Raw genomic sequence first — 57,671 nt, 5'->3', positions numbered from 1 at the left:
TGCATGGTTTGTATATACTAAAAGAGTAGTTTACAGTTAAAGGAAAAGGAGAATTGATATGAACTTTAAAAATATCACCGTTGCAGGTAGTGGTGTGTTAGGAAGTCAGATTGCCTTTCAAGCCGCATTTAAAGGATTTCAGGTTTCTGTGTATGACATCAATGATGAAGCGATCGAAAAAGCAAAAGATAGAATTTCAAAACTAAAACCGCGCTATCAAAAAGATTTAGGTGCTTCTGAAGAGTACGTCAATTCTGCTTATGACCTAATTACGTTTTATAGTGATTTAGCACAGGCTGTTGCGAATGCTGATCTTGTTATTGAGGCTGTACCTGAAGTAGTTGGTATTAAAACAGACTTTTATAAACAATTAGGAGAGGTTGCTCCTGAAAAAACGATTTTTGCCACTAACTCTTCGACCCTTTTACCAAGTCAGTTTGCTGAAGCCACTGGTCGACCAGAAAAATTCTTAGCACTACATTTTGCGAATGAAATCTGGAGAAACAATACAGCTGAAATCATGAAGCATCCAGGCACAGATATGGAAGTTTTTAATAAAGTGGTTGAGTTTGCAAAAGCTCTAGGAATGGTTGCTTTACCATTGCATAAAGAACAACCTGGTTACATACTAAATTCTTTACTTGTTCCCTTTTTAGAAGCTGCTCAAATGCTATTAGTGAAAGAAGTGGCTGATGTGGAAACGATAGATAAAACATGGATGGTAGCAACCGGTGCACCACTCGGACCGTTTGCTATATTAGACGTCGTTGGAGTAACAACCGCCTACAATATTACATCTGCAAAAGCGCAGGCATCTGGTAACGAAAACTTTAAAAAGCTCGCAGAACTGTTAAAAACGGAATACATTGATAAAGGTAGATTAGGAAGAGAAACAGGTGAAGGATTCTATAAATACCCGAACCCAAGTTTTATGGCCTCAGACTTCTTAAAAAGCTAATCATAGTAAAAACGCTTAGTAGAAAAACTGCACCTCCAATTTGTTAGGTAGTGTCCAACAATTGGGGTGCAGTTCATCAACTACTAAGCGTTTTTCTTTTACAATACCGGCTTTAAAATCCGTTGCAAAAATTGTTTCGTTCTTTCTTCTTTAGGTACCTTCAGAACTTCTTCTGGAGTCCCTTGTTCCACTATATACCCGCCATCCATAAATAAAACCTTATCTGAAACTTCACTGGCAAACTGTATTTCATGAGTTACAATGATCATCGTCCAGTTTTCTCTCGTTAGTTCCTTTATGACAGTTAGTACTTCTCCAATTAATTCAGGATCCAGTGCTGAAGTAGGTTCATCAAATAACATTAGTTCCGGTTTTAATGCTAGTGCACGAGCAATGCCCACACGCTGCTGCTGTCCACCTGATAACTGATGTGGATAAAAATTTATTTTATCCTTTAAACCTACATTTTCAAGGAGCCTTTCTGCTTCTTGACGTACTTCTGATTTGTTTCGTTTTTGAACAATCAGCGGTCCTTCCATCACATTCTCAATCGCCGTTTTATGTGGAAAAAGGTTATACGATTGAAATACCATTCCAGACTTTTTTGATAACTCCATCATTTCTTTCTTACTAACTCTGTTTTCAAAATTAATGGTTAACCCATTTTCAAACGTAAACATACCTCTATCAGGTTTCTCTAACCCATTAAAACACCTGAGAAGTGTAGTTTTTCCTGATCCAGAGGGGCCGATGATTGATAATACTTCACCTTTATTAATTGATAGGTCCACATTCTTTAAAACTTGATTATCATCAAATGATTTAGCTAGCCCGCTTATTGTTAAATACATGAACCTTCACCCCGCTATCTCGCTACGTACCGATCAAAACGTTTTTCAAGAACTGCTTGGCCCAAAGATAAAAGAAAGCAGATAACCCAATAAATTAGTGCTGCCTCCACATAAAGTAATAAAAAGTCATATGTTCTCGCTGCAATCTCCTGTGCTTTGCGAAATAATTCAGCGACTAACACTAAGGATGCAAGAGATGTATCTTTTACTAAACTGATGAATGAGTTTGATAAAGGAGGAACAGACACTCGTGCTGCTTGTGGAAGAATGATTCTACGGAGAGCTGTTCCTCTCGTCATTCCTATTGTATACGCAGCTTCCCATTGGCCTTTCGGGATTGAGAGAATTGATGCTCTGATAACCTCGGAAGCATATGCTCCAACATTTAAAATGAATGCAATGGTTGCACTTAAAAATGGATCAAGATTCACCCCGATATTTGGAAGACCATAAAAAATGATAAATAATTGTACAAGTAGCGGTGTACCTCGAATGGCAGACACAAAAATAATTGCAGGGAATTGAATCAGTCGTGATTTTGACAATCTCATCATCGCAGTAGCTAGAGCTAATAGTAGACCCCCGATAAAGGAAATAATGGTCAGCGGAATCGTGTATTGAATGGCACCTGAAATCATTGGAGCAAGGGAGTTTACGAATAACTCCCTTCCCTCCATATTAGCGGTGATTGTATAAAGAAAGCTACTTAGTTGATACATCTTCACCAAACCATTCTTGAGAGATTTTCTCTAACGTGCCGTCCTCCCTCATAGCTGCTAATTGTTCATTTATAGCTTCTACCAACTCTTCATTTCCTTTGTTTAATGTAAATGCCATCTCTGACCTGTCGTCAGATTCAGCGGCAATCTTAATACTTTCATCTCCTTGTTGTTTTACATAGTCCAATACTGCTAATTTATCATTAACGGTTACTTCTGCACGACCTTGCTTTATAAGCTCAATAGCTTGAGCCAAACCTTCTACACCAACTAGTTCAGCACCATTCTCCTCTGCGATCGCCCCATAATTACTAGTAAGAGATTGGGCTGATTTTTTACCTTTTAAATCCTCAAAAGATTTGATAACATCATTATCTGTAGGAACAACAATAACAGCAGATGAATATGTATAAGGTTCTGAAAAGTCATAATTAGCAAGCCTGTCTTCATTAATTCCTACCTGGTTGGCAATTAAATCAAAACGCTTTGAATTTAACCCTGCAAACATTGAATCCCATTGGGTTTCCTGGAATTCTACTTCTAAATCCAGTCGTTTGGCCACTTCTCTTATAACTTCAACATCATAACCTGTTAATTTATCCTCTTCATTGTGGAATGTAAAAGGAGCATAGGTCCCCTCTGTACCTACCGTTAACACTCCCTTTTCCCTGATTTCATCATATAATGAAGCAGATTCTTCATTATTATTTGCCTCGTTGCCTCCGGTATTTTTTTCATCATTTGTACCACATGCAGCCAGTACTACCAAAAGTAAAATCATGATTGCCCACAGTTTCTTCATATTTTAACCCCCACTTAATCTTGAGTTTATAGTGGTAGAATTAGCTAATTTTAGTATTTTCATTCGTATGATTAAGAAAATCAGGAATTAAGGACTTTAAAAATTTCATTAAGTTACTCAAAATACTTTCCTTGGAATAAATCCGGCTCATCATCATATCTTTCAGCAAGACAAATAAAAGGAGGTATGTTTTGCTTTTATTTATTGGAATTGTATTTTTATTTGGTCTACTGCTTATTATTATGTATTACTTTGTTTCTAGGGATAAACAACAAGCCATCGCTATCCGGGAATTTATGAGTTTTCAATCCCATGAGAGGAAGGAAGAGGAGGCAAGCATCGTTGATAAAATCAATAATTTCTTTGATGGTGAGGGCCAAACTGAGGATGACGGAGGGGACCACGGCAGTGAGTAATCCCCTCATTTTTTATTAGTTAATGTAGTTTCAGATCTATAGGATGTGGGAAAATGTAAAGTAGGTACTATTTAGCTTCGAACCTCTCCTTCCCCCATTCACTTTACGTATATTTTGCCAACTATATTCTCTACTATTTCCTTTACGCTCATTTCATCTGTAACAATCCGATCCTCAAAGCACTCATCCTGAAATGCTTCTACACATTTTTTGGTTTGTTGAAAGCACCAATTCCCTTCAACTTCTCCTCTTGCTCTTAATCTATTGTATATTGTTTCTTCTTCTGCAACTAAACAAAAGTGATGTGTCTGGTCATCGATCTCCTTGAACCCTCCGAAGATGTACTGAAAATAGTCTTTATTATAAATTGTCATTGGAACAATTAAGTTCTTTTGGTAGGTTGTCTGCAAAGATTCCGCAACCTGAACTACGAGAATTTTCCACAACTCTAAGTCTTGAAAATCACCTGTCTTTTCAGCAGGATGTTTGATATCTTCTGTAATTATGTTACGTAGCATGTATCCAACCTCTTCTGGGTCGTATATCATACTATTTGCGATAACAGCTGTTAACTCAGTTGCAACTGTTGTTTTTCCGGCACCAAATGCCCCATTTATCATTAGTATCATGTTGTCCTCCGTTAACTTAATTTGATATACACCGAATTGGTAAACCCGTTTTCAGTATAATAATAGTATTTATGGTATAATATGGATTATAACCTGAATATTCATATAATAGTAGGGGGGATGGTATGCATATTTATTTATTAGTAGCACTGTTTGCGATTGGAATTGGAGCTCTTGGCTGCTCAATCTTTATGTATTTTGTAAAAATGGAACAAAAAAAAGCACTTATCCTTGGTGTCGTTGGTTTACTATTCATATCAGGAGCCATTATATCTAACAAGCTTCGACCAGCTTATGAAAAAGAAGCTACTATTATTGTTCAAGATACGATTGTGCCGAATGAGAAAAATAAAGATGACCTATATAGCTGTAATGTCAATGACCCTTATAGTAGTTATGTCTATCTTCATAAAGATAAATCAAAGGTAGAAGAGTTTTGCTCTCAGTTTACTGCTGGAGAAACATATGACATAAAATATCGTTATAAATCTGGTATATATACAATTTTAGAAGTAAAAGAGGATACTTGAACTTGATATATATAAATAAACGCGGGAAAATGATCCCGTGTTTATTTATAATTCCTCTACTACCTTACTTAATTTTACAGATTGTGTAGGTCCCATATTCGGTTGGTTTACCACAACGGAAAGTTCATATTTAATTCCATCGATTCGTAAAGTCGATATCTTGTTGCTAGTTACATTAGTGATAATAGATATTGTTTCTACTTTTTTCCCATCCTTTTCAAGGTATGTCACTACTGCATTGTGAAATTTTTCTGGTTCTTGGTACCATTTGTACCAATCATCCAATTCGAACCGAATCACATTTCCTTTTTCAAATAAAGCTCTTTTCAATTTTTTAAGCACAGAAATCCCTCTTTTCTAGGTGTAACTATTTCCAAATACGTTCGTAGGTTGTTTTCTTAAAATCTCGTGCTAAAAGGTACACGTCAGGGTTACGTAAGCTTTGCCACCCCTCAAATCCAAAATTTTTCTCAATGTGATGTAAAAGTAGTGACATGAGTCCCCCGTGAGTGACAAGAACAGTAGTTTTAGCACTACTTGCAAAAACTTCTTCTACCACTTCCACGATACGACTCATGGCTTCCCGACTTGATTCACCACCTGAAAACTTTAAATCAAAATCTTCATATGTATCTCTCAATCTTTCAAACCAGTCTGGTATAGGTTCACTACATAGTACTCGTTCAATTAGCCGTTCGTCGGTGTCTACTTTATGTTGTATGGAGTTTGCTAGTGGTTGTATCGTTTGAATCGCCCGTTCATATGGACTTGCAAGAATTTGTTCTACATTTTTATCCATTAAAAAGTCAGCCAGCTGTATAGCTTGTTGAGTACCCTTCTCTGTTAATGGAGCCTCTGGTGCTTGTCCAATTGCCTCACAATGTCTTACAACATATATTTTTTTCAATATGATCACATCCTATTAAAAAGAAGCATTGTAGATAGATTCTGAACGTTTGATGCTGTCCTTTAAGAATACAGGCGAATTTGAGTGTTCGATAACTTGTTCAGTTGTTAACCAAAGGACTTTTTCCACCTCATCAGGACTTTTAGGGTATGCCTCACCTGATTTATACCGACCTAAGAACACAATATCAACCACATGCTCACCAGAACCTGTAACAAATGATGTACTTTGAACGTAAACTAGTTCATCCTCTACTTCAATACCAACCTCTTCATAGATTTCTCGTCTCACAGTTCTTTCCAAAATGTCTGAAGAGTTACCTTCAAGCTCTACCTTTCCACCAACTAGCGAAAGCATTCCACCTGCATGCTCCTCTTTCAAGCTTCTTTCAATGATAAGCCACTTGTCTTTTTTTCTAATCGCCGCTTCTACATTTACGATAAACAATGGTTTTCCCTCCACTACTACTCCCAAAAACAAACTTGTAACTTATTCTTGTCTAGATCATAAAAATCAAAGAAATTATTAACTCCATCTACCTGAAGTTGCCCGACAGAAACACCCTTTTCTTTTAAATCCAGGTATGTCTTCTCAAGCTGTTTCGTAAAGAAAATAGGATATGTACGACTTTCTGCAGTTGATACTTCTCCTTCTTCTATTGTTAGAGGGACACTACTTTCACCTATACTCATGATTCTGTATGTATTTCCTCTATATGATTCTTTAAAACCTAGCTTCTCCTGATACCACTTACTCGCTTCATCTACATTACTTACTTTTAGACAAATTGTATCAATTCGTTCAATCATCTACTATAATCACTTCCTTTTACTTACTAACTGGCTTTTCAAAAAGTTTTTGTACCCTGTTCGCTTTCTCATGGCCACCGTACCGCAATGGTAAAACTTGAACTTCCCCACACCCCGGTGCACTTGATTCGAAAAAACTACTAGAAACTTATTTATTTCATACATCTATGTGCACCTTTGTTGTCAATTCTACGTTTGTCAACTAAAAGATTTCATGCCTTTATTTTAGCTCACTTCCATACTTTTCAGGTAATAACTCCATAACATTGCACTTTACAAGCTCACCTCTATATGAAAGAATAACATCAACTTCTTTTCCATAATCACTAATCAATTCTCTGCACATTCCACACGGAGCAACTACCCAACAGTTTTCGATATCTTCATCTGGATGAGGATGAGCAACCGCCACAATGGTATCAAACTCATGCTCTCCTTCGGAAATGGACTTTCCAAGCGCCATTGCTTCCCCGCAAACAGCAATTCTTCCAACATTCGCTTCTAAATGCACTGCTGAATAAATAGTCCCCGATGTAGTCCTTACCGCAGCACCAATATGATGCCTGCCATATCTATAATTCTTTTCAATCACATCTTCAGCTGCCTTGATTAACTCCATATCTTTGTCATCTATTGGTCTTACTTTCAACATTCTACTTTTCCTCCTAGTAAGAAGCGATCCTTTCAAAGCACCGCTTTCAAGTAAATTACTAAACTCTACAATTATTTTTGGATATCTTCCCGCAATTTCCCTTTAATAAGATAGTTGGCTGCTATTCCACCTCCAACAAGGAGGGATACAACACTAGCAACAAAAAAGCCAATTGCATATGTAGGAATACTTGCTTCTGGTACTGAGTCATTTATTTCAAATCCTAAAAAATAGACACCTATACCATCTCCATCAACATCAGTTCCAAGTGACCATAATTCGATCCCTGTCTTTACGAGTAAAATTGACACTATACCTAACAAGATAGCTAAGATTAAGCCTGTTTTTTTGTTCAAAGTTCCCCGACACCTTTCTATAATAAATCTTGTTTACAAACGATTCCGTGTTCAAGATACATTTTTAAAAGAGTAAGTGCCTCACCCCACCCAACTGCACAGCCCAAACAAGCATTTATGTCTTTGGAAGAAGTAGAGTAGCCCGTTTCTCTCAAGTGTACAAGAGTTCCAGATTTATAACTTTCGAGAGTGAAAACTACAGTAGTAGAACCTTCTCCAGGAGACCATTGAAAAACAAACTTTTCATTAGGTATTGTCTCCAGTATTTCTCCTCCATCTTCTATAGTGATTATGTTCTCACCAAATTTCTCCCAACGTAATCGTATCTCACCAGTTCCATCAGGAGACATATGCAATGAAGTAGAATCCGTGAACCATGCGTTCCATCCGTCAGCAGTAGTTATGGTTGTGTACACCTCATTGGGGAGGACTTTTATATAGGTTTTGTGATGAATATCTGGCATGTTCTATCCTCCTTCCTCGTCAGATTAATCTATTTATACTCTAAGTGCTTATGTTCAAATATATCTTGAGTAGAGGTTCCTAACTAAAATAAAATGATTTACATTCCTCTCATAGCCACCGTACTTTCAGGAATCTTCTCACGACCCGCTTTATGAACCTCTCATAGCTACCGTACTTTCTCCCCCCTCAGTATGTGTAAACCATATTGTTTCCGAGTCAGGTATTAATCGGTAGGAGTTTAGGTTCAACTAAGTCCATTACTATCTTATCCCCACTCTAACAATCGTTTGAGCTTTTTCTGGGGGATTACAAAATGGTGCATTACTATATATCTCTCTAAAATCAGTCGTTATTTCAAAGCCGTTGAGATCACAGTATTCTTTCAATTTGTTAATGGTCTGGTCCACTAAATGATAAGGTCCTAAATGTAGTGTTTGAACTGACCTGCCCTGCTGAATTTTTTCTAACGAAACAGGCACTCTTACGCTTCTTTTACGCTTTTCTAGTTCATGTATTGCTTCTTCAAACAAATTTTGTGTAATCAAATCAGGAACCTGCATCATAGCAGTCCAAGTCCATGTATCGTTTCCAACTTCTGACCACACCACTTCAAGTGGCATGAGTTTGAATTTGTAGTCCATATTAGTTTTGGTCATTTCTTTTAACCGGTTTGTCACTCGATTGATGGACCAAAATTCATTCCCCTCATGCATGCTGTATACATTCTTAGGTCCGGAACCCTGTGTGACAATAAATTGTAGTTCTGGAACTTCTAAAACTTGTATTATGTTTTTTTTACTGGTGTATAATCCTTTATGAATTTTACGATGGTCATGTACTTTCAATTTTGAATCACCTCAAGTTAGCGTCATTTGTAAAATCAACCTTTTAATCCTATCTATTATGATTCTATAAAATGGCAAAAAATCCCTCCAAACACAAAATAAAAAAGAGAGACTTATTGCCTCTCCTAATGAAAATTTGTCATAGTGTTCTCCAGCATATGAATCCACCCCTATGTATCCTTTCGATCTCCTACCTCTGTATCGCCGATTTTTGGTTTTCGAAAGCTTTTTACTGAGTTTTTATCATTTGCATCAAAACCAGGCTCATCTGTCCCAGTAGACATGAGTGGTTGTTCTACTAGATCTGTATCTTTATTTGAGAATGCATCCTCTTCACCTACTATCTAATAATATCTTTTAGCTTTGCCAGTTCCTAAGCAAGAACTGCAATCATGAACATGAACTGACTCAAAACCTGAGGAATAAAAACCTCTACCCGAACAATTCGGACATATCCCTCGGCTAACTTTTTTCTGGTGGCGTTTCTCTCTACTAAAGAATCCCATAATAACCCTCCTATCTTTTTCGTTATTATGACACTCGGTATTTTTTATATTCTAAGAGTACAAATATGTTACCTAGCCTCTCATCACTCTTCTAAAAGAGCAGTATAAAATTAAACCATAGCAAAAATATGGTAATCAACAGTGATTCATGTACAATATTCTATAAGGAAAGGAAATCCTGAGAGGAGTTTGCAAATGAAAATACCTATTTATCAAATCGATGCTTTTACGAATGAACAATTTAAAGGGAACCCCGCTGCAGTATGTCCATTAGAAGAGTGGCTTCCTGATGAAATTATGCAAAAGATTGCTGCTGAAAATAATCTGGCTGAAACTGCTTTTTTCGTAAAAAAAGAAGATGGCTATGAACTACGATGGTTTACTCCTGTTGATGAGATTGACTTATGCGGACATGCAACATTAGCATCGGCATTTGTTGTTTTTACACACCTAGACAAAGGAATAGCAAATATTAAATTCTCAACTAAAAGTGGTATTTTAGAGGTATCCAAGCACGAAAATTTACTAACAATGCTCTTTCCATCAAGGGAAGGTGAAAAATGGGATACGATACCGGAGGAACTTATAAGAGGATTGGGGAAAGAACCTCTTGAGCTATATAAAGCAAGAGATTATTTGGCAGTATATGAAACAGAGCAAGACATTTTGAATCTTAAGCTAGATATGAATGAATTAGCAAAGATAGACGCATTAGGTGTTATTGTAACCGCAAAAGGAAATGATGTAGATTTTGTCTCACGGTTTTTTGCCCCTAATACAGGAATTGATGAGGATCCAGTGACCGGATCGGCACATTGTACATTAGTGCCGTATTGGAAAAAAGTTCTTAACAAGAATCAATTCACCGCTTTACAAGTTTCTGAACGTGGTGGAAAGTTATTCTGTGAGGATCTTGGTGAAAAGATCAAGCTTTCCGGTGAAGCAGTAGCTTTCTTAGAAGGATATATACATGTAGATACGATTTAAATGTGTCGCATGTAGTAATCCAAGTTACTTATTTTTTATAAAAGTTTTAAAATCTTGAATCCTTTTGAGTAGGTAAAGCGTATTAATCATAAATACCTATTTATTTCTTTCCTACTCATTCTATTGCAACTATCCTACCCTTTTTCTTCCCTTCAACATGGCTCAATGAATAGCGAAAGTCTAATGGCTTTTCTTTTTCTGGCTTTTAAAATTTATAGTAGTTGGAGGGAAATCTATGAAAGCAATCGTGTACAGCAAATATGGCAGTCCTGATGTTCTTACGTTAAAAGAAGTTGATAAACCCACTCCTGCAGACAATGAAGTTCTCGTTAAAATTCATGCTGCATCCTTAAACTTTGGCAACTTAGTTCTTCTAAAAGGTGAACCTTACCTAGCCCGTTTAGCTTTTGGTCTTTTTAAACCTAAGTATCCCATTCCTGGTGGCGATATAGCTGGAGAAGTAGAAGCAGTTGGGAAGAATGTTACCTTATTTCAACCTGGTGACCCCGTATTCGGTGACCTTTCAGGAAGTGGTTGGGGAGGATTCGCTGAATATGTGTCTGTTCCCGAAACCTCACTTGTCATGAAACCTTACAATTTGTCGTTTGAAGAAGCTGCATCTGTTCCAATGGCAGGTGTTACAGCCTTACAAGGTATTCGAGATAAAGGAAAAATAAAGCCTGGTCAGAAGGTTCTTATTAATGGTGCCTCAGGTGGAGTCGGAACATTTGCTATTCAACTTGCCAAATTATTCGGATCTGAGGTTACAGCGGTGTGTAGTACAAGAAACGTAGACATTGCGCGTTCTATTGGTGCAGACCATATAATTGATTATACGTTAGAGAATTTCACATTAAAGCCGCAAAAGTACGATTTAATTATTGGAGCAAATGGCTCTCATCCGATTTCTGCTTATAAACGAGTCCTAAAGCCTAATGGAATTTTTGTTCATATTGGAGGGGCAGAGTCGCAAATGTATCAAGCTATCATGCTTGGACCATGGATTTCAATGACCGAGGGTAAGAAGATGGGAAGTTTTCTTCATAGACCAGCACGTAAAGACCTCGTATTTTTGAAAGAGCAAATTGAGGCAGGAACTATAAAACCGGTAATTGATCGAAGGTATCAAATCAGTGAAATCCGCGATGCTTTCCGGTATTTTGAAGAAGGACACTCTCAAGGGAAAGTTGTTATTTCGATTTGATTATAAGCAGAAGAAAAGTGACTGCCTAATAGTAGCAGTCACTTTATTATTTTTTAATCTTTGCCTGTGGACATCTCTTCTTCAGGATATCCATAAACTCGTCCCGGTCTTTTGGTGAGATTAGTACAATGTTATATTGTCCATATTGGATTTCAAGCCTTTTTAGTGACAGTGCCGGACTAGACAAAGGATTCACCGTTTTCTTTACTGACTTTACAGAATGTAACGGTACAATCTTCTTAAAAGGTCCGTATCGAACGATAAGTTCATTTTCCGTTAACACGTAGTAAGTTGATAGCCAAAGCCAGATAATACCCGCTGGTAGGAGAATTGTCATTAAGCCTGTCATGATATTCTCACCAACATTTGCTGGGTTCTGTATGATGGAATACACTCCACTAATAGATGCGAATAACATTGCACCCCATACAATAATTGTTAACCACCAATCTTTTTTTGATGGAAACTTCATATAATCACCGCCATAATTGAATGCTTTCACTAAGAATACGATTTACCTTGTTGATAGGTTTCACTCAATTAGTTACTTGGTTCTTTTTTTCCTTTCGAATAAAAAGCAATAAATAGATTCCCATACAGATTGAGAGTGTCAAACTCGTCAAAATCAACTTTGTTTCCTCTTGTAAATTCGTCATATTAAATAGGATCTCTTGCACAATTAATACAATCGGAAGAATGATTGATATCCAAGTTTTACTCCAAATCGAGATGCCTACAAAAATGAAGATTGAAATCGTAATAGCTATTGTTCTCCCCAAAGAATTAAACACAATTGTAGGTGTATCAACCAATCTATTAAGAAAGATTAGTGCAATAAATAAAGTAATTGGGGTTAAACCGAGAATAAAGAACAAAGTCCATTCTTTTGCCTTCGAAATATCTGTACTTGAAACGTACTTAAAAGATGATGCAGTTAAAAAGAGAAACAAAATATAAATTAGCGGATAACCAATTAACTCCAGTACAGAATACTCTAATTCTCCTTTTATCGCATCACCCATTATGATGTACGCAATTACACCTAGAGAAATCAGACCCATATATTTCAATACACCTAAAAGATCAAATGACATCTCCTCGGATAAAGAGTTCATATACTCTCTTGGAGACATACCAATAATATCATCCACGCTTTTTCCGTTTTTTTCTGCCTCATTAAGATGATCTTCAAGTTCTTCAATCATGTCTTCTATTTCTTGTTCGTTTTTTCCACTAGAAACTAAATACACTCTTACATTCTTTAAAAATTCTTGGCTTTCCTTTGATAACGTCACTTCGCACCATCCTCCTTTAAAAGTTGATTCACACTTTCAGAGATATTGCTCCACTTCTTCTTAAACTCTTTTAATTCCTCATATCCCTCTCTTGTCAGCGAATAATATTTGCGTTTAGGTCCTCCCGACGGAACTGTTTTAGAAGTTGTCGTCACAAGGCCTTCTTTTTTCATCCGTAGTAACAATGGATAAATACTCCCTTCACTTACCATAGTGAAACCATTTGCCGATAATTTTTCAATCATCTCATAGCCATAGGTTTCACCTTTCGAAATAATTGATAAAAGACAACCCTCTAAAATGCCTTTTAAGATTTGACTAGATGACAAGTGTGCCCCTCCTTTCTACCAGGTTTTAAACTAACTTGCAAAACAAGATAGTTATATAAAAAAATAACCTGCTAATCGCTATAAATTTACATTGAATACATATTTAAACTATATTGTATTACATGATAGTAGGTAATAAATATAGCAAAGTAGAAACTACTTTGTATTACAAGATAGTTAAAGCTTATCATTTATTCCCCTTATGTTCAAGAGGGTTTTACATAAAACTAACAATTATCTACCAAAATAAAATGAAAGGACGTGATCAATTGAATAATGGAGTAGTGATTGAAGAACTAAATACCTTGCTACGTGGTACATATATGGGAATACGTTCCCTTGAGCACTATATTCAAAAGGTTGAGGATGAGGGCTTAAAACATACCTTTCAATCGATGCAGCAAGAGACGAAAGAAAACGCCCAAAAACTCGCGGAACGGATTCAGAATCTCGGTGGTGTTCCAGCTGATGATGAAGGTTTCTCTGGTTCCATGCATAGTTTCATGCATAAGATGATGCTATCCGATAATGAAGAAGCAATTTTAGAAGATGCATTAAAAGGCTTTGATAAATATGGTGTTGAATATTCGGAAGAGCTAGTAAAAGGTGACCTAGATCCAGAAAGCCGACGTCTGGCCGAAGAAGTAATTGATACAAGTCGTAAACACGCAGAACAAATCCGGTTAATGCTCTATTAAATGGTAAAGGTGCAACTGTGTTTGGTTGCACCTTTTTATGTTGCAATTACGCTTTAGCAATTCGCGAAATTATGTTATATTTATCGCTTAAAACATATTAGATAACTTTCCGCTATTTAGCTGTCTCTGTTTCAGTAGGCATACCTGCCCTGAGTAATGCTTTACTGCCCAATAAGAAGAACCCTAGAAAGAACATCAAAATTCCAGTCCCAATAAGTAGCCATTCAATATCAATAACATCTGCGATTGGGCCAAAAATAAGCATTCCAATTGGCATCATTGAGGTTGAAATCATGCCGAGAACACCGAAAACTCTACCCAAATAGTTTTCTTCCACTTTTTCTTGTAATAAAACAGTTGCAGGGGTGTTGAAGATTGGCATAGCAATTCCGGTCAATCCCATGAAAAACAAGTAAATCCAGAAAACCGGCACAATACCTAATGCAAAAGTACAAACACCGAACCATAGACTCGCTAATGTCATTGTGTGAATTTTATTATTAAAGCCTCCCCAAGCAGCAATAACTCCACCGCCTACCATCATTCCAATTGAGAATGTAATTTCGATTGCAGTTAGTCTCCATACATCATCACCGAAGCTACGTGTTACTTGTAATGGAGTGAGAAACGCCGCAGGTGCCATTAATACAAAGAAGACAGCGAAAAAGATAAAGAATGGCTTTAGAAAGTCATGATTGTTAATGTAAACAAGCCCCTTTTTAAAATCAGCAAAATAACTTACTTTTTCGGTTTGAACTGCTTTTGCATGTGCCTTCACTCGTAAAAATACCAATAGGATAAAGATAGCAATTGCTGCTGTTATTACATCAATAAAGAATATCACTTCTAATGTGGAAACTGTTAATAATGCTGCACTTATCATTGGAGCAACAAGAGTAATTACCGCTTGAATACTACCATTTATACCATTTACTTTTGTGAGTTTATCCTTTGGGACCAACTGAGGAAGAATCGCACCTACGGCAGGTGTTTGGATACCTGTACCAATTGCCCTAATAGCAGACATTAGAAAAAGTAGCCAAATCGCATCATACCCCATTAAAAATAAAATTGCCAAAACTAAAGTAGAAATGGCAATTAATGAATCTGCCAATACAATAAGCAGTTTCCGATTATATCGGTCTGCCCAAACTCCTGCAAAGGGAGATAAAAAGAATGTTGGTACAAATCCACATATAATGGATATTGTCATCATAATTCCAGACTGAGTAGTTAATGTTATGTACCACATAATAGCGTACTGTACCAAGGCAGATCCAAATAGAGATATTGCCTGCCCTCCTAAGAAGAGGGAGATATTTTTTACCCATTTATCATCTAAATGTTCATTTGTTTTCGTCATAGTTTTCTTCCTTTTTACATTAGTGTTCAAATTAATTTAATTATTGCCGAATTCCTACTGTTTTTTTCCGAATTAATTCAATTAGTGCCGGATTATCTATCCAAAGTGTCGGATTAATTGCTTTTCTTCCCGAAAAACTGAAAATAACCTAGCCCCTCCGTCTTTCCGGCATATATTTCAGCCATTTTTTTAACCTATGATTACATATCACATAACCCATACAACCTATACCCGCAATACCGATTGAAAAGTATTGAATCATGCTCACCTTCGTATATATACCTGCCATAATCCCAGCAATACCAAACAAAGTTAGAAGGAATAACTGACTTTTATAATTTTCATACATGGTAAACTGAAACTGGCGCCTCTGTTCGGTTTCCTTTAACTCTGGTAACTTCTTTGGCGCTTCTAAAAACTCGTTGACCGAATGGAAGATTTTAAATAATGGTTGAGATTGAATCCATTGCCAAATAAAAGACCATTTTTGGTTACCTTGTTTGTTCAGCCATTTCATAAAGACAGGCTTAGCAAAATCAATTAGCTCTTCGTCAGGAGCTAAACCTACTAAAATACCTTCAATAGTCACAAAAGACCTACCTAGGAAAACAAATCGAGTTGGCACCTGAATTGGAAGTGATTGAATTATATCATTCATTTCCAGTTTCAACGCGATTAGATCCATTTCTTTTACTTGAGTTAGAGGGTTGGACATTACTTCTCTTACAAGTAACTCTACTGTTCTTCGGTCCGCATCTGGAAGTAAGAAACCCAATTGAACTAAGCATTCAACAGCCTTGGAATAGTTTTTTGTTAGAAAACTCTCAACTAACCCTTGAAAATAGGTTGCATCTTTTTTGGTAATTTCTCCAACCATTCCGTAATCTAGTAGAATAATTCTACCTTCCTGTGAAACTAGGACATTTCCTGGATGAGGATCCGCATGGAAAACGCCGGGTTCTAACCACTGTGGAAGGAAAATCTCAATAAGATGTTGTGCTAACTCGACGTTCTTACCGCTTTCGGTAATCTTTACTCCATCTACCCATTCCATCACCAATACCTTTGATGTACTTAGTTCTGGGTAAGCCTCTGGAATTTGTACAACACCGGAATCCTTATAACGTTCCTTAAAAGATTGCAGCGTTTGTAATTCCTTTGTGTAATCAAGCTCACGTTCAATTACTTGTTTTAACTCGGCGAATAATACGTTAAAATTTATAAACCCCTTTGGAACAGGTACAAAATGGTCTGCAAACCAAATAATAATCTTCAATGTCCTAAAATCGGTTTGTACAATTGACTCAATAGTAGGGCGTTGAACCTTCACAGCTACCACTTGCCCATTTTTCAAAACTCCTTTATACACTTCGCCGATAGAAGCAGAGGCAATTGCTTCTTCGTCGATAGATTGTAAGTGTTCATAAATGGAGGAGTTCCATTCCTTTTGAAGGATGCTTTCGATTTCCTTCCAATCTGAAGGAGGTACCTTATCTGTTAAATCCTGTATCTGTTTAATAAAGGTAGGAGGTAGGAGATCACCTCGCGTGCTTAAGATTTGACCAATTTTTATCAACAAGCCTTCTAATTCAAAAAGGGTCTTGCGAAACCTTCCGCCGATGTTCCCCCAGAGAATAGCCCACTCTGCATCTGACTTCTTTCGCAGCTTAAACCAATAGATTTGAATAAAAACAACGAACGCCAGCTTTAACACTTTAAACATCCGGACAAATTTATTGCTTGTTTTCATCATGAATCCTCATTTCATGTATAGTGAAAAAGCATTCCTTCTTGCAGTGAAGAAATGCTTTTGGTCAATTACTTTACGATGAGTCCACAGCCTTCTAATACATCCTGTTGTAAATTATGCTGCAAAAAATAGCAGTTTTCATTTTCAAATACAATATTTTGTTCAGGGTCTTTATGGGGATTACAAAATGGGCAGTTTTCATCGTATGACATTTACTTCAACTCCATCCTTACAAGTTTTAAAGATTTTTGTTACTAAATAAGTGTAACTATCATATAAACCGTTCCTACCAAAAGAAAACCTAACGCAGTATAAACAATCCGTTTTCCTATCCTTTCTAAAAAGAATAGATTCACCAGTGAGAAATAGACGATAGCTGATCCTACTATAAAAACTATGAATTCTTTAAGATAACTTGGTTTTAATTTATAGTCGTGATTAAAATAAATCTCCTTATTTTCATTAAGTGTTAATGGCATTGTAAATATACTCAACGCTAATCCAAGAAAGATAAGTACCCCTGAAATATTTAATACTGTACGAACTGTTCGTTGTTTTTTCAACTTCACTTCTCTATGTACAGAAGGAGTATAGTTTACCTGCAAATAAATCACCTCACGAAAGTCTTTTATTACTTTTACGTATGTAATAATAATAAGTTTCAAAATCAGGCCTGTTTTTGGTTTTTTTTAGAAAAAGTTGCTTACACTATGTGTTACAGGAGGGAAAAGTCCATGCAAAAACGTAAGACAAACACTCATGATACAAATCAACAATTTAATACAAATGATACATATGGTGTCTTTTCTCAAGAAATGGAGATTGATTCAGATATTAATGAAGACCAAAACCGCGAATTGCTTTTAGATGAATCGGTTGATGCTTTTATTGAAGATAAAATGAACCAAGAAATGAAAGATAAGCTACAAACAAATTCAAAACCAAGAGAACTAGAGGATTGATCTAAATGTTCGTCGTCTCGGTAATGATCGTAGATATTATAGCAAGTTGGAAATGGGGAGATTGGCAGAATTGGAAAAAATATCAGTCATCCATTTTGTATTTAATCACCTGTGACCTTCTTTATAATTTTCTTACCTATAATCATCCATTGTGGGAATATGAGCCCACTTTTTTATTACCCAACCATACTATTATCAGTATTTTTGCAATGTTTATCGCCTATCCCGCAATAATGCTTATCTATTTGGGAAGATACCCATCTACTTTCGGAAAATCCGTTCTTTGGATAGGTTTATGGACAGTATTGTGGTCCTTTTTTGAGTGGGTAGGTAGTGTGTTTGGTGAATTTTCATATCATAACGGTTGGAAATTAGGCTGGAGCATATTATTCAATATCGTACTATTTTCAATGGTACGGTTACATTATAAAAAGCCCCTACTAACATATGTTTTATCGGTCCTTGCTACTCTTGCACTTTTACATATATTTGATATTCCCATATCTAAAATGAAATAAAGGGTTGCAAGCGCAACCCTACCGATTAAAGGATTTCAAATGTTTGAATATAACAGTCATCTTCATCAAAAGTATTTGTTTGTTCCTCGTATTTAATCTCTAACTTCTGATATGCCTTTTTCCAAAATAGGACTGCAGGTTCATTTTTCACTAACTCGATTACAAAGTATTTCCCTTTTTTCAGTGCAAACAATTCTTTTAAAAATAAAAGCGGATAACCTTTTCGACGATATTTTTTAAGAATAAATAGATCATTAATGCTATAATCATACTCTTTCTTCAAGAACGGTCTTTCTAATAGCAATAAAAACCCAACAATGGTTTCTTTATCTTTGAGGTAATAGGGTGTCAGCCCTTCACCTTCCCAAATCGTATCAAACGAATCAAATTCGAATGAGCCATTTGTTGATAGTTCCAGGCTATTTGTATGCTCCGACAGATCGTGAAGATATAACGAATATAAGTTTTGTAAAATATGTTTTTCTTCTGGATTTATGACTTGAAGTGACAATGTCATTGTTAGTACCTTTCTATATTAAACTCGATTTAAGTGTGTATCTTTGAAATTCGTTGGGTATTTCAATCCATACCCCAGCATACGGTCCATTCCAATATGGGACGAAAGAATAAGACCAATTGCCAACAATGATTGGTTAGTAAGCAAGACACCGAGCAGAATAATTGCAACAGCAATGATATATGTATGAAAGAAATTATATAAAACAGCACCTACTTTAATTGAAATCACATAACCTAATGCCGACAAATCAGGCGTGAATAATAAAAGGAAAAATAGAAGCCAACTATAATCATTTATGAAATAAAAATAAAGACTTAAAACAAGAACCGCAAATCCTTCCAAATGGAGCAAGATTTTATTCATACTTATCCTCCTTAGCAATTAATTAGACTCTTACAGAAAATAATGAGCTCTGTTTAAGTAATGCCCCTGCTTTTTCAAGAAGCTCTTCCTTTTGAACAAGAGCAATTCGGACGTAACCTTCTCCTTCATTGCCAAAAGCATTACCAGGTGTCACGACAATACCCGTTTCATCTAGTAATCTGTAAGCAAACTCTGTCGATGAATAAGGTGCAGGTACCTTTGCCCAAAGAAACATCGATGCTTTTGGTGCTTCAACTTGCCACCCCGCTTCACAAAGACCCTTCACTAAAATATCGCGACGCTGTTTATAGGTGTCTCTTAATTGCTCACTAAACCCTGATGAATTTTTCAAAGCTAGAATTGCTGCTTTTTGTATTGGTAAAAACACTCCGTAATCAAGATTAGATTTTAAGCGGTTTAATGCATCAACTATTACTGGGTTACCGACAATATATCCAATCCGACAGCCTGCCATATTAAAGCTTTTTGAGAGTGAGTTAAATTCGACACCTACCTCTTTAGCACCTTCTACCGATAGAAAGCTAACAGGTTTTTCATCATAATAGATCTCTGAATATGCAAAATCATGTAGAATGACGATATTATATTTCTTGGCAAACTGAATGACTCTATGAAAGAACTCTTCAGTCGCTAGAGCTGGGACAGGATTACCTGGGAAGTTTAAAATCATCAACTTTGCTTTCTCTAAAATCTCCAAAGGTATATTCTCTAAATCTGGTAAAAAGTGATTTTCTGCTTTCAAAGGCATTCCATAAGGAGTTGCGCCGGCAAGCGTAATCCCTGCAGCATAAGCAGTATAGCCTGGATCTGGAACAAGAACAATATCACCTTGATTCGTGAGAACCATTGGCAAATGTACTAGTCCATCTTGTGAACCCATTACCATTAGCACTTCGTTTCCCTCTTCAACCACTACCTCAAACTGTCTACGATAATACTCGGAAATTGCTTTATGTAAGTCTGCTGTACCAGTTAAGGAATAGCCATATAAATCAGGATTTTTAGCCTGTTGTGCAAGCTCGTCCATAACATAAGCAGGTGGTGGTAAATCAGGGCTCCCTATGCTTAAATCAATAATGTCATGTCCTGCTTGCTGTTTTCTTTTTTTATAGCTTGATAGTTCATTAAAAATAGATTCTTGGAAATTCAACATTTTTGAAGACAAAGTTATATCCACGCTGCCACCTCTTTTTTAACTATTAAAGCTATTTATATTATAGCAAAATTTTGAATTTTTAGTGGAGAAAATCTTTATATAGATGGTTTCCCCCAAATGAGGTGTACAGCATTTAACATATAGCTTTCCCGCTTAATAATTGATAATGGAGATTCATCTACGAGTTTTAGTATGTCTCGATTCATATGACATCCATTTCTTTTTAGAAAAAAGGGGTCTGTCTTATGTTGAAGCCATGCAAACATAGAATTGGTGCTTATTCCATGTTCAAAAAGGAGAACTTGCCCGTCGTCTTTACACCAGCTGGACAGCCGTTGCAGAACTTTTTCTGGATTTGGGTACGAACAAAGAGAAAGAGTTGATACAACTATATCAAACGATTTTTCTGGGAGAACAATTTCCTCCACGTTACCGATCTGAAATTCAACGTCTAGTCCCTCCCCTCGAGCAGTTAGCCTAGCTTGCTCAATCATTTCAGGACTGAAATCCACAGCAGTAATCTTTGATGCTTTAGGATAGTATTGAAAGTTGGCACCTGCTCCTACAGACACTTCTAAAATGGTGCCTTTTGCTCCTTGCAATAGCCTTCTTCTCATTTTTTGATCACTTGATTGCTGTTTTGCTCTTCTCGCATATTTCCCTGCTTGCTTATTAAATAGTTGCACCTGTCGATTGATTTCCATGCAATACCTCCTTTAAATACTTATAGAATTTCCTGACGACATTGTTATTTTTCGATAAGGTTGAAGTATACTCAGGCAAACGCAAAACCACGTTATACCAACTAAATATCCTCCAAGTACATCTGTTAGGTAATGCTTCTCTAAAACAATCTGGCCAAAACCATTGAACAGAATAATAGCTGTAAAAATAAAAATAATTCCATTTTTAATGAATCGATCCTTCATCTCATTTACTACTATATATAGAAGAAATCCAAAGTATAATAATGCTTTAACAGCATGGCCACTTGGGTAGCCATAGGATATCAGTGTGTCCCCCATTCCCCAAAGATCCACATAAACAACATCTCCCGGACGCTCCCGTTCAATACTGATTTTCATAATAAACGTGATTAACACACCACCACCCATAATTACAAAAAACAGGATCAGTTGTCTGAATGAGTTTCTTCGGAGAAGTAACCAAATCATGATAAGAAAAGAAAAAATAACAAGTGTTTTTGTATCCGCCAAAAAAGTAATACCTCTTAAAAATTTCTCTAAATAGATTGAATCTCCATCTGTTAACCAGCTGCTAAAAATTTGATCCAGTCTAGAAAACTTGTCGGCAACCACAAATAGGGAAAAAATGAAACTTAAGATGGCAAACCATACTGAAAGATAGAGTAATGGTTTGTTAACTGTTATGATAAACGCCTCCCTTCTTATCTACAAAGGTAGTATATGTATATGTTCAGTACACTTAAAAAATCATGTAATGACTTCTCAAGGTCTCCTTTAGGTAACATATTTACGTAATATATAGGAAAAAGTTTCAAACGAGGTACATTTCTCATTTATACTGTATATTTTCCACTTGCAAATACTACTTTTATATGATAAATTATGTCACATGAAACAAATGACCATTTTTCTCATTTGGTCATTTTGAAATGAGGTGGTCGAGTGGCAATTGATCGAAGACAATTAATTCTAGAAGCTGCGACAAAGTCGTTCTCTTTATTTGGATATAAGGCAACAACGATGGATCAGGTGTCAAAGCTGGCAAATGTCGGCAAGGGTACAATCTATACCTTTTTTAAGAATAAAGAGGAGTTATTTGATGAAATCATCAGTACGCTTATCAAGGATATGAAGGCAGTTGCAGAAGAAGCGATTGAACCAACTGGTACGTTTTCAGAAAATGCAAGCCGGGTTTTATACAAGCTATTAGAATTCCGCAAATCACATCAATTAACAATCAAGCTTTTTCAAGAAGAAAGAGATATAGGAACACCGGCAGTTGTTGAGGTAATACAACGTGTTGAGCAAGCTATTATCTCTTATATGAAAGAAATTATTCAAGAGGCAATTAACCGTGGAGAAATAATCCAGTGTAATCCTGAAATAACAGCATTTGTCATGTTGAAAATGTATGTTTCATTAATTTTTGATTGGGAACAAAGCCATGAACCTCTTGATAAGAGCGAGATATCAAATTTATTTCACTTATATTTCTTTAACGGATTAGCCAAGTAAGTATTCTTAGGGTTCTCTTATAAAGGGCACCCTACTCATTTGCATTAAAATGACTAAATGAACAAAACAGTCAATACATCAGGAGGTTACACCATGAAAAGGTCATCCTTTTTAGCAGAATTAAAATTTATCCTTTCAAACCGTAAAGTTCTCATTCCGATTTTGGCCGTCGCTTTTGTACCTGTGCTATATGCAGGTATGTTTCTATGGGCCTTTTGGAATCCATATGAACATATGGAAGATTTGCCAGTGGCTATCGTGAACGATGATAAAGGCGCTGATTTTGAGGGGAAATCCCTTCAACTTGGAAAAGAGCTTTCTGACAAACTCGGAAACAGTGAGGAGTTTGATTTTCACATAGTTTCAAAAGAGGATGGATATGAGGGGCTTGAAAATCGAGAATATTACTTATTAGTTGAAATCCCAGAGAATTTTTCAGCTAATGCAACTACGCTACTTGATAACCAACCTAAAAAGCTAGAAATGACATATGTTCCAAACGAAAGTACTAACTTTCTTTCTTCACAAATAGGTGAAACAGCAGTAAAAGAAATTAAAGCCGAGATATCTAAAAACATCACGTCAACATATGCAGAAACAATGTTTGGCAAGGTACAAGAGTTAGCAGATGGATTAGATCAAGCAAGTGACGGTTCAAACCAACTTTCAGATGGTGTGACAGAACTCAATAACGGCTCTAAAACATTGCGTGAAAACCTGGAAGTGTTAGCATCAAAATCAATTGAATTTAAAGATGGTATGAACAGTGCAACTTCAGGTTCAAATGAGTTAGCAGCAGGTTCAGATCAAGTGGCAGCAGGACTTGGAGAAGTCAACTCAAAACTCCCTTCCCTTATTGAGGGAACAGATAAAGCACAAAATGGAGTAGAGCGTATGAAAGAAGAGCTCCCTTCCCAGATTGCTGATGGCATTTCTAAGCAATTAGAAGGAAGTGTAAGTAAAATCAATGATGGAATTGATCAGCTTGAAACACAGTTATCTGATGGTCTGTCGACTCAATTGACTTCAGGAATTGTAAGTGGCTTATCAGAAGAATTAGCAAAACAAACTGTAACTACACAGTCTACTCAATTGGAGCAAATTAAGAATGCACTTATCGCAAATCATATTTTAGACGAAGATCAAGCTACTGCTTTTGTGAATCAGGTAGCTAGTAATTCACCAACACAAGAACAAATACAACAGCAATATAAGGCTCAATTGACTAAGCAATTGGAACCACAAATTACTGCAGGTGTTGGCCAAGGAGTGAATCAAGGCCTTACTCAATTTAAAACATCTCTAAACGAACAGTTACTATCTTCTACATCAAGTTTAGAGGCTCAGCTAAAAGAACAAACAGCACCTTCCTTTAATCAGTTACTTGCTAGCCTTGAACAAATTAATAAAGGTGAACTTGGTTTACAGCAAGGTATTCAGGATTTATACTCAGGTTCAGTTGACCTAAGCAATGGTGCGCATGATTTAACAAAAGGAATGGATCAATTAGCTTCTGGAGCAACACAACTTCAGGGTGGATCTGAACAACTTGCAGAAGGTTCAAAGGAACTGGAAGCTGGAACAGGTAAACTTAAAGACGGCTCAACCGAATTGGCAGATAAACTTGCTGAAGGTGCATCACAGGCAAACTCGGTTCAAGCAGATGATGACACATATGATATGATGGGAGAACCTGTTACCGTTAAAAAAGAAGAAATAAATAAAGTACCAAACTACGGAACTGGTTTCGCACCATACTTTATCTCACTTGGTTTATTTGTAGGTGCCCTTTTAATCTCAATCGTCTTTGCATTAAAAGAACCAGTAGTAAGACCGAAAAATGCACTTCAATGGTTTGGTAGCAAATTTGGCGTAATTGCCATTGTCGGAGTAATCCAAGCTATTTTAGTAGATGGCATCTTATTAATTGGATTAAAAATGGAAGTAGCAAGTCTACCTCTATTTTTCCTGACATCAGTTATCACAAGCTTTGTGTTCTTAACACTCGTTCAAATGCTTGTATCAATGTTCGGTGACCCTGGTCGCTTCCTTGCAATTATTGTTCTTATTTTACAATTAACAACAAGTGCTGGTACATTCCCACTTGAATTAATTCCAAATGCATTGCAACCAATTAATGCATTATTACCAATGACATATTCCGTTCAAGCATTTAAAGCGGTTATCTCAAGCGGTGACATCTCTTATATGTGGCATAACAATGCGATTTTACTATCATATATGGTAGCTTTTGTTCTCATTACAATTAGCTACTTTGCAGTTATGATGAAACGTATGAATCGTGTTGCACCTGAGAAATAAGACATCGTTAAGGCGTGAATTCTGTTTGGAATTCACGCCTTTTTGTTTAGGCTCTTTACTATTGTGTTGTTGTTATTTGCCTTTTTCCTTGGAGAGTGAAGGTACAGAGTTTGGTGATTTCTGCTCCTGGCACTCGCTTTCTGCGGGCGGACCGTGAGCCTCCTCACTGAAATGCTGAAGCGGCTTGCTCAGAAACGAGGAAATTGACCGCCAATAACGCCACGTCCTGTGGCGATGGCGGCACTAGCACATCCTGTGCGTCGGAGACTCCGACAAAAGAGGCGTCTTTTGCCTTTGACGGAGGAGTTGAAATTTCTCGAGTTTCTAGCCGCTGAAGCTGGACAAGTCGCAGGCTCCTGCGGGGTCTCACCTGACTTGCACAAGATGTGCTGACGTCTACGTCCGCCACAGGACGTGGCGGTTTTTAGTAGACGATCCGATCCTTTTCCCGCAGGACTTTGAGAGGCTTCCTTGAATTCTCCCACGCACGAAGAAAATGCAAAGCATTTTCGAGGAGTCTCGTGCCATGCGCTCCAATCACCCCTTTCTATTATCATTATCCAACTCGAATACCCTTCCCTAATAATATGTTTAAAGAATTTAACAATATAAAAGAGACAGCATCATACGTACTGTCTCTTACTAAATATTAACCAGCAATCTGCTGCTTAGATGTTTGCTCAGCAAGACGCTGTTTCTTCGACTTTTTAAAGAAGAATAACTCATATATTACAGGAACTACAATTAGTGTTAATAGCGTTGATACTGCTAAGCCACCTATTACCACAATCGCTAAGCTTTGTGATACAAGACTTCCCATTTCTGCTTTTTTGAACAACAACGGAAGCATGGCACAGATTGTTGCGATAGCCGTCATTAAAATAGGACGAAGACGAGTTGCTGCAGCATCTAAAATGGCATCTCGGATAATCATTTTTTCTTCGTTTTGCTTCACTCGATCTATTAATACAATCGCATTTGTCACAACGATACCTATTAACATTAATGCTCCTAATAGCGCGGTAATCTCAACTGGTATACGGCTTATTAGTAACCCTAATACTGCCCCGATCGCTGCTAGTGGTAATGAGAATAGGATTGCAAGTGGTGCACGCATTGTCTTAAATGTAATAACCATGATTAAGTACACAATCCCAATTGAAGCTGCCATGGTGATGAACAAGTCAGTAAAATCATCTGCTTGTTGAACAGATGCTCCACCAATGAGTACCTCTACGTTATCAGGTAACTTCATACCTTCTCCAGGTTTAACACCTTTAACAACTTTAGTAATTTCAGCAGCTACAACAGAGAGTTTTGCCGGGTCTACTTCAGCCATTACACGAATATACGTCTCTCCATCCATATGAAGAACCTGAGTAGATTGATTTTCAACAGTAAGCTCCGCTACATCTGTAATTGATACAAGGTTTTCACCAGACACAACCTTAATTTCTTCTAAATCATTCGTGGACTCAGGTGTAATAGATGCTTCTAAGAAGACAGTTGTGTTTGAACCATCAATTGATACATTTCCAATTGGCATACGATTTAATAGCATTCCTAGCTGCTGAGTTACTTCACCAGGATTAGCAACTTCAGAATCAACTGTAAATGTATAAACCGGTTTCTTCTCTTCTTGGTTTGTTTCAACTTTTTCTATCCCATCAATATCCTTGATTTCGTTCATCACATTTGTTGCTGTTTCTTCTATGTCAGCGATTTGATCACCGACAATATCAATTGTAATAGAAGAACCTCCACCTGCTGATAAAAGTGCAGCTGCACCAGCTACTAACTCTGCATTCGGGTACGCTTCTTTTTGTTGATTTACTTTTTCAATAAACCCTTCTGCGTCCGCACCCTCATTCATTAATATTGTAAAATTCGCTTTTGTTGGGGATTCAATCGTACCGAATTGTGCCGCGTCAGCACTATTCCCCAATTGTGTATACATTGATTTAATTTCGTCCTGATCTAATAAAAACGATTCAAGCTTTGTTGTGTTTTCACGTACCTCTTCTAATGGTGTTTCGTTTGGATAATCAAGCGATACCATAACAAGTTCAGCGTCTGAATTATCCAAAGCTCCTTTAGGCATGACAAAGTACGCACCAATAGAACCAACAAACAATAGGAATGATGTTAGAATCACTACCCATTTATGATTGAGGGACCAGCGTAACATTTTAACATAACCCTTTGGTGTACGATGTTGTGGTAGTTTTGCTTTACGTAAGAGTCCTGCACTCATTAACGGAACAACTGTTAATGCAACAAGTAAAGATGATAATAATGAATACGTAACGGTTAACGCAAATGGTAGTAAGAAATCCTTTAACCCTGCCCCCACTAAACCAAGTGGTAAAAATACCGCAACAGTTGTTAGTGTGGAGGAAGTGATTGCAGAAGCTACCTCTTTTGTCGCATCAATAACAAGCTGAATAGAGAACTTTTCAGTTTGCATTTTACGGAAGATATTCTCAATTACTACGATACTATCATCTACTAAACGTCCAACTGCAACTGCGACACCACCAATAGTAAGGATGTTTAGTGTGATACCAGATTGCTTTAGAAGGAATAAGGTAAAGCCTAATGATAAAGGAATCGAAACAATTGTAATAAATGTTGAACGTAAATTTCTAAGGAACAACATAATGACAATCGTTGCAAATAAAGCACCTAATAATACTTCTTTGATCATTGTGTTTACAGATGTAACAATCATATCTGCAGTTGAATAAAAGACAGAAACGTTGGCATCGTATTTTTCGGATAACTCTTTCGATACTTTTTTCACTTCATTTGCAATAGAAACTGCACTCGAATTACTATCTTTTACAACACTTGCAAGTAACGCATCTTCCCCATCAATTCGTGTGATATTTTCCTGAGGTTCTATTAATTCAACTGTAGCAATATCCTCCAGCTTTACTCCAGGAACAACCGGTAATGCTTTTATATCGTCAAGGCCCTCCAGAGTACTGACGACTTTAATATTACTTGCTTTTCCATCAATTGTTTTTTGCCCAACAGCGGCAGCAATGTTTTGACCTTGTAAGGCGCCTAATACAGCTTGTGCAGGAAGACCTGCTTGTTGAAGCTTTTCTTGGTCAAGCTCTATTGAAATCTCATTTCCCGCTCTTCCAAACATAGCAACATTTGCAACTCCATCAATGTCTTGAAGGGCTGGTAGAATTTTTTCCTGAGCCAACGTAATATTTTCTTCGGTGATTCCATCCTCAAACGTCATTGAAATATCGGCAATCGGAATCATGTCAGTATTAAGCTGTGAAACAATCGGCTTATTTGTCCCTTCCGGAAGCTGAACTCCAGCAAGTGCTTCCTGAACATCAAGCTTTGCTTGCTTCATATCAGTTCCAGCTTCAAAAAATAAATCAACCTTCGAAAAACCATCTCCAGTAGTGGAGAAGATTCCACTTTTTCCTTTTACAGATGTTACTGCCTTTTCGATTGGCGATGTTATCGTATCCGTCATTGTTTCAGCATCTGTCCCCTGCCCCATCACTATAACGGTGATCTGCGGATTATCAGCAGAAGGTAAGAACTCCATCGGCAACGTAAAATAACTTACAACGCCCATAACTAATACTAAAATTGTCGTCAGCGTAACTGCGGCCTTGTTTTTAAAAGACCATTTTGTAAACCATGTCATATTCAGTTTTCTCCTTTTAAAATAAAATAAGTGGGTGCTAGATATGTAGATTCAATACATTGTAGGTGTTGTCTATGGAGGATTAGATTGGATGTATAACAAAAGACACACAACAAAACTAGTGCAAAAGTAGTAGTGAACCAAAATTATTATATAGTTAATAGCATTAGAAGTAAATTCATTTTGAGTAAATTTATTGTAAAAAATGAAGAAATAGGAAAAGTAGTTAGTTTCTATATTAAAATGCACTATCACCTCTGGACACTTTCAAGAATACGATGGGTAAAAGTACTATTCTTTTGTAAGGAGGAACTTCATTGGCAATTTCATTCCCGGTAAATATCCGGACGGCTGTTATTCAAACTGGACCTAAAAGAATGGTCTTTTATCCACAGGTATTCGGTATGCAAGATGAAAGGCTTCAAAGGTACATGAACCGATGGATTGTTCATGAAACCCAAAAACTCATCGATAAGCAGGTTGGTGATTCACCTTCTACAGTAGTCGAAATGCTAGGTTCTTATGAAATCAAAAACAACCAACGTAATGTAGTGAGTCTATCGCTCTCTAATTACACGTACCACGACCGAGCAGCTCATGGTATGACCTACATTAGATCTCAAACTTTCGACTTGCAAGAGCAAAAACGTAGCATACTCAGTGATTTATTCAAGCCTGGCAGCAACTATATTCAGCGAATATCGGCGTTAATTCGTACGCAAATTGAGCAGCGTGAAATTCCGATAATAAATGGCTTTACCGAAATTAAGCCTAACCAAGACTTCTATGTTGCGGATCGTACTCTTGTCATCTACTTCCAACTCTATGATCTTACTCCATATGTTTACGGATTCCCGTTCTTCCCAATATCTGTATATGATCTTCAGGACATAATTCGTGAAGATGGACCACTTGGGAGATTATCGGCGAATAGTTGACCTCGGATATTTAATTATTTCACCATTAGAAAACTCGGCGATTGCCGAGCCTTTAGGCGACAGCAGAGGCGTAGTTGCACTTATGCAGATAGGAAAGAATTTTATGCTTTCCTATCTGCTAAAAAACAAAAACACCGCCGTTTGGCGGTATTTTTAATTAGTAGATTAGTTCATATTACTCGTTTTGTTTCGATTCATCTCTTTTAATTCGTCCCGAATATCCTTAAGATATTCATTTCTTTGTCTCATTGATTTTATAGTTGTAATAAGAAAGTAGAAACCAAAAACAATGATTCCAACGAAGAATAGAAGATTAAATACGCTAAAAAGTGCAAATGCTTCCATATTGTCCTCCAAACTAATTTTACTATATTAATAGTAACATATTCTTCCATGCAATTTCATGTTTTAATGGGCTACAGGACAAAGTAAGGAGTATTTTTGACAGTTATACCTCCCTAACCATCATTTCAAAAACCTCTTCAATACTCTTTGCATCTTTTAGTCTCTCTTCCCTTACCCACTTTTTAGCTAGTGTAACAGCTGCAGGATAGTCCTCGGCCATTTGTTCAATTACTGGCAATCCCTTCTCATACCCTACCTGCAGATCAAAATATACATTCAACAAGATAGATAGATTATCTAGATAGGGTATTGGCCCCTCAATTGAAATTTTCTTCCTACTTAAATACGGAGTTGTCCCTAGGAGATTGGTGCTCCCTCAATATTTATCCTTTGCTGCATATGCTAGATTTTTAATACCACTCATATAAAATGCTCCAAAACAAAGCGGACATGGCTCCATCGTTGTATATAGCACATATTGATTTACTTTTTTATGTACACGGTTATCCAGCTTGAGCATTGCATTCATTTCCGCATGCGCTAACTCGTTATGATAAATAACACTACCAGACAACTCCCCAAACACAGCACTTTTCCCTCTAGCAACAATCTCACCATCTGTATTCACAATCACGGAGCCAATCGGCCTTGAACCTTCTTGGCAGGACTTCCATGCTTCCTCAAAGGTCTGCTGCCAAATATAAGGAATGGTTGACCATTTCATCTTGTTCACATCCTATCAATTACTCTAAAAAATAGTATAAATTAATAGATTCAATATGAAAATATTTTTCCATGGAATTCCAAAATGATATGATAGGAGATAGATATATTTCAGGAGTGGATAAAATTGGCGCGCATTTTATATATAGAAGATGAAAAAGAGATTGGCTCTTGGGTATCAAAGAATTTGACTGATAGAGGCTATGATGTGACCTGGTTGCAATCAGGTCACGATTTCGAAAAACATCTGCCTACTTCAGATATTGCTATTCTTGATGTCATGTTACCTGGTTTAGATGGTTTTTCACTTGGAAAACGAATTAAAAAAGAAGTGAACGACCTACCAATTTTAATGCTTTCTGCACGATCTGCAGTAGAAGATAAAATTGATGGACTTAGCTTTGCTGATGACTATTTAACAAAACCATTTCATCCAGATGAGCTTGCAGCTCGTGTTGAGGTATTGTTACGAAGATATCAAAAGAATGAAGACACACTCGACCTGCAGCACCTGACTATTTTTACAAAAGACATGAGAATTGTTAATAACGAAACCGATGAAGAAATTCAATTAACAGGAAAGCAGTATCATATATTTCAATATTTCATTCGAAATTTAAATCAGATTTTAACAAAAGAACAGCTTTATGAAGGTGTTTGGGGAGAACAATACATAGAAGGTGACAAAACCCTGATGGTTCATATTCGATATCTTCGTGAAAAAATTGAAAAAGAACCTGCGTCTCCAACAATTATTGAGACAATTCGTGGTATCGGGTACCGGGTGAAGCGATGAGAAGATTTTTCAAATCACTTTTAGCCAAATACATGTTAATTATCTTTATGGCTTTGTTTCTGATTCAATCTGCGTATCTTTTACTTGCTACTTTCATTACAATTGGAGAGAACATCCAAAAGTCCGAAGAAGAAGAATTTCATCCAACTGTAATTGAAGAAAGATGGCATGCCGATGCCAGACAAATACAGAACAGTTCAGAAATAGATGGATTATTCGAAGGTTGGAAAAGAGAGTTTCCTGATGCAACAATGTTTTGGATTGATGAAACTGGAAGTCTTGAAAAGCAACTTGATGTAAAAAAACAACTACCTTCCAAATGGACACCAAGCTTCACCGCAAAATTTATAAAAGAACGCTACGGCGGCGATCCATTCACCGTTATTGCGTTTGTAGGAGAGAATGAAAACCAGGGTTTTGTTGTTCTTGAAATTCCAAGGGCCGCGTTTACGGCACCTGTTATTGAGGCATATGATAATTACGGAGCAATCTTACTGGTTGGTTTCTTTGCTATTATTATCTTGTTTGTCGGTATATCTTTCTTATTTTTCAGAGGAATACGCAACCGACTTTTACAACTCCAAAATGCAATGGAATTACGAGATATGGACGGATTACCAATTGATGTACTTGTGAAGAAAGATGATGAAATCGGTCAGTTAGAACAAACATTTAATGGAATGGTCACAGAGCTCAGAGAAAGTAAGAAGCGTGAACAAGAAGAGGAACAAATCCGTCGAGAACTCATTGCGAACCTATCTCACGACCTGAGAACTCCATTAACGAAAATACGAGCACAAACGTATTCCATTATAAAAGAAGATCTGTCCACTGAAGGACAAGCGGCAGTCAAAGCACTAGAATCATCCATTGTAAACATAGACAGTTTGATTGAGAATTTAATGTCATACACCCTACTCACAGCTAAGAAGTATAAATTCGAACCAAAAGCGACTGATGTCATTCGTTTTGTCAGAGAGAGTCTTGCCAGTTGGTATCCAGTCTTTGAAAAAGAAGGCTTTGATACAGAAATTGAATTGGATAATTTTACTGAAAAAAATTGGATGGTCGACCCGATTTGGTTTGGAAGAATACTTGATAACCTTTTCCAAAATATTTTGCGCCATGCAAATGATGGTAAGTATATTAAAGTGTCTACAGAATCGAATGAGGAACACGACATAATAATCATTTCTGACCGTGGAAAAGGGTTGAAAAACGAATCCACTGAAAAAGGTGCCGGTATTGGTCTCTCCATTGTAGACATGATGGTTAAAAATATGAATCTGGACTGGGATATACAATCCGATAGTAATGGAACAACAATAAGAATACTGAAACACAAATAAAGGTGTAGTTGAGTGAAGCAAGTTCTCCATTCAACTGCATTTTTTCTTTTTAAACAAATTTTAACCTTTCCCTACCTATTGTTTTAACCTTTCTCACCTATGATAGATTGTGAGGTGAGTTACATGGAATATGTAGTTGAAACGAAAAATTTATCAAAGAAGTTTGGTCGCGAAAATGCAGTTATGGATGTAGACTTAAAAATTAAAAAAGGTGAAATCTATGGATTCCTTGGACCTAATGGGGCTGGAAAAACAACTACCATTCGAATGCTTCTAGGTTTAATGAAGCCTACCACTGGATCCATTCATATTTTACAAAAGAATTTAGTAAAAGAACGGATTGATATTTTAAAAAGGGTCGGTTCATTGGTAGAAAACCCATCTTACTACCCACATCTTACAGCTTACGAGAATCTCGAAGCATTACGCAAAATACTCGGTTCCCCTAAACAAAGAATTCATGAAGTACTTGAGATCGTTCGCTTGTCTGACGTAGGAAACAAAAAAGTGAAGGGATTTTCACTTGGAATGAAACAGCGTTTAGGAATTGCTGCTGCACTACTAAACAATCCTGAACTACTAATCTTAGACGAGCCAACAAACGGACTAGACCCTTCTGGAATCATAGAAATAAGAAACCTAATTAAAAGGTTACCATCCGAATATGGAGTAACTGTTTTAATCTCAAGTCATTTACTATCCGAAATTGACCAAATGGCTACAACCGTTGGAATCATAACAAAAGGCAAACTGATATTTCAAGATTCTATAGAATCATTACGGTTATACGCACAGCAAAAAGTCATTTTAGAGGTCAGCCAACATCAAGATGCTTGGAGAACACTTCTTGCTAGTGGAATCAAATCCGATCTTATGAAAGAATCAATCTATTTAGAGAACGGTTCAAATGAGAATGTTGCGAATGCAGTTCGAACCCTCGTCCAAGATGGATATTCTGTCTATCGAGTGAGAGAAGATAAACGTTCATTAGAGGATATCTTCCTGCAGCTAACAACGGAGGAGAAGATAGGATGATAGGTTCAATATTACATGCTGATTTTTTAAAAATAAAACGTAAAGGAATTTGGTTTCTAACGGTGTTGGGACCATTCGGAGTGATAGCCCTACAAATGGTGAACTACGGGGTTCGGAAAGATTATCTATTACAGCAGAGTGATAATGATTGGCTTTATTATATTGAGAATGTTAGTGGATTTACTCCGCTAGCACTCGTCTTAGGTATTGCCATCTTAACTTCATTAATGGCTAGCATTGAAAATGAAACGAATGCATGGAAACAGATACTGGCACTTCCTGTTTCTAAGATGAGTGTGTATTTGTCTAAGTTTACAGTTCTAGCCTGCCTGCTATTTGCTTCGTCAGTCTTATTATTATTTTTCACATTGGCATATGGTATATTCCTAGACTTTGATCAGCCTATTCCTTTTGCGGATTTGTTTCAATACAGCTTTTATCCATTCTTTGCTGCATTACCTGTTTTGGCATTACAGCTTTGGGTGGCAACGGTTTCTCAGAATCAAGGAATTCCAATTACGACAGGGGTTTTAGGCTTTGTCTTTACCTATTCTGCATACTTTTTACCAGATTGGATGATTTGGAAATGGCCATCTTTAAATAATGAATGGAATGAACCTATTCTAAATGTATTGCTAGGTATTGGAGTCGGTGTTCTTCTATATGTAGCAGGTATGATAGATTTTACGAGAAGGGATGTAAAATAGATGATAAAGCTGTTGCAGTCAGAATGGTATAAATTATGGAAATCAAAGATCCTTTCAATTATCTTAGTGGGTCCATTGGTTGGTTTATTAGTAGGATTTGGTGCTGGTTTCATTGACGATTTTGAAGGAAACAAGTGGTACATCACCCTCCTTTCAATGAACTTGACATATGCATTACTCTTTTTACCAATGATTACGGGTGTACTGGCAAGTTGGATTTGCCGCTATGAACATGTTGCAGGCGGTTGGAAACAGCTTTTAGCCTTGCCTGTATCGAGAGGAAAAGTCTTTACAGCAAAATATGTACTATTACTATTTGTCGTATTTATCATCCAACTAATGTATTTGGGTACTGTTTTTCTCATTGGCACTATATTGAATTTCTCTGATCCTTTTCCGTTAGAAATTGTTTGGAAAAGTATCATCGGTGGATGGGTCGCAACCTTTCCCTTAGTAGCGTTACAGTTATGGATGTCAATTCTGTTTAAGAGTTTTGCGGCTCCATTTGCAGTTAATATTGTTTTTACATTACCATCTATTTTGGCTATTAACTCAGAACGTTTCGGTCCCTATTATCCTTGGGCCCAGCCGTTTTCAATGATGTATGTGGGAGGAAACACAAACGACGTATTCTTTATCCCTTGGGAGCAATTACTAACAGTTGTTGGCGGAAGCTTTGTCCTTTTCTTTGTTGGGGGATATTTGTACTTTCAGAGGAAGGCAATATAATTGTGCAGGCTGTGGTCTTCACCCACAGCCCACACTCTTCATAAAATTTATTCAAGCGACACATCTAAATACCCGGTAACTAATACTACCAAAGTACTTTTCCGTTAATTCCTCATGTTTTTCAATTACTTTGGCACACCGTGGGTCTATATCCTTTGAAGGTATAAAATCATTAGCCTCAAATTGATCTACATGTTTGCTAGTCTCAACGTTCAAAATTGATACTTCTCTGAAACCCGCTTTTTTAAAGTAAGCCTGCCATTCAGATACACTTAATAACTTCGATATCCCATAGAAATCAGCGATTTCCTTTCTAACTTCACTTGGACAGTTTGGGTCAACTACCATTTCAATTCCAAGGAATATTCCTTTCGGCTTTAAAACTCTCTTATATTCTCCTAAACTAGCAGTAACATGTGTAAATATAGTCACCGATTCTGAAAGTAGCAAATCAAAACTCTTGTCCTCAAATGGCAATTTTTCAGTTGTCCCATATACGAGAGTAATTGGTAAACGAGTTTGCCTAAATCGTCTCCTAGCCTTTTCTAGCATTACTCTATTGTTATCCATAGCAGTAACATGACAACGAAATTGTTTTGCAAGGTAGGCTGATGTAAGTCCTGTACCACAACCCACATCAAGGATAGCTGTATCTTTAGCAACGTTTTCTTTTAACAACAATTGTTTTGTAAGTGAAAGTCCCCCAGGGTGTGCACCTCCAACTCCATAAAGTGACAAGCATTCCAGATATGAATATTTCAAAGTAACTCCACCAACTTATCTTCAATTTTTAAACCCTCTAATCAAAAGTCATTAGATATATTTCAGTGTATGGTTAAAACCTATGAAGGGTAGAGGTCAAATGTACCAGGACATTGATGAAAATCTTTTCTTAGTTTTACTTAGGCATTAACCTAAGTACAGAAAAAATGGGTAAATGCCCCTTACAAATATCGTGTAATTACATAGTGTAATAACTATACAGAGCTTAGGAGGTGTTCTAGATGAGTGAAGCTGTTGGAGCTGGCTTTGGCTACGGTGGAGGCTTTGCTTTAATCGTGGTATTGTTTATCCTACTGATTATTGTAGGCTCTGCTTATGTTGGATTTGGATACTAAACTAGAAAACTGTTAGGAGGATTACTATGCACTTTGGAATGGGTTACGGACACGATTGTGGCTGTGGAGGATATGGCTATGGTGCACCTGTGGCTGGAGTAGGCTTTGGGCCAGGTAGCTGGTTTGCGCTAATCGTCGTATTATTTATTCTCCTCATTATTGTAGGAGCTGCATGGTGTTAAGGACCATCACTAACAATTTTGGATACTTGTTACAACTAAGTTGTTACTGATAATTTTGCAAACAAAATACAAATGCACTCCGATATGGGGTGCATTTTGTCAGTTATCTATTGTTATTTAGTAAGAAATAATAGAAAAGATCTTATGATTCTTTTATTTTAAGATATCTTCCGCAAAGTAAATAGAAATCAAAAGGAAAATTATGTTATTTTATGTTATAATTATCTTAACCTTCAAAAAGCGAAATATAATTCATATTGGGAGTGTGCTGCAAATGGTAAAAAAAAGTGTAGGTATCTCTTTTGTAGCTATGTCAACCATCTTAATATTGTTGAGTTTTATAGGCAAAACCATGTGGGCTGCTGAAGTTGAAAAAACGCTTAGTAATTCTGGCTTATTCTTATTCTTGACTGGTCTTGTATGTTTATCTTGGGGAAAATATGATGAATCTAAAAGAGGAAAGAATGATTTAACGGAATAATATATTCCTCCTTAGAAAGATAAATACATGTGGTACATCTTCCAATATGTTGTACAATGAATAAACTCATTCGTATAAATAACGCGTGATCCCCTCATGGGTCACGCATTTTTAATAGATTTTAATTTGATTTTACAAACAAAACCTACAATAACCTTATATTCCGGCTTTCGCACTCGTTGATGATCTCATCACTCCAAACGGATACCTGTACTTCCCCGATATGTGCTTTCTTTAACAAAAACATGCACAATCTGGATTGACCAATTCCACCTCCGATCGTGTACGGCAACTCTCGTTCAAGAATGGCTCTATGATAAGGAAGCTCCATTCTCTCTTCATTTTTTGCAAATTTCAATTGCTTCAACAATGCCTTTTCGTCTACCCTAATTCCCATTGATGAAATTTCAATAGATTGTTGCAAAAGTGGACTCCAAAAAATCAAATCTCCGTTTAATCTCCAGTCATCATAATCTGGAGAACGTCCGTCATGTCTTTCCCCTGAACGCATTCTCCCGCCAATTTGCATGATAAAGACAGCACCATGTTTTTTTGCAATGAGGTCTTCCCTAGTTTTTGGAGATTGATCTGGGTACCTGTCCTCCAATTCTTGGGACGTCACAAAGTAAATTTCGTCAGGTAAAACGGGTGTAAGACTAGAATGATATTGATACATATGTTGCTCAGTATCTTTTACTGCGTTGTAGATTTTTTTCACTTCTGCCTTAAGCGTTCGTAGATTACGCTGAGGCCTAGTGATTACCTTTTCCCAATCCCATTGGTCAACATAAATGGAATGGAGATGATCAAGTATTTCGTCACGCCGAACAGCATTCATATACGTATAAAGTCCTCTACCAGGATTGAAACCATACTTATTAAGAGCAACCCTTTTCCACTTTGCCAGTGATTGCACAACCTCAATTTGATGGTTCTTAATATCTAATGCTTCAAACGAAAGCACACGCTCTTCACCATTTAAATTATCGTTAATCCCTTTACCATCCCTCACCAGCAATGGTGCTGACACCTTGAGTAGGTTTAAAGTTTCAGAAAGTGCATTCTCAAAATAATTCTTCAGTTCATTAATAGCCTTCTCAGTTTCTATAAAATCAAGAATGGGTGTGTATCCTTTTTTTAGAATTGAAGTCTTGGAAATAGTGATCGCCTCCAGTAATACATTGTCACTTTAACGTAATGCAATACTTATTACCTTATGAATTGTATGCTGGAGATGAGCGTTTTACATGTTGTACAGAGGATTTTTTTGATTAGAATGTGATTGAGGTAAAAGTTGGGTTAGGATATAGCCATTTCATCAGAAATATATGTCCCTCCAAACCAATGTTATAGCCCACTCGGTAAAGAATATGTCCCTCCAAACCATTGTTATAGCCCACACGGTAAAGTATATGTCCCACCAAACCAATGTTATAGCCTACTCGGCAAATTATATGTCCCACCAAACCAATGTTATAGCCCACACGATAAAGTATATGTCCCACCAAACCAATGTTATAGCCCACACGAAAAAGTATATGTCCCACCAAACCAATGTTATAGCCAGAACGTCTTATATTAAGTAGACACGCAAATAAAAAAAGAGCCCAAACCTGAGCTCTAGTCCATCACGAAGTTCTTTCCTTTTTCTGCAGTAAAACTGCTGCAATAACGATAACCCCTTTAAACGCTTCGCGCAAGAATGGTGGCACTCCAAATAAGTTTAGTAGATTGTTCATTACAGCGATGATTAACATTCCATACACTGTTCCAAGGATAAATCCTCGTCCACCCATCATATTGGTTCCACCAACAACAGCTGCGGCGATTGCATCCATTTCCATCCCACGACCGGCATTGGAAAAATCCATAGACCCGATACGGGATACTTGAATAATAGCTGCTATTGAAACAAGTAGACCCATCAATGCGTACACACGTAGTTTTACTTTTTCAACATTAATCCCAGAAAGCTTTGCAGCACGTTCATTTGATCCAACTGCAATAATTTGTCTTCCGAAGGTTGTGCGCTTAGAAACATAGTAAAGGATAAATGCAATGAACGCCCAATAGATAATTGGCATCACCATAAAATTGCCTATTCGGAAACTGGCAATCTGTAAGAAATCCATCGGTACCGTTGGATTGTAGCCTTGCATGAAGTGCTGAGTAACACTTCTAAAAATCATCATCGCACCAAGTGTCGCAATGAATGGGGGTACATTTCCTTTTGTAATCGTTACTCCGATAAGTGACCCCAACAAATAACCAAGGAGTAACACTAGTAAAATGGTTACGATGAAAGCTGGTACTCCTTCTAAGCCGATCATTGCTAAATAGCCTTTTGTGCCAGTATCCAGTAGCATCATCGTGAAGGCACCAGTTACAACAAGAGTAGAACCAACGGCTAAATCGATACCGCCTGTCATGATGACAAAGGTCATACCAAGCGCAACAATGGCTGTTCCGGCATTATTTCTAAGGATATTTATCCAGTTATTAATCCAAGATTGAAACCATGCACCGAACGAATCATAGTCAAATCCGAGTACCAATGTTTGGAGGATAACCATGATAATAAGTGCAATCGCAATGCTGAATAAAGGATCATTGACCCACTTATATTTAAACCATTCAAAAAAGTTCTTCTTATTGTTAATCGTTGTATTTTCTATACTCGGTTTCATTTTAGCTTACCTCTCCCTTACCTAAGTCCCCACCGGTAGCAAGACTCATGATCGTGTGCTCATTCATAGCCTCACCTGCAACCTCTCCTTGAATGACGCCATGGTACATGACAAGCGCTCGGTCACAAACACGAATAATTTCATTTGCTTCGCTGGAGAGTACGATTACAGCAATGTTTTCTTCAGCTAGTTTTAAGATTATGTCATAAATATCTTCTTTGGCTCCTACATCCACACCTTGGGTAGGGTTATCTAAGATTAGCAGTTTAGGGTTTGCAGCTAACCATTTCGCGAGAACAACCTTTTGCTGATTTCCACCTGATAGACTTGTAATACTGTCTGTAAGCTCGCCCATCTTTAAGCGAAGAGCCTGGCGGTGCTCTGCGAAGGTTTCCTTATGCTTCTTCGTATTAATAATTCCTCTGTTCGAAAATTTCGGCCAGGTAACAATTGACGCATTTTCCATGATGTCCATATCCTTGATGATGGCATTTTCTTTTCGATTTCGAGGTAGATATGCAATACCTTCCTGGATAGCTTGGGTTGTACGATTAATTTTCACTTCATTGCCATTTAAAAAGATTTTTCCGGATGAAATTTTTTCTGCTCCAAAAATCGATAAAAAGAGTTCACTACGCCCATCTCCTAAAAGACCGGTAAATCCTACGATCTCACCTGCTCTAATCGAAAAGTTTATATCACGAAAAGCATGGTTATAAGTTAATCCTTCGACACGGATAATTTCTTCACCAAGTTTTTTCTCTCGTAGTAACGGTTCAGTTCTCACATCATACCCAACCATAAAACGAGCCAGATCGTTAGTGTTTACATCGCTAACATTTCCCTCAGCAACTAGATTCCCATCTCTCAAAACAACATAGCGACTACAAACTTGCATCACTTCATTTAATTTATGGGAGATAAATATTATCCCTACATTGTGCTCTTGTAATGTTTTCATCATCGCAAAAACGCGTTCAATTTCCTGCTCTGTTAATGATGTTGTCGGCTCATCCATAATGATAATGGAAGCGTTTGTCATCATCGCGCGGCAAATCTCAACAATTTGTTTATAAGAAGCGTCAAGGTCGCGAACCATTGTATCCGGATCCAGATTAATGTTCATTTGCTTGAACATCTTTTCCGTTTCTTGGCGCATTTTTTCCAGATCTAAAAAACCTCGTTTTGTTTTTAGTTCTCTTCCTAAAAACATATTTTCATAGATTGGTAAGTCATTAATTAAGTTAAGCTCCTGATGAATAAAGGCAATCCCGGATTCTTGGGAATGAGCTGGTGTTAGAAACACAACTTCCTTTTCATCTACTAAAATGGAACCGGAATCCATTTGATGCACCCCACCAAGGATGTTCATAAGTGTTGATTTTCCTGCACCATTTTCACCTAAAAGCGCACATATTTCTCCACCTTTTATTGTTAGAGATACATCCTTTAGTACATCATTACTTCCAAACGACTTGACGATATTTTTCATTTCTACAATCATGAAATCACACCCATTTCTTTGAAGAAAAAGAGGCTATAGCTCTGCCATAACCTCTTCATTTTAAAGTCTACAACTTAGTACGGCGAACCTGCATCAAGGAATTCTTCATAGTTATCTCTGTCAACAACTGTTGTTGGAATGATTGTTTCCATTTCAACATCTTCACCTTTTAACACTTTAAGCGCTACGTCTACAGCATCTTTAACCATTGCTGGGCTGTATAGTGCGGATTGAATCCAAAGGTCTTCGTTTTCTGGCATCATTTTGAAGTATTCCTGCATACCTCCACCGCCAGTTACGACCTTAATGTCTGTTCTACCTGATTCTCTGATCGCTTGTAGTACCCCAATAGAAGTTTCATCGTCTAAAGAGTAAACAGCATCAATTTTAGCATTACTTGTTAAGATGTCAGCGAAGTCCTTTAATCCGTCTTCACGTGTAAATTGTGTAGCATATGTTAATAGATTCATATCTGGTGCGATTTCTTTCATTGTGTCAACGAAACCTTTTGTACGTAGTTCTGATACTGATCCTGAAGTAGGAACTTCAAGGACTACTACATTACCTTCTGTACCAATTTTATCCACAATGTACTTTGCACCTTGAACACCCATGTCTTCGTTATCACCAGCAACACGGTATACACCTTCCGCATCAATTACGATATCAAAGTTTACAACCTCGATACCCGCATCCAATGCACGTTGAATTGGCACTTCCATACCTTCCCATTGTGGGAATGCAACAATTGCCTCTGCTCCCCATGTCATCAAATCATCTAATTGTGAAGTCATTTCTTCGGCATTACTACTTGTTTGAATTTGGTACTCAATTTCATCACCAAGTTCTTTTGCACGAGCTTCCGCATGGTAAGCAACCGCAGCTACCCAACCATGTGTAACAGCAGGTGCCAGAATTCCGATTTTATGCTTATCTCCTGAATCACCAGAATTCGCATCATCACCTGGTTCATTACTTGTACCTTCTGAATTACATGCAGTTAAAAGTGGAATCATAATCAATAACAGCAACATAAACAAATTAAAAGCTTTCTTCATTAAAATAACCTCCCCTAATTAGTTAAAATAGAAATCTAAAAAATAGATTTGAAACCTTCTTCAATAAACTTTTAGTCTCTCTCTTTGAAGTTTCATGAAAGGCTATACTGATCAAATGCGCCTTGGCGTAATTGCGCCCGATTTTTTCGAGCTTGCTCGATAAGGTGAAACTTCAAGCAGGGGGGCTTCATTCCCCACTGATTGTTAGTTGCGGCCCACAGGAAGTGGGTCACACAGACGTTGCCACAGGACGTGGCGCTGTTGGTCTGTGTTCACTTTCCGGCATTAACTGGCAGTTCCCCCCACGGGGGTTAATGCCAGTTAATGCCGGAAAAATTTCCTTTTAAAAATCGAGGATCCGCCGGAGGCTTTAACTTTATTCAGTCGGAGTTTGAACCCCGTCTGAAATGTATACTCTTTTTGCATTCCTCTCCCACTTATAGAAGTAGGGAACTTTGCTGAATAAAGTTAAAATACTAAGATGTTATTCTTAAGCGCTTTCAATTTTCATATAAATGCACTATGTTTCCTGTTTCTAAGGAGCGTTCGATTGCCTTCAATACTTGTAATGTATAAAGGACATCCTCCAAAGGTATTACTGTGTTTTCTACATTTTTCTCTATACAATTTACAAAATACATTAATTCATTTTGAAAAGCGTCAACTTTTTCATATTCAATAGCGGATGATTGACCATTGGAATAGTAGAGTAATTGATTGTTATTCTCTTCAATATTCTCAATGTTTTCACCTGCAGCGATTTGAAAATCCAGTGTACCTTGAGATGCTTGTGCTCGAAGTGACATGGTAAAAGGGAATCCGTTTGACATACGTTGTGATGCTTCAACAAACGCCTTGCTTTTATTCGTAAAGGTGAGAGTTGTCATCACATGGTCCCATGCACCATATTTGTTCTGATTTCCAACCGCATATACCGACTCGACTTCCCCTAGTAAATAGGTGAGAAAGTCAATATCGTGGATATGAAGATCGTACAGAGCACTCCCGCCTTTTTCAGGGTATTGAAACCAATCACTCCAAGTAGGCGTTTGACCTAACCGCTTCGCATGAACAATATCAATATCCTTTAACTGCTCAGATTCACTATATGCTTTGATAGCCTGATACTCCGGCCAAAATCGTAGTACATGCCCAACAAATAACTTCACATTATGTGTTGTAACTTCTTCAATGATTCGATGTGCAGAATCCATCGTTAATGTTAGTGGTTTTTCACAAATGATATGCTTTCCAGCCCTAGCTGCCTTGACGATATATTCTTCATGTAAAAAGGTTGGTAAGCAGATATCAATGATATCTATTTCCTTGTTTTTTAATAGTTCTTCATAGTCAGAGACAAAGGAACCTTTAAAAGTACTCGTAATTTCCTGATCATGCACTTCTTTTCTCGTACAAATCGCCACTACCTTGCAGTTAGTAAGCTGCTGGTAGGCTTGATAATGAGTTTTTCCTATAAAACCTAACCCAACAAGACCAATGTTTTTCATTATGTCCTCCTTCTATCCTCTTACCCTAGCAATCTTGTAAGATAGTTGAAAGACCTTTTTACCGCTTCATTCACTTCATCCAGATTGGCGGGACCAGCAGGAGTAAATTCGATTTCCACACTAATTGGACCCTTATAATTTGCATTTGTAAGCGGTTTAAATAGTTTAGAAAAGTCTAGTTCTCCATCTCCAATAGCAGGAAAATTCCACTCATTATACGCTCCAAGCTTATCCTTTAAGTGGATAAACTCAACATAGTCTACCGAAGCCTCCAAGTCTTCATAAGGAAGGATATTCCCATAAAAGATGACGTTCGCCGTATCATAATTAATTTTGACACGGTCATTCAATGATTGTGCCAGCTTTTTTAAAGATGTGCCTGTAGCAAAGTTATTACCATGTGTTTCAAGTACGAGAACTTTATTTAATTTCTCACATTTCTCGATAATTGGTTCTAAATTCTTTACCAAAACTGCTTCATCTTCAATGACATCTGCATCATTATGCGCATCACCTGTTGCAGTAATGACATACTTACAATCAAATTCCACTGCCAGATCAATGCTTTTTAGTAAATTTGCGATGCCATCCTCTCTCATTACGTTACTATGTGCACCAATGCCTACACATTTCATTCCATACGATCGAAGTAATTCCTTAATCTCGGATAATTGTTTTGATGACATCTCCGGTAATACATGGCCTGTATGGTCTTTTACGGCAGCTAACTCGATCTGGGTGAACCCTGCTTCACTTGCTCCTTTTACTGCATCCTCTAAAGAATAGCCGTGGTATGTATTGGAATTGATCGCAAGCTGTTGTAACATGTCAACCCTCCTGTCAAATATGTAATTGATTACATACTGTAATGGCGGTACATTGTACAACCAATATCAAAGATGCAACTTGAACTATTTTAGTCCGTATGTAATCCGTTACATTTATCATAAAAGAAAATAATATCTCAGTCAATGAATTTTGAATATTTTTACTTATCCATTAATAGTACCTTAGTCATATATATGATACTCTAGCAAAAATAAGTAACCGTTTTCAAAATGATTTTATGAACCTAGGATTTTTTCAACCACCTTAAGTGACGCAAGTGCTTGCTGTCCTGTTACCATAGGCTCTTTATCATTGATGATGGCATCTACAAATGAATCAATTACTCCGGAGAGTGTTTGGTTTTCATTTGTTTGAATAGGTTCTAGTTCATATTTAACAGTAGTTCCATCCTTCATTTCTACTACAAGCTGTGCTTCGGGGTCTTGATAGATTTTAAGAATTCCCTTTTGACAATAAATCGTTGTTGAATTATCTTCAGAACCGTAATAGGTCCACGAAAAAGATGCTGTACCTAAGCGCCCTTTCTTCGTTTTTAATGCGCATACGACATTGTCGCAAACCTCAATTGGGTTACCATTTTCATCAACTTTGTCTAACGCACCGTGAAAGGCGTGCACATCTTCTATTTCATCATCCAAAAGATAATGAATCAAATCAATTTTATGAATTCCAAGATCTCCTGCTACACCTGAATGTGAGCGACTTTTCTTAAAAAACCAAGTAGCATTTGTTTTGTCAACGCCCCAAGTTTCAGGACCCTGGTGGCCAAATGACGTTTTAAAAGTTAATACCTCACCTAGTTCCTTTTTATCAAGAAGTTCCTTCGCTTTTTGATGAGCTTTTGTGAAACGTTGGTTTTGATCAATCATCAACTTCTTACCGGACTTTCGCTCGGCCTCAAGGATTTCCTCGGCATATTTGACACTAATCGCCAATGGCTTTTCACATAATACATGCTTTCCACTTAACAATGCCTGAGTCGTATTGATATGATGTGCTTCATTTGAAGAACAGTCACTAATTGCTGTGATCGTTGGATCATTAAAAAGTTCTTCAACTGTTTCAACAACAGTTCCATTAAATTCTTTTGCTAGTGCATGAGATCTTTCTGGATTACGGTCATAAAATACAATTTCATCCACATGCGGATTGGCTTTATACTCAGGTGCATGTCGGTGCTTTGTGATCGAGCCACACCCAATGATGCCTACTTTTATTCCCATAACTCACAACCTCCTTTTCCCTTCTTATCCCATTGTTGACTCACGGATAATCAACTCATGGTCTAAGACGATATTTTCGACTTTTTCACCCTTAATGCTAGATATCAGCATGTTTGCAGCAATTGTACCCATTTTATACATTGGCTGAGAAATCGTTGTTAAAGTTGGGTTTGTCATATTAGAAAATGAAATATTGTCAAAACCAACTACTGCTATATCATTTGGTACATGTAGGCCACTAACATTAATACCTTTCAATGCTCCAATTGCCAATGTATCAGATACAGCAAAAACAGCGGTCGGCTTTTCCTCTAATTGAAGCAGCATTCTCATCGCTTGAATACCACTCTGAAAATCAAGCTCCTTTGTGTGGTAAATCCATTCGTCACGTATTGGAAGATTAAATTCCTTTAATGCACGTTCGTACCCACTTCTCCGTTGCCGAGCATACAAAAACTTCTCATCTGAATTAATGAGTGCAATTTTTTCGTTACCCAGTTTAATCAGATGTTTAACAGCTTGATAGGCTGCTAATTCATTATCAATCGTAACGTATGGAATACTACCGCCTTCCTCATATTCACTACACAGAATGACAGAATAATGCTCAGCTAATTCAGTCAGTTTTTGCATATTAACTGTTGGATCCATTGAGATAACACCATCAGCCAGCTTATTTTTTATCATATTAAAATAAATATTTTCCCGCTGTGGACTCGAATCAGTTTCACATAGAAGGATGTTATAGTTGTTAGCAATGGCTGTATTCTGAATACCATTAATTATTTCTGTGTAAAAAGGATTTGAAATACTCGGTAGTAGCACTAATAAAAGACGACTTTCTGAGTTTCGTAGATTTCTGCCTAGCATACTTGGTTCATAATTTAGATCTTTAATAGCATTTTCAACCTTCAGCCTTGTTTTCGGGCTTACAGAAGTAGCGTTGTTGAGGACCCTCGAAACCGTTGCAACGGAAACACCTGCTTTTTGAGCTACCTGTTGAATATTTGCCATGATGGTTCCCACTTTCAATTATATGTTCATTTTTTGTAATCGATTACAAGTACAATTGTAAAATTCACTGATTTGTTTGTCAATAATTAACTTTTGAAGAAAATAATTAGGTTTTTTGGTATTGTTTTGGTAATTATTTTTGTTATAATCGTATGTAACGGATTACATTAACGATTAAGGAGGTCATACGATGAAGTTAGGAGTTTTTACAGTTCTATTTTCGGATAAATCATTAGATGATATGTTAGACCACGTTGCTGCAAAAGGCATTGAAGCCGTTGAAATCGGCACTGGTGGATACCCTGGTGATGCCCATTGTAAGCTTGATGAATTATTGAATGATGAGAAAAAACAGCAAGAGTTTATGGAAAAAATCTCGTCTCGCGGCTTAATTGTAAGCGCTTTAAGTTGTCACGGTAACCCGCTCCACCCACAAAAGCCAATTGCAGAAGAAGCTGATCAAGTATTTACAAAGACAGTACAGCTTGCTAGTAAACTAGGAATTCCTGTAGTGAATACTTTCTCAGGCTGCCCTGGTGACCATGAAGGTGCGAAATACCCGAACTGGCCAGTTTCACCATGGCCAAATGAATATCAGGAAATTTTAAAATGGCAATGGGAAGAAAAAGTGATTCCGTACTGGAAGGAAAAAGCAGCCTTCGCAGAACAACATAATGTTAAGATCGGACTTGAATTACATGGTGGGTTCTCTGTACATACACCTGCTACCCTGCTTCGACTACGTGAGGAATGCGGCCAGGCAATCGGTGCCAATCTTGACCCAAGCCATATGTGGTGGCAAGGCATTGACCCAGTAGAATCTATTAAAATACTAGGACGAGAAAATGCGATTCACCACTTCCATGCTAAAGACACTATTATCGACCAACCAAACATGAATCGCAACGGATTAACAGATATGACACCTTACTCTGATATGAGAAACCGCGCCTGGTACTTCCGCACAGTTGGCTTCGGCCACGACTCAAAAGTATGGGCCGATATGGTGAGTACCCTGCGTCTATATGGCTATGACTACGTCGTAAGTATCGAACACGAAGACGGACTAATGTCTATCGACGAAGGCTTCACAAAAGCAGTCAACACGTTGAAACCAGTGATGGTTAAGGAATCTATTGGGGATATGTGGTGGTCATAGGACTATAACAGGTGCGTGCTGGGACGAAGGGACAGGTCCCTTGTCCAAGAATTCCGCTGGACTCTTTAATGAATACTAAAATAAAAGCATGTGCCGGGGTGGGCACATGCTTTTTTGGATGGTTATATACGTCTAAACTTTTTCAGTATTTTAGCCCGATGAGTGACCTCAAGATGAAATATCGCAACGCGAGGGCGTTCATTAGCCCGATGAACGCCCTCACGACGAGATAAACTCTGAATACAAAATTGCCATTAAACTATCATCTTAGTCAAACAGCACCAATTGTTCGGTCTCCCCTAATCGGTCAATTGTCTTAGGATCATGGTCTTGAAAGTATGCATGGTGAAGCCATTTTTCTTTTGTCATTACCTTTTTATTTGAATCGGTTGATGCTCTTAGACGGCAGCTATAGATGACAGGAAAGTAATCCTGTAGGAACTTACCTTCTGCGTGAGCAGTTAAGGCAATAATTTGAAATCCTAATTGTTCGGCTACAAAGAATACTGGGCTGAGAACATGGTCGCTGGATGCTTTTCCAAACGGATTATCTAGAATAACGGAACGATGGCGTTTCATGTTTGGTTGAATATGTTGTTTTTTCTCAGCAACATAGTTGAGGATACCAAGGAAAAGTGTCATATTTTTACTCCATTTTTCCCCACCAGACCAGACATTACTTTGCTCCCATGAGTAGGATCGTGTTGTTACTTTATTATCATTCGTTACTTTTCGACAACTAACTTTCATGACTTCGTTGTTCATTACTTGTTGGATTAGTTGTTTGGATTGTAGCCACATTTCAACTTCTTTACGTATTTTTCCATCATCTTGAATTCCATCTTGATTTAAAAACCGGTCAGATTCTAATTGTTGGAGAATCCATTCAATATAATCTCTTATCCTCGTTTTTCCGACTTCCTCTTCCCATTCCGGTATAGAAAATGTAAAGATTTGTTTCCAATCATCGCCTACTTTTACTTTTGTTTTCTTTGGAATTTGCCTTAATTCCTCAACAAGTGTTTGTAAATGGGAATGGATCTGATTAATAAATAATTGTAAATCTTCATCACTTTTCCTAATATGCTCGTTCGCATACTTCGAGATGTTATCGATTCGAATCATCATATTTTTCTTAAATTCAATAATGTCTTGATAACTTTGCTTAGTCTCAACACCGTTTATCGCCATATTCTGCAATTTAATATCTGAAATGCGATTCAAACAGAATTCTCTAAATCTTCGTTTTGAAATCTCTACTTTCTTTTTCTCATTTTCCACAAGCTCTTTATGATTTGTTAATGCATCCGTAATCGATGAAACAACTTTTTTTCTATTATAGATATATTCCATTAATTCTTCCGATTTTAACGGTATGGCAACAATATCTGGGGCTGTAAAATGATGTCCCTCTACAAATCGGTCAAGACCATGTTCAGCTTCTTCAATATTTCTTATCTCTCTGTCAAGTCTCTTTATTTCCTGGTCTATATACTCTTTTCGCTCTATTAGTATGTTTTTTTCAGAATCAATTTCTTTTGCTATCTCAGAAATATCCATTGAAAACTGAATGATATCGATATTGTCGAATCTTTCTTTATATTGCTCAATTTTCAATTCCCACTTACCCTTTTGTTTTTCTCTACTGGAATTTTTCGTATGCAACTCATTAGTAATAGAATCGGTTTCATTCTTTAACGATTTAAGCTTTATCCATATATTTTTTAGTAACTGCTTACCATCAATAGGAAAATTACGATTTTCATCAATATTGCTATGCTCGTTAACAAATTCTGCTATTCGTTGATCCAATGTAGATAATGCTCTAGTTATACCTTCCCGTCTAGCTAATAATTCTCCCTGCGATACATTAATCTGACGAATTTTTAACTCTAAATCATAGATTTGGTCCTTTATTACCTTTTTACTTTTTCCAGTAAAAAGAGGAGTTAATGCTTTAAGGTCCTGGTAATCATCTTCTTCATTTAAGAAGGCTACTTTACTATCGATATCCTTCAAACGACTCTCAAGACTGTTTTTATCTTCCAAAGTAGCGGATAGCAGCTTTTGAACTTTTTCCTTTTCTTTAACTGCCAATCCTAATGAGTCACGAACACTTATTTCTTTTCGTCTAGCTTCCTCAACCTCTTTAAAGTATTGGATATACTCATATCCTCGTTCAATTTTACTATCTAATCCTTGTTTTTCTGAACGGTGACTCTCAATAGTAGATTTATTTACTGAGACCTTGGCATTTAATGATTCAACTTTACTTCTTTCACTACTGACTTTCAAACTCAGTTCTTCCACAAGATTCTTTAGTTTGACGAGTTCTTCTTTTAAAGCCACATATTCCCCATACGGATACTGATTGAGGAAATTAGTAAACTCCAGCCTTGCACTTTCCCAGCGTTTACTTTCATTCTCTTTATCTATTCTCTTTTTCGTAATACTTTGTGCTTTACTTTCAATCTGCTCTTTCCAATCGTTGAAAACCTTTAAATCTATATTATCTTTCCAGTGTGATGGTACAATCCAATTCTCATTCACATCATCTTTTAGGCCTACAACTTCTTCAGTTGAAAGAACAGTAATAGGAAACTGAATCCGATCCGAAACATGATTGATTTTTTGTATTAGTTGTTGTTTAGCCTTTCCGGTCGTAATTAAGGTAAGTGGCCACAAAAAATAATCCCTTAGCTTTTCTTGATCAGCTGTATCCAGAGATTGAAAATATTCGACCCCAGTGACCAAATAATCGACCTGATTCTTCCATGAACTCAGCTGTTCCTCAATATAAGGGTCACCAAAGAAAACCTCTTGATTTCCGTAATCATCCACATATCTTAGGGCAATTCGTTCACGTAATAAAAGTGAGTTGCGTTCCCGTTGCAGCTTTTCTATCTCATCAGTAATCCTTGAATCAATAGAATCCTGTTTTAAATATAAACTTTCAATACTTTCCCATTGAGGTCTAACCGAAGTAAGAGAATTGATTACTATCTTTTCTGCTTTTTCAATCGCTGACAAATGGGAAGCTACACTTTGTTCTCTAGCATTTACCTCTAGATGCTCTGATTGATATGCTTCTTTTCTTACTTCCGCTTCCCTGATATCAGCAATAAGTTGTTTTTCTTCTTGAACTAACCGTATGATCTCATCGTCTAAAAATTGGGAACGCTGCTGCCATTTTGCTAGTTCACTTTTTATGTCTTCTTGTTCAGGGTTTGCAAGTAGAATCTGCTTAAGCTTCTGCATATCTTTTAAACGATTTTTTATGAGACCATTACTATCAGAAAGTGTCTTTTCTAACAACTTTATATTGTTTTCGAATTCATTACTTTTTGCTTCCAACTTTTCAACTTGCAAGATAATAGGATTTAATTCGTAAGAAAGAGTTTGTTTTAAATCAGCAAGCTTTTCCATTTCCTCTAAAAAATAACCTAATAATGCTCGTTTCGCTTCCTCATGCTGATCTTCATAGTTGATCAGTTCCTCATTCCTGTCTAGTTGAGCCAATTCTACATTAATTTGATTGAGGCTGTCCTCATGTTCCGTTTTTTCTTGTTTAAGCTCAGCTACTTTTAATGAGTAATACTCCGCTTGGTGATGCTTTAATTCGTCTTCTTTTTGAACCTTTTCACCTAGTACTTTTTTATATTCAGTATCAAGTTCGTTATACGTTGTTTCTTCTACTAAAATATCATAGGAAGCCGCCTTAATTTCATGTTTATCATTAGACTTATTCCACTCTTCTAACTTATTGTACAGGTCATTTTGTTCATCTTTTATTTTATATTTCTGGGAAAGTGTCTCATTCCACAGGCCCTTTGCCAGTTGCTTTGATTGTATATATTTCAGTTCACTATTGTGAAGCTTTTCAAATGTCTCTACATACTGCTCTAATTGGATCTGAATTTGCTTATTTTCTTCAATTGTTTCTTTCAACTTTTTATAGTTTTTGAAGCTAGTATGCTGTTGCTCAAACATATCCGCAAAGATGGAAGAATCATGACCCACAATTGAATCTTCAACAGTTGGAATAAGCAGGCGGTCAAAAAGCTGGTTTGTACTTTTACAATCATCAAAAAACGCCTCTACTCCACCCTCAGAACTGTTAATTTTCACAACACTTTCCCATTCGCTTGAGATAATATGATACTGTTCCTCGATGAAGGCTTTATAATCCTTAATTGTATTAAATGTTCTTGCCAGGAACGAACGTTCACGCATATTGCTATAATAATCCTGCATCTCCCCTCGTTCCGCTGTACGTTTTCCGTCTTTTCCTTCTTTAACAAAGGGAATCCCCTCAATACCGTTATGGTCTAGTGGATCATATTCATAGACATACCGTAGTGAATCTAAACCATGTTTAGTTGTAAATAGAGATACTGCTGTAACAACATAGCGCCTAGGTTGATCGCTCATAATCCATTCAATTGCAATATGTGCGGGTGCATTCTCAAGGGTAAGTGTGTTCTTAATTTTTCTATCTGCTAAATCAACATGTGGTAAAATCGCTTGCAAAGCAGTTTGAATAAGAACCGTTTTTCCGCCTCCATTTTCTAGAAGGATAGCACCATTATGACCGTCAAATAAAAATAGCTCATCATTATAACGCTTATTACCCTCTTCGTATACAACGTTTGTTAACCGTATCTTACTAATGGATGGCATTTTCTTCAGTCCTTTCAAAACCATAAATAAATTCAAAAATCCCTTTATTGTACTCAACTTCCATGAAAAATCGTTGAATAATTGTCTTGGCTTTTTCAGTTAAGGTAATCTCATCATTACCAATCTCTTGGACAATATCCTGATCAACGAGGAACCTCTTCACTGTATCAATAAAACTCAGTCGGCTTATCGTGTTTCCGCTTTGTCTTTTTGCTGTTTCCTTCACGTCGTCCATATCATCCCATTTTTCAATAATCAAACTCCAATTGTACGAAAACTCTTTTTCAAGTTCCCTTAACTCCTCTGCATCATGGGACTTCAATTGCTCAATACGGTCATTTATGAAATGAGCCCATTCATCAATCCGTAAAAATTGCCTGGTCGGTTCTTGGCTCTGGTACGTATCATAAAAACTCCCAAAAAGTATGATAGTTGAAAAGTATAAAAGATAAATATCTCCGTTTGTTGCACCAGAACGCAAGTAATTGCGTTTAATCCAGTCATTGCTTACATGAAAAGGGGAAAGTTTTGTTCGAGGCACAAAGAACAACTGCTCACTTGTTCGTATAATCACACAATCCACTTCATGACAAAATCCATCAAGTAAGCTTCGAATATCATCATCAGCCTTATATTGTTGAACTGCTTCAAGACCAGCTACTCCTTCACGGGCTAACTTTGTATATAATTGAAATGCCTTCATCACTTTTTGCTCAGAATAATTCATCTTCTACTCCTTCTACGTGGAACATCATCTCTTGAATCGAGAAGCGCTCTACACGTCTAATAATACTAGTCCCCTCTGTTATGGTTAATCTCCGACCACCTAATAGAGCTAAGGCTTCCCCTAGTAATGTGTTGTCCTTATCGTCCTCATCCTCACCCTTAGAAAGTGGAGAACGCTGGTGAAGTATAAGCCAGAACTCATAAAAATAGCGTTCCTGATAAAAGTCAGACTTACCTATTGCATCCAGATAATCCATAAAGTTAGACAGCTTGTCTCCTTTATCATTTTCTGCTGCAACTAAAAACAGTTCCATAATGTCACGGTATTTTGTTGTAAGCCATTGTCGGTATGGATCTTTTTGCTCTACACCTTCAACTTCAATAAAGCCTTGTTCAACTTTTTCTTCCCGTTCTTCCGAAATATTTTGTTCAGCAAGTACAGCTAAAGGTGACCAAAATTGATTTTCTTCAACCTTAAGAAATGGTTGAAGTATTCCCTTCATCGCATCAAGAGGAAGTGGAGTTGAAATGATTCTGGCTACCAGGTCCTGGTCAAAGTTAAAGGATTGAATTCCAGTGTAGTATAAAGATTCTTGTGCTGTAACCAACGTTGTATTTTTTAATGAGAGTGTTTGTTCGAGTAAACGTGAGTGTTCATAATGAACCCCTTCTAGTTCTCTTGTAATCTTTAATACAAGTTCATAAGTTCTCTTCTCTTTTTGGTGAACATCCTTTGAATACAGTCGTTCCCTGGTTTCTTTCACAAAAGTCCTTAATTCCTTAAATTCTTCATCTTCGCGGGTAAGGCGACTATATATATCTTCTAAAAGCTGTTTATAGCGGTCAAAGGTATCCTCTGAGACAATACTGCGTTGAATTTCGTGTTTTAATTTACTCATTCTTTCTTCTAAATTCTCAACATCAATTCTCATCTCATTAATCTGCCTTAATGCGCCTTTAAATTCACCCTTATCTAATTGCTTTCGAAGCATTAATTGATTAATAGAAAGCTGGAATTCACTATAAAACTCTTTTGTTGCAAAAACTAACTCCAGACCATCTTCATCTAGGGTATAGTACTGAGTATTGGTTTTTAAATCAAAATCATTTGCCTTTAATATGGAATACTCGATCACTTCATCTTTGTTTTCCTCCCAGTTAAAAAAGGAGTAGCCTCGCTTTCTTCCGGTCGTGGGGCGAAAGGTCTGAATAATGGAGCGAGCTAATTTCTCATATGAATCATCTTCTAGGTGGTACTGTTCTTTTGTAAGTAGCCGCAAAAAATCAGCCAACTGTCTTATCCCTGTTTTGTATTGGCGCATAAGCTTCTGTTCAAAAAAGAACAGCAACGTTAAAAGACCCAGCCCTTTCATATCAATTGTTTTATTTTCTAAATCGAGCTCTCGTTTTCTATCTAGTTCATATAAAGGATCAAAAAGGGCAAGCCTTCTCATACGCTCACTAAAGCCACTTGTTATTTCCTGTAAATCTAGCTTGTCCAATTTGTGCCCCTCCATATCTGCTGTAGTTCCTTTGTTCGTAGTGTTTCTTGAGGATGATAGTGTCCGCTTTTTAGTATACTTTTTATTTGTTGTTGCTCATCAAGTGGAAACGAAGCTAAAAACTCCTCAAGTGCGTCACTGCGCTCTTTTTGGTACTCTTTACCTGGCACTGAATCTTTTTGCAGACATGCCTGATAAAATGGTATTGCCAAATCTACTAGTTGCTTTTTACGCAAAGAATACCAAATTGAGATTCCTTCAAGGTCAATGTCACCAAAATAATAGAAACGATGAGTAGCTTCAACTGGGTATTGCATAGTAAATTGTTCAATACTTTTTATAATTGCCTTACCTTGTCCATAGAGTAATGTTGAAAACATAGTTTCTTTCAAGACAGGCAATAACCCTTGATAGGTTGTTTTATTTTCAACAATTAAATGATATTGAACTGTTTCATTTATGTTCAGGGGATTAATTGCAAACATAAGAGGTTCAGAGACTGGTATTATAGAAAGCTTAGTATATAGACCAACTCTCTCAAGAAGTTCCTTCCCACCTTTTTCAATAATCCACTTTTCATCTCCAACTAACTCAAAACTTCTCTCCGGTGCCGGGACTTGTTCCTTTGGGAATGAATTCGTCTCTAAATAATGATTAACTTTTTCAAGGTAAGGGAGGTCATGTTTCCATATGGAAGGGTCTTTACCGTAATAGTCATCAAGGTTAATAGAAGGATGTAAAACAGTACGATAACGTTGCAGTTCTTTATGGTAATCCTCTGTTAAAAGACTTTTATTAATACGGTATTGGAAGGCTAAAGAAGGTGTTCTTGCGGTACGCCCTTTCGACTTGACCATAACTAACACTTGCTCTTCTTCCAGTTGTATCAAAGCATCTGAAAAATCTTCGTATGTATAGAAATACGGTTTAAAAAATTGTTCAAGTTCAGATAATTGAACCGTTTTTTTCTGAAAAGTCGCCAATATTTTTCTTATTTCATCCAAAGGTATCACTCCCTGCTTCCTAGTAAATAAGCACCAGTTACATTCAACCTTCACTTATTTAACTTTATCTTGCATAACACTCAAAATCTACCTAAAATTTTACAATCTTTTCAATTTCAATTGTACTAAATTCTTTGAAGTGGTGCAGTAGGATTTTATTGGTTCTTCTCCAATCCCCCCTCCAAAAGTCCCGATTTTTCTAATATTTGTGTCTTATTATGTGGTGTAATACATGCTAAAATGAATAGACTATTGTAATAACAAGTTTGGAATATGAATTATTTGGGAAAATAATGAAAAACAACAGTTAGTGTGGTGACAGCATGAACAAACGAAAATTTATCATTATGATTGTTAGCCTGTTAGTAGTGGCTGTAGGCAGTCTGATATATATTTTATCTCTGGACTCTGAGGAAACGATACAAGCAATTAATGCTGTACCCCCTGTTTTAGAGGAAAAAGTAGAAGTGGTTACTGCTACTGTTCCTGTTGAGGAACAGGTACCAGAACAGGAAATGATGGAATCAACTGATAACGATGAAGCTGCAACCACTTTTAAAGAAGGACTAAAAGAAAAAGTACGTGAGGTAATTGTAGGGACGATTAAATTGTTCAAGCCTGAGGACTTACGAATTGTGGCAATAGGGGATTCGCTTACCCAAGGAGTTGGTGATGAGACGGAGAGCGGCGGATATGTGGGAATCTTAAATCATACGTTCGAGGATAATAATCTCAATATCAGTATTGAAAACTATGGTAAAAAAGGGAATCGTACAGATCAGTTGCTCAAACGCCTTGAGAAAAAGGAGATTCAATCTTCCATTGAAAAAGCCGATACTGTCTTAGTGACAATTGGAGCAAACGACATAATGCAGGTTGCTAAAAACAATTTATCCAATCTTAATATGGATCCTTTCATTGAGGAGCAACAGGGATACACCGAGAGATTAACTGCTATTTTCACTAAAATAAATGAATTAAACCCAGATACTCAAATTTATTTGATTGGATTTTATAATCCATTCGAACAGTATTTTTCTGAAATTGAGGAATTAGGTATTATCGCAAGTAATTGGAATGCTGCTGGAAAAACAGTTACCGATGAATATGAGAATGCACATTTTATACCTGTAGCAGACCTATTCACAGGTGCTGGAACGAGCCTTCTTGCAGATGATTATTTCCATCCAAACACAAGTGGTTACAAACTAATTGCGAAGCGTGTACTTGAACATATGAACGAACTTAGTATTGATACGGATATTCACTCAGAAACTGAACTAGATGTAACTGAACAGCCAGAAGAACAGCCATAATTGGTTGAAACCGCTAGGATTAATGATCCTAGCGGTTTTTCATACTTCCCTTCAAATTGACAGTACAATTCATTAGTTGTATTATTATTTATTGTGTAATTAGATAGTTAGCCTAACTAACTATCTTTTCAAAATGGAGGTTGTTATGCCGAATCGTAAAATTTTTACTAACCTATCAAATTTTTATCGGCCTTTTATTAATAG

The 57,671-nt window shown here is 37.0% G+C and carries 63 protein-coding genes (1 of these 63 only partly in view); 22 read left to right on the top strand and 41 right to left on the bottom strand.

The annotated features are described in order from the left end of the window. Positions 1-58 precede the first annotated feature (58 nt). Entirely contained in the window at positions 59-958 is a 900-nt protein-coding gene (locus AB3M96_RS00630) for a 3-hydroxyacyl-CoA dehydrogenase (RefSeq protein WP_412965615.1), read from the top strand. A gap of 98 nt (positions 959-1,056) precedes the next feature. On the opposite strand, the gene AB3M96_RS00625 is transcribed toward AB3M96_RS00630, so the two are convergent. The 3 genes from AB3M96_RS00625 to AB3M96_RS00615 are packed head-to-tail and all read right to left on the bottom strand — an operon-like array spanning position 1,057 to position 3,330. Next, positions 1,057-1,809 carry an amino acid ABC transporter ATP-binding protein gene (locus tag AB3M96_RS00625; RefSeq protein ID WP_412965614.1) on the bottom strand — a complete coding sequence of 251 codons (753 nt, stop codon included), beginning with the start codon at positions 1,807-1,809 and terminating at the stop codon, positions 1,057-1,059. 14 nt (positions 1,810-1,823) lie between these two features. Continuing rightward, positions 1,824-2,486, bottom strand: coding sequence for an amino acid ABC transporter permease (locus tag AB3M96_RS00620; protein ID WP_412965881.1), 663 nt, complete (start codon positions 2,484-2,486; stop codon positions 1,824-1,826). Positions 2,487-2,511: 25 nt separating this feature from the next. Next, entirely contained in the window at positions 2,512-3,330 is an 819-nt protein-coding gene (locus tag AB3M96_RS00615) for an amino acid ABC transporter substrate-binding protein (RefSeq protein WP_412965613.1), read from the bottom strand. Positions 3,331-3,521: 191 nt separating this feature from the next. Between AB3M96_RS00615 and AB3M96_RS00610 the strand changes: the two genes are divergently transcribed. Next, positions 3,522-3,746, top strand: coding sequence for a hypothetical protein (locus tag AB3M96_RS00610; protein WP_412965612.1), 225 nt, complete (start codon positions 3,522-3,524; stop codon positions 3,744-3,746). Between the two features lie 98 nt (positions 3,747-3,844). Here the strand turns inward: AB3M96_RS00610 and AB3M96_RS00605 are convergent, their stop codons facing one another. Next, positions 3,845-4,375: an AAA family ATPase gene (locus AB3M96_RS00605; RefSeq protein ID WP_412965611.1), complete on the bottom strand. Its 531-nt coding sequence runs from the start codon at positions 4,373-4,375 to the stop codon at positions 3,845-3,847. A 125-nt stretch (positions 4,376-4,500) separates the two neighbouring features. Here AB3M96_RS00605 and AB3M96_RS00600 point away from each other — a divergent pair, with 125 nt between their 5' ends. Next, positions 4,501-4,905 (top strand): hypothetical protein, encoded by a 405-nt coding sequence (locus AB3M96_RS00600; RefSeq protein ID WP_412965610.1) that lies wholly within the window; start codon positions 4,501-4,503, stop codon positions 4,903-4,905. A 45-nt stretch (positions 4,906-4,950) separates the two neighbouring features. Here the strand turns inward: AB3M96_RS00600 and AB3M96_RS00595 are convergent, their stop codons facing one another. From AB3M96_RS00595 to AB3M96_RS00560, 8 genes are all read right to left on the bottom strand, one after another. Continuing rightward, entirely contained in the window at positions 4,951-5,247 is a 297-nt protein-coding gene (locus tag AB3M96_RS00595; protein WP_412965609.1) for a hypothetical protein, read from the bottom strand. Positions 5,248-5,272: 25 nt separating this feature from the next. Next, the gene (locus AB3M96_RS00590; protein WP_412965608.1) at positions 5,273-5,821 is read right to left on the bottom strand and encodes a histidine phosphatase family protein; all 549 of its coding nucleotides are present in this window, start codon (positions 5,819-5,821) and stop codon (positions 5,273-5,275) included. A 6-nt stretch (positions 5,822-5,827) separates the two neighbouring features. Continuing rightward, positions 5,828-6,259 carry an NUDIX hydrolase gene (locus AB3M96_RS00585; RefSeq protein ID WP_412965607.1) on the bottom strand — a complete coding sequence of 144 codons (432 nt, stop codon included), beginning with the start codon at positions 6,257-6,259 and terminating at the stop codon, positions 5,828-5,830. Positions 6,260-6,276: 17 nt separating this feature from the next. Further along, a complete protein-coding gene (locus AB3M96_RS00580) occupies positions 6,277-6,621 on the bottom strand; it encodes a VOC family protein (protein ID WP_412965606.1) in 345 nt (114 codons plus the stop codon). Positions 6,622-6,841: 220 nt separating this feature from the next. Continuing rightward, positions 6,842-7,273 carry a cytidine deaminase gene (locus AB3M96_RS00575; RefSeq protein ID WP_412965605.1) on the bottom strand — a complete coding sequence of 144 codons (432 nt, stop codon included), beginning with the start codon at positions 7,271-7,273 and terminating at the stop codon, positions 6,842-6,844. Positions 7,274-7,344: 71 nt separating this feature from the next. After that, complete coding sequence (locus AB3M96_RS00570; protein ID WP_412965604.1) at positions 7,345-7,629, bottom strand: hypothetical protein; 285 nt, start codon at positions 7,627-7,629, stop codon at positions 7,345-7,347. A gap of 17 nt (positions 7,630-7,646) precedes the next feature. Beyond that, the gene (locus AB3M96_RS00565; protein WP_412965603.1) at positions 7,647-8,093 is read right to left on the bottom strand and encodes an SRPBCC family protein; all 447 of its coding nucleotides are present in this window, start codon (positions 8,091-8,093) and stop codon (positions 7,647-7,649) included. A gap of 261 nt (positions 8,094-8,354) precedes the next feature. Continuing rightward, the gene (locus AB3M96_RS00560; RefSeq protein WP_412965602.1) at positions 8,355-8,939 is read right to left on the bottom strand and encodes a hypothetical protein; all 585 of its coding nucleotides are present in this window, start codon (positions 8,937-8,939) and stop codon (positions 8,355-8,357) included. A gap of 701 nt (positions 8,940-9,640) precedes the next feature. Between AB3M96_RS00560 and AB3M96_RS00555 the strand changes: the two genes are divergently transcribed. Both AB3M96_RS00555 and AB3M96_RS00550 read left to right on the top strand, forming a co-directional pair. Beyond that, positions 9,641-10,432 (top strand): PhzF family phenazine biosynthesis protein, encoded by a 792-nt coding sequence (locus tag AB3M96_RS00555; RefSeq protein ID WP_412965601.1) that lies wholly within the window; start codon positions 9,641-9,643, stop codon positions 10,430-10,432. 235 nt (positions 10,433-10,667) lie between these two features. After that, complete coding sequence (locus AB3M96_RS00550; RefSeq protein WP_412965600.1) at positions 10,668-11,636, top strand: NAD(P)-dependent alcohol dehydrogenase; 969 nt, start codon at positions 10,668-10,670, stop codon at positions 11,634-11,636. Between the two features lie 46 nt (positions 11,637-11,682). Here the strand turns inward: AB3M96_RS00550 and AB3M96_RS00545 are convergent, their stop codons facing one another. Genes AB3M96_RS00545 through AB3M96_RS00535 form a run of 3 tightly spaced genes read right to left on the bottom strand, consistent with a single transcriptional unit; the run spans position 11,683 to position 13,260 of the window. Next, complete coding sequence (locus tag AB3M96_RS00545; protein WP_412965599.1) at positions 11,683-12,138, bottom strand: PH domain-containing protein; 456 nt, start codon at positions 12,136-12,138, stop codon at positions 11,683-11,685. A gap of 34 nt (positions 12,139-12,172) precedes the next feature. Beyond that, positions 12,173-12,931 (bottom strand): HAAS domain-containing protein, encoded by a 759-nt coding sequence (locus AB3M96_RS00540; protein WP_412965598.1) that lies wholly within the window; start codon positions 12,929-12,931, stop codon positions 12,173-12,175. Next, positions 12,928-13,260, bottom strand: coding sequence for a PadR family transcriptional regulator (locus AB3M96_RS00535; RefSeq protein ID WP_412965597.1), 333 nt, complete (start codon positions 13,258-13,260; stop codon positions 12,928-12,930). The genes AB3M96_RS00540 and AB3M96_RS00535 overlap by 4 nt, the downstream gene beginning before the upstream one ends. A 251-nt stretch (positions 13,261-13,511) precedes the next feature. On the opposite strand from AB3M96_RS00535, the gene AB3M96_RS00530 reads away from it, so the two are divergent. Beyond that, a complete protein-coding gene (locus AB3M96_RS00530; RefSeq protein ID WP_412965596.1) occupies positions 13,512-13,958 on the top strand; it encodes a PA2169 family four-helix-bundle protein in 447 nt (148 codons plus the stop codon). 112 nt (positions 13,959-14,070) lie between these two features. Here the strand turns inward: AB3M96_RS00530 and AB3M96_RS00525 are convergent, their stop codons facing one another. From AB3M96_RS00525 to AB3M96_RS00510, 4 genes are all read right to left on the bottom strand, one after another. Further along, entirely contained in the window at positions 14,071-15,321 is a 1,251-nt protein-coding gene (locus AB3M96_RS00525; RefSeq protein WP_412965595.1) for an MFS transporter, read from the bottom strand. Positions 15,322-15,469: 148 nt separating this feature from the next. After that, a complete protein-coding gene (locus AB3M96_RS00520; RefSeq protein ID WP_412965594.1) occupies positions 15,470-17,071 on the bottom strand; it encodes an ABC1 kinase family protein in 1,602 nt (533 codons plus the stop codon). Between the two features lie 68 nt (positions 17,072-17,139). Continuing rightward, positions 17,140-17,283 (bottom strand): hypothetical protein, encoded by a 144-nt coding sequence (locus AB3M96_RS00515; RefSeq protein ID WP_412965593.1) that lies wholly within the window; start codon positions 17,281-17,283, stop codon positions 17,140-17,142. Positions 17,284-17,325: 42 nt separating this feature from the next. After that, positions 17,326-17,736, bottom strand: a complete 411-nt coding sequence (locus tag AB3M96_RS00510; protein WP_412965592.1) for a hypothetical protein — start codon at positions 17,734-17,736, stop codon at positions 17,326-17,328. Positions 17,737-17,805: 69 nt separating this feature from the next. On the opposite strand from AB3M96_RS00510, the gene AB3M96_RS00505 reads away from it, so the two are divergent. Both AB3M96_RS00505 and AB3M96_RS00500 read left to right on the top strand, forming a co-directional pair. Next, on the top strand, positions 17,806-18,033 hold the full coding sequence (locus tag AB3M96_RS00505) for a hypothetical protein (RefSeq protein ID WP_412965591.1): 228 nt from the start codon (positions 17,806-17,808) through the stop codon (positions 18,031-18,033). A 5-nt stretch (positions 18,034-18,038) separates the two neighbouring features. After that, on the top strand, positions 18,039-18,551 hold the full coding sequence (locus tag AB3M96_RS00500; protein WP_412965590.1) for a CBO0543 family protein: 513 nt from the start codon (positions 18,039-18,041) through the stop codon (positions 18,549-18,551). A 25-nt stretch (positions 18,552-18,576) separates the two neighbouring features. Here the strand turns inward: AB3M96_RS00500 and AB3M96_RS00495 are convergent, their stop codons facing one another. The 5 genes from AB3M96_RS00495 to AB3M96_RS00475 form a co-directional block, all read right to left on the bottom strand. Then, entirely contained in the window at positions 18,577-19,068 is a 492-nt protein-coding gene (locus AB3M96_RS00495; RefSeq protein WP_412965589.1) for a GNAT family N-acetyltransferase, read from the bottom strand. Between the two features lie 18 nt (positions 19,069-19,086). Next, positions 19,087-19,434, bottom strand: a complete 348-nt coding sequence (locus tag AB3M96_RS00490) for a DUF4260 domain-containing protein (protein WP_412965588.1) — start codon at positions 19,432-19,434, stop codon at positions 19,087-19,089. A 22-nt stretch (positions 19,435-19,456) separates the two neighbouring features. Beyond that, the gene (locus tag AB3M96_RS00485) at positions 19,457-20,632 is read right to left on the bottom strand and encodes an LL-diaminopimelate aminotransferase (RefSeq protein WP_412965587.1); all 1,176 of its coding nucleotides are present in this window, start codon (positions 20,630-20,632) and stop codon (positions 19,457-19,459) included. A 74-nt stretch (positions 20,633-20,706) separates the two neighbouring features. After that, positions 20,707-21,315: a class I SAM-dependent methyltransferase gene (locus AB3M96_RS00480; RefSeq protein WP_412965586.1), complete on the bottom strand. Its 609-nt coding sequence runs from the start codon at positions 21,313-21,315 to the stop codon at positions 20,707-20,709. 12 nt (positions 21,316-21,327) lie between these two features. Next, positions 21,328-21,828 (bottom strand): phosphatase PAP2 family protein, encoded by a 501-nt coding sequence (locus AB3M96_RS00475; RefSeq protein WP_412965585.1) that lies wholly within the window; start codon positions 21,826-21,828, stop codon positions 21,328-21,330. A gap of 432 nt (positions 21,829-22,260) precedes the next feature. Between AB3M96_RS00475 and AB3M96_RS00470 the strand changes: the two genes are divergently transcribed. Next, a complete protein-coding gene (locus tag AB3M96_RS00470; RefSeq protein ID WP_412965584.1) occupies positions 22,261-22,833 on the top strand; it encodes a TetR/AcrR family transcriptional regulator in 573 nt (190 codons plus the stop codon). Between the two features lie 93 nt (positions 22,834-22,926). Continuing rightward, positions 22,927-25,155 carry a YhgE/Pip family protein gene (locus AB3M96_RS00465; RefSeq protein WP_412965583.1) on the top strand — a complete coding sequence of 743 codons (2,229 nt, stop codon included), beginning with the start codon at positions 22,927-22,929 and terminating at the stop codon, positions 25,153-25,155. A gap of 649 nt (positions 25,156-25,804) precedes the next feature. On the opposite strand, the gene AB3M96_RS00460 is transcribed toward AB3M96_RS00465, so the two are convergent. Next, positions 25,805-28,834: an efflux RND transporter permease subunit gene (locus AB3M96_RS00460; RefSeq protein WP_412965582.1), complete on the bottom strand. Its 3,030-nt coding sequence runs from the start codon at positions 28,832-28,834 to the stop codon at positions 25,805-25,807. 317 nt (positions 28,835-29,151) lie between these two features. Between AB3M96_RS00460 and AB3M96_RS00455 the strand changes: the two genes are divergently transcribed. Continuing rightward, a complete protein-coding gene (locus tag AB3M96_RS00455; RefSeq protein WP_412965581.1) occupies positions 29,152-29,772 on the top strand; it encodes a DUF3298 and DUF4163 domain-containing protein in 621 nt (206 codons plus the stop codon). A gap of 165 nt (positions 29,773-29,937) precedes the next feature. Here AB3M96_RS00455 and AB3M96_RS00450 read toward each other — a convergent pair whose 3' ends face one another. The 3 genes from AB3M96_RS00450 to AB3M96_RS00440 form a co-directional block, all read right to left on the bottom strand. Continuing rightward, a complete protein-coding gene (locus AB3M96_RS00450) occupies positions 29,938-30,117 on the bottom strand; it encodes a hypothetical protein (RefSeq protein ID WP_412965580.1) in 180 nt (59 codons plus the stop codon). 103 nt (positions 30,118-30,220) lie between these two features. Then, a complete protein-coding gene (locus tag AB3M96_RS00445) occupies positions 30,221-30,400 on the bottom strand; it encodes a hypothetical protein (RefSeq protein WP_412965579.1) in 180 nt (59 codons plus the stop codon). Between the two features lie 93 nt (positions 30,401-30,493). Continuing rightward, positions 30,494-30,841 carry a nucleoside deaminase gene (locus AB3M96_RS00440; RefSeq protein ID WP_412965578.1) on the bottom strand — a complete coding sequence of 116 codons (348 nt, stop codon included), beginning with the start codon at positions 30,839-30,841 and terminating at the stop codon, positions 30,494-30,496. Between the two features lie 126 nt (positions 30,842-30,967). Between AB3M96_RS00440 and AB3M96_RS00435 the strand changes: the two genes are divergently transcribed. The 5 genes from AB3M96_RS00435 to AB3M96_RS00415 all read left to right on the top strand — a co-directional run bounded on the left by AB3M96_RS00435 (position 30,968) and on the right by AB3M96_RS00415 (position 35,456). Continuing rightward, positions 30,968-31,636 carry a response regulator transcription factor gene (locus AB3M96_RS00435; protein ID WP_412965577.1) on the top strand — a complete coding sequence of 223 codons (669 nt, stop codon included), beginning with the start codon at positions 30,968-30,970 and terminating at the stop codon, positions 31,634-31,636. Further along, complete coding sequence (locus AB3M96_RS00430; protein ID WP_412965576.1) at positions 31,633-32,985, top strand: sensor histidine kinase; 1,353 nt, start codon at positions 31,633-31,635, stop codon at positions 32,983-32,985. Before AB3M96_RS00435 ends, AB3M96_RS00430 begins: the two co-directional genes overlap by 4 nt. A 123-nt stretch (positions 32,986-33,108) precedes the next feature. Beyond that, complete coding sequence (locus AB3M96_RS00425) at positions 33,109-34,020, top strand: ABC transporter ATP-binding protein (RefSeq protein ID WP_412965575.1); 912 nt, start codon at positions 33,109-33,111, stop codon at positions 34,018-34,020. Further along, complete coding sequence (locus AB3M96_RS00420; RefSeq protein WP_412965574.1) at positions 34,017-34,727, top strand: ABC transporter permease; 711 nt, start codon at positions 34,017-34,019, stop codon at positions 34,725-34,727. Before AB3M96_RS00425 ends, AB3M96_RS00420 begins: the two co-directional genes overlap by 4 nt. Beyond that, positions 34,728-35,456: an ABC transporter permease gene (locus AB3M96_RS00415; protein ID WP_412965573.1), complete on the top strand. Its 729-nt coding sequence runs from the start codon at positions 34,728-34,730 to the stop codon at positions 35,454-35,456. Positions 35,457-35,507: 51 nt separating this feature from the next. On the opposite strand, the gene AB3M96_RS00410 is transcribed toward AB3M96_RS00415, so the two are convergent. Continuing rightward, complete coding sequence (locus AB3M96_RS00410) at positions 35,508-36,218, bottom strand: class I SAM-dependent methyltransferase (protein ID WP_412965572.1); 711 nt, start codon at positions 36,216-36,218, stop codon at positions 35,508-35,510. A 242-nt stretch (positions 36,219-36,460) separates the two neighbouring features. Between AB3M96_RS00410 and AB3M96_RS00405 the strand changes: the two genes are divergently transcribed. From AB3M96_RS00405 to AB3M96_RS00395, 3 genes are all read left to right on the top strand, one after another. Further along, positions 36,461-36,574, top strand: a complete 114-nt coding sequence (locus AB3M96_RS00405) for a YjcZ family sporulation protein (RefSeq protein WP_412965571.1) — start codon at positions 36,461-36,463, stop codon at positions 36,572-36,574. A gap of 26 nt (positions 36,575-36,600) precedes the next feature. Then, positions 36,601-36,756, top strand: coding sequence for a YjcZ family sporulation protein (locus AB3M96_RS00400; RefSeq protein ID WP_412965570.1), 156 nt, complete (start codon positions 36,601-36,603; stop codon positions 36,754-36,756). A 274-nt stretch (positions 36,757-37,030) separates the two neighbouring features. Beyond that, a complete protein-coding gene (locus AB3M96_RS00395; RefSeq protein ID WP_412965569.1) occupies positions 37,031-37,237 on the top strand; it encodes a hypothetical protein in 207 nt (68 codons plus the stop codon). Between the two features lie 145 nt (positions 37,238-37,382). Here AB3M96_RS00395 and asnA read toward each other — a convergent pair whose 3' ends face one another. The 8 genes from asnA to AB3M96_RS00355 all read right to left on the bottom strand — a co-directional run bounded on the left by asnA (position 37,383) and on the right by AB3M96_RS00355 (position 47,080). After that, the gene (asnA, locus tag AB3M96_RS00390) at positions 37,383-38,381 is read right to left on the bottom strand and encodes an aspartate--ammonia ligase (RefSeq protein ID WP_412965880.1); all 999 of its coding nucleotides are present in this window, start codon (positions 38,379-38,381) and stop codon (positions 37,383-37,385) included. A 484-nt stretch (positions 38,382-38,865) separates the two neighbouring features. Then, on the bottom strand, positions 38,866-39,924 hold the full coding sequence (locus AB3M96_RS00385) for an ABC transporter permease (protein ID WP_412965568.1): 1,059 nt from the start codon (positions 39,922-39,924) through the stop codon (positions 38,866-38,868). Between the two features lies 1 nt (position 39,925). Then, on the bottom strand, positions 39,926-41,428 hold the full coding sequence (locus AB3M96_RS00380) for a sugar ABC transporter ATP-binding protein (protein ID WP_412965567.1): 1,503 nt from the start codon (positions 41,426-41,428) through the stop codon (positions 39,926-39,928). 74 nt (positions 41,429-41,502) lie between these two features. Then, positions 41,503-42,486: an ABC transporter substrate-binding protein gene (locus tag AB3M96_RS00375; protein ID WP_412965566.1), complete on the bottom strand. Its 984-nt coding sequence runs from the start codon at positions 42,484-42,486 to the stop codon at positions 41,503-41,505. 500 nt (positions 42,487-42,986) lie between these two features. Further along, positions 42,987-43,994, bottom strand: coding sequence for a Gfo/Idh/MocA family protein (locus AB3M96_RS00370; RefSeq protein WP_412965565.1), 1,008 nt, complete (start codon positions 43,992-43,994; stop codon positions 42,987-42,989). Positions 43,995-44,014: 20 nt separating this feature from the next. Further along, a complete protein-coding gene (locus tag AB3M96_RS00365; protein ID WP_412965564.1) occupies positions 44,015-44,821 on the bottom strand; it encodes a sugar phosphate isomerase/epimerase family protein in 807 nt (268 codons plus the stop codon). A gap of 237 nt (positions 44,822-45,058) precedes the next feature. Continuing rightward, positions 45,059-46,066, bottom strand: coding sequence for a Gfo/Idh/MocA family protein (locus AB3M96_RS00360; RefSeq protein WP_412965563.1), 1,008 nt, complete (start codon positions 46,064-46,066; stop codon positions 45,059-45,061). Positions 46,067-46,090: 24 nt separating this feature from the next. Beyond that, complete coding sequence (locus tag AB3M96_RS00355; RefSeq protein WP_412965562.1) at positions 46,091-47,080, bottom strand: LacI family DNA-binding transcriptional regulator; 990 nt, start codon at positions 47,078-47,080, stop codon at positions 46,091-46,093. 190 nt (positions 47,081-47,270) lie between these two features. On the opposite strand from AB3M96_RS00355, the gene AB3M96_RS00350 reads away from it, so the two are divergent. After that, the gene (locus AB3M96_RS00350; RefSeq protein ID WP_412965561.1) at positions 47,271-48,239 is read left to right on the top strand and encodes a sugar phosphate isomerase/epimerase family protein; all 969 of its coding nucleotides are present in this window, start codon (positions 47,271-47,273) and stop codon (positions 48,237-48,239) included. Between the two features lie 267 nt (positions 48,240-48,506). Here AB3M96_RS00350 and AB3M96_RS00345 read toward each other — a convergent pair whose 3' ends face one another. The 4 genes from AB3M96_RS00345 to AB3M96_RS00330 are packed head-to-tail and all read right to left on the bottom strand — an operon-like array spanning position 48,507 to position 56,151. Continuing rightward, positions 48,507-52,943, bottom strand: a complete 4,437-nt coding sequence (locus AB3M96_RS00345; RefSeq protein WP_412965560.1) for a coiled-coil domain-containing protein — start codon at positions 52,941-52,943, stop codon at positions 48,507-48,509. Next, positions 52,906-53,646, bottom strand: coding sequence for a DUF6063 family protein (locus tag AB3M96_RS00340; RefSeq protein ID WP_412965559.1), 741 nt, complete (start codon positions 53,644-53,646; stop codon positions 52,906-52,908). The genes AB3M96_RS00345 and AB3M96_RS00340 overlap by 38 nt, the downstream gene beginning before the upstream one ends. Beyond that, entirely contained in the window at positions 53,633-55,147 is a 1,515-nt protein-coding gene (locus AB3M96_RS00335) for a replicative DNA helicase (protein WP_412965558.1), read from the bottom strand. The genes AB3M96_RS00340 and AB3M96_RS00335 overlap by 14 nt, the downstream gene beginning before the upstream one ends. Further along, on the bottom strand, positions 55,135-56,151 hold the full coding sequence (locus AB3M96_RS00330) for a Wadjet anti-phage system protein JetD domain-containing protein (RefSeq protein ID WP_412965557.1): 1,017 nt from the start codon (positions 56,149-56,151) through the stop codon (positions 55,135-55,137). Before AB3M96_RS00330 ends, AB3M96_RS00335 begins: the two co-directional genes overlap by 13 nt. A gap of 323 nt (positions 56,152-56,474) precedes the next feature. Here AB3M96_RS00330 and AB3M96_RS00325 point away from each other — a divergent pair, with 323 nt between their 5' ends. Then, positions 56,475-57,467 carry an SGNH/GDSL hydrolase family protein gene (locus AB3M96_RS00325; protein WP_412965556.1) on the top strand — a complete coding sequence of 331 codons (993 nt, stop codon included), beginning with the start codon at positions 56,475-56,477 and terminating at the stop codon, positions 57,465-57,467. Between the two features lie 145 nt (positions 57,468-57,612). Then, a protein-coding gene (locus AB3M96_RS00320) for a MarR family winged helix-turn-helix transcriptional regulator (RefSeq protein WP_412965555.1) crosses the window boundary here: on the top strand, positions 57,613-57,671 show its beginning. The gene runs 358 nt beyond the window's last position; 59 of the gene's 417 nt are visible here — the first part of the coding sequence; its start codon is at positions 57,613-57,615; the stop codon falls past the right edge of the window.

The sequence above is a fragment of the Ferdinandcohnia jepli genome, assembly GCF_047246645.1.
In the GTDB taxonomy this organism is placed as follows: domain Bacteria; phylum Bacillota; class Bacilli; order Bacillales; family Bacillaceae_L; genus Ferdinandcohnia.
This window is presented reverse-complemented; position numbering and strand designations above follow the sequence as displayed.

Bases quoted from the DNA above. Each gene is read 5' to 3' on its own strand.
- AB3M96_RS00630 (WP_412965615.1), top strand. From the start codon at position 59: ATGAACTTTAAAAATATCACCGTTGCAGGTAGTGGTGTGTTAGGAAGT.
- AB3M96_RS00625 (WP_412965614.1), bottom strand. From the start codon at position 1,809: ATGTATTTAACAATAAGCGGGCTAGCTAAATCATTTGATGATAATCAA.
- AB3M96_RS00620 (WP_412965881.1), bottom strand. From the start codon at position 2,486: ATGGAGGGAAGGGAGTTATTCGTAAACTCCCTTGCTCCAATGATTTCA.
- AB3M96_RS00615 (WP_412965613.1), bottom strand. From the start codon at position 3,330: ATGAAGAAACTGTGGGCAATCATGATTTTACTTTTGGTAGTACTGGCT.
- AB3M96_RS00605 (WP_412965611.1), bottom strand. From the start codon at position 4,375: ATGATACTAATGATAAATGGGGCATTTGGTGCCGGAAAAACAACAGTT.
- AB3M96_RS00600 (WP_412965610.1), top strand. From the start codon at position 4,501: ATGCATATTTATTTATTAGTAGCACTGTTTGCGATTGGAATTGGAGCT.
- AB3M96_RS00580 (WP_412965606.1), bottom strand. From the start codon at position 6,621: ATGATTGAACGAATTGATACAATTTGTCTAAAAGTAAGTAATGTAGAT.
- AB3M96_RS00575 (WP_412965605.1), bottom strand. From the start codon at position 7,273: ATGTTGAAAGTAAGACCAATAGATGACAAAGATATGGAGTTAATCAAG.
- AB3M96_RS00565 (WP_412965603.1), bottom strand. From the start codon at position 8,093: ATGCCAGATATTCATCACAAAACCTATATAAAAGTCCTCCCCAATGAG.
- AB3M96_RS00555 (WP_412965601.1), top strand. From the start codon at position 9,641: ATGAAAATACCTATTTATCAAATCGATGCTTTTACGAATGAACAATTT.
- AB3M96_RS00550 (WP_412965600.1), top strand. From the start codon at position 10,668: ATGAAAGCAATCGTGTACAGCAAATATGGCAGTCCTGATGTTCTTACG.
- AB3M96_RS00530 (WP_412965596.1), top strand. From the start codon at position 13,512: ATGAAAGGACGTGATCAATTGAATAATGGAGTAGTGATTGAAGAACTA.
- AB3M96_RS00525 (WP_412965595.1), bottom strand. From the start codon at position 15,321: ATGACGAAAACAAATGAACATTTAGATGATAAATGGGTAAAAAATATC.
- AB3M96_RS00520 (WP_412965594.1), bottom strand. From the start codon at position 17,071: ATGAAAACAAGCAATAAATTTGTCCGGATGTTTAAAGTGTTAAAGCTG.
- AB3M96_RS00515 (WP_412965593.1), bottom strand. From the start codon at position 17,283: ATGTCATACGATGAAAACTGCCCATTTTGTAATCCCCATAAAGACCCT.
- AB3M96_RS00505 (WP_412965591.1), top strand. From the start codon at position 17,806: ATGCAAAAACGTAAGACAAACACTCATGATACAAATCAACAATTTAAT.
- AB3M96_RS00500 (WP_412965590.1), top strand. From the start codon at position 18,039: ATGTTCGTCGTCTCGGTAATGATCGTAGATATTATAGCAAGTTGGAAA.
- AB3M96_RS00495 (WP_412965589.1), bottom strand. From the start codon at position 19,068: ATGACATTGTCACTTCAAGTCATAAATCCAGAAGAAAAACATATTTTA.
- AB3M96_RS00490 (WP_412965588.1), bottom strand. From the start codon at position 19,434: ATGAATAAAATCTTGCTCCATTTGGAAGGATTTGCGGTTCTTGTTTTA.
- AB3M96_RS00480 (WP_412965586.1), bottom strand. From the start codon at position 21,315: ATGGAAATCAATCGACAGGTGCAACTATTTAATAAGCAAGCAGGGAAA.
- AB3M96_RS00465 (WP_412965583.1), top strand. From the start codon at position 22,927: ATGAAAAGGTCATCCTTTTTAGCAGAATTAAAATTTATCCTTTCAAAC.
- AB3M96_RS00460 (WP_412965582.1), bottom strand. From the start codon at position 28,834: ATGACATGGTTTACAAAATGGTCTTTTAAAAACAAGGCCGCAGTTACG.
- AB3M96_RS00450 (WP_412965580.1), bottom strand. From the start codon at position 30,117: ATGGAAGCATTTGCACTTTTTAGCGTATTTAATCTTCTATTCTTCGTT.
- AB3M96_RS00440 (WP_412965578.1), bottom strand. From the start codon at position 30,841: ATGAAATGGTCAACCATTCCTTATATTTGGCAGCAGACCTTTGAGGAA.
- AB3M96_RS00430 (WP_412965576.1), top strand. From the start codon at position 31,633: ATGAGAAGATTTTTCAAATCACTTTTAGCCAAATACATGTTAATTATC.
- AB3M96_RS00425 (WP_412965575.1), top strand. From the start codon at position 33,109: ATGGAATATGTAGTTGAAACGAAAAATTTATCAAAGAAGTTTGGTCGC.
- AB3M96_RS00420 (WP_412965574.1), top strand. From the start codon at position 34,017: ATGATAGGTTCAATATTACATGCTGATTTTTTAAAAATAAAACGTAAA.
- AB3M96_RS00415 (WP_412965573.1), top strand. From the start codon at position 34,728: ATGATAAAGCTGTTGCAGTCAGAATGGTATAAATTATGGAAATCAAAG.
- AB3M96_RS00405 (WP_412965571.1), top strand. From the start codon at position 36,461: ATGAGTGAAGCTGTTGGAGCTGGCTTTGGCTACGGTGGAGGCTTTGCT.
- AB3M96_RS00400 (WP_412965570.1), top strand. From the start codon at position 36,601: ATGCACTTTGGAATGGGTTACGGACACGATTGTGGCTGTGGAGGATAT.
- AB3M96_RS00395 (WP_412965569.1), top strand. From the start codon at position 37,031: ATGGTAAAAAAAAGTGTAGGTATCTCTTTTGTAGCTATGTCAACCATC.
- AB3M96_RS00385 (WP_412965568.1), bottom strand. From the start codon at position 39,924: ATGAAACCGAGTATAGAAAATACAACGATTAACAATAAGAAGAACTTT.
- AB3M96_RS00380 (WP_412965567.1), bottom strand. From the start codon at position 41,428: ATGATTGTAGAAATGAAAAATATCGTCAAGTCGTTTGGAAGTAATGAT.
- AB3M96_RS00375 (WP_412965566.1), bottom strand. From the start codon at position 42,486: ATGAAGAAAGCTTTTAATTTGTTTATGTTGCTGTTATTGATTATGATT.
- AB3M96_RS00370 (WP_412965565.1), bottom strand. From the start codon at position 43,994: ATGAAAAACATTGGTCTTGTTGGGTTAGGTTTTATAGGAAAAACTCAT.
- AB3M96_RS00365 (WP_412965564.1), bottom strand. From the start codon at position 44,821: ATGTTACAACAGCTTGCGATCAATTCCAATACATACCACGGCTATTCT.
- AB3M96_RS00360 (WP_412965563.1), bottom strand. From the start codon at position 46,066: ATGGGAATAAAAGTAGGCATCATTGGGTGTGGCTCGATCACAAAGCAC.
- AB3M96_RS00355 (WP_412965562.1), bottom strand. From the start codon at position 47,080: ATGGCAAATATTCAACAGGTAGCTCAAAAAGCAGGTGTTTCCGTTGCA.
- AB3M96_RS00350 (WP_412965561.1), top strand. From the start codon at position 47,271: ATGAAGTTAGGAGTTTTTACAGTTCTATTTTCGGATAAATCATTAGAT.
- AB3M96_RS00345 (WP_412965560.1), bottom strand. From the start codon at position 52,943: ATGGTTTTGAAAGGACTGAAGAAAATGCCATCCATTAGTAAGATACGG.
- AB3M96_RS00340 (WP_412965559.1), bottom strand. From the start codon at position 53,646: ATGAATTATTCTGAGCAAAAAGTGATGAAGGCATTTCAATTATATACA.
- AB3M96_RS00325 (WP_412965556.1), top strand. From the start codon at position 56,475: ATGAACAAACGAAAATTTATCATTATGATTGTTAGCCTGTTAGTAGTG.